General features: G+C 56.7%; 64 protein-coding genes, 1 tRNA gene and 2 pseudogenes (2 of these 67 only partly in view). 46 read left to right on the plus strand and 21 right to left on the minus strand.

The genetic code is table 11. The features are described from left to right. A protein-coding gene (locus tag KGB18_RS03185; protein WP_223569366.1) for a hypothetical protein crosses the window boundary here: on the plus strand, positions 1-762 show its 3' portion. 444 nt of this gene lie to the left of the window's left edge; the window shows 762 of its 1206 coding nt (coding positions 445-1206); its start codon lies beyond the left edge, outside the window; the stop codon is at positions 760-762. 2 nt (positions 763-764) lie between these two features. Further along, positions 765-2504, plus strand: coding sequence for an ATP-binding protein (locus KGB18_RS03190; protein ID WP_223569367.1), 1740 nt, complete (start codon positions 765-767; stop codon positions 2502-2504). 57 nt (positions 2505-2561) lie between these two features. Here KGB18_RS03190 and KGB18_RS03195 read toward each other — a convergent pair whose 3' ends face one another. Then, on the minus strand, positions 2562-3581 hold the full coding sequence (locus tag KGB18_RS03195; RefSeq protein ID WP_223569368.1) for a phage portal protein: 1020 nt from the start codon (positions 3579-3581) through the stop codon (positions 2562-2564). Further along, positions 3578-5338, minus strand: coding sequence for a terminase ATPase subunit family protein (locus KGB18_RS03200; protein WP_223569437.1), 1761 nt, complete (start codon positions 5336-5338; stop codon positions 3578-3580). Before KGB18_RS03200 ends, KGB18_RS03195 begins: the two co-directional genes overlap by 4 nt. Before the next feature lie 155 nt (positions 5339-5493). On the opposite strand from KGB18_RS03200, the gene KGB18_RS03205 reads away from it, so the two are divergent. The 12 genes and pseudogenes from KGB18_RS03205 to KGB18_RS03260 all read left to right on the plus strand — a co-directional run bounded on the left by KGB18_RS03205 (position 5494) and on the right by KGB18_RS03260 (position 11751). Next, positions 5494-6324, plus strand: coding sequence for a GPO family capsid scaffolding protein (locus KGB18_RS03205; RefSeq protein ID WP_223569369.1), 831 nt, complete (start codon positions 5494-5496; stop codon positions 6322-6324). A 44-nt stretch (positions 6325-6368) separates the two neighbouring features. Continuing rightward, entirely contained in the window at positions 6369-7376 is a 1008-nt protein-coding gene (locus tag KGB18_RS03210; protein WP_223569370.1) for a phage major capsid protein, P2 family, read from the plus strand. Positions 7377-7387: 11 nt separating this feature from the next. Then, the gene (locus KGB18_RS03215) at positions 7388-8086 is read left to right on the plus strand and encodes a terminase endonuclease subunit (RefSeq protein WP_223569371.1); all 699 of its coding nucleotides are present in this window, start codon (positions 7388-7390) and stop codon (positions 8084-8086) included. A 104-nt stretch (positions 8087-8190) separates the two neighbouring features. Then, complete coding sequence (locus tag KGB18_RS03220) at positions 8191-8652, plus strand: head completion/stabilization protein (RefSeq protein WP_223569372.1); 462 nt, start codon at positions 8191-8193, stop codon at positions 8650-8652. After that, positions 8652-8864, plus strand: coding sequence for a tail protein X (locus KGB18_RS03225; protein ID WP_223569373.1), 213 nt, complete (start codon positions 8652-8654; stop codon positions 8862-8864). The genes KGB18_RS03220 and KGB18_RS03225 overlap by 1 nt, the downstream gene beginning before the upstream one ends. 45 nt (positions 8865-8909) lie before the next feature. Continuing rightward, complete coding sequence (locus KGB18_RS03230; protein ID WP_223569374.1) at positions 8910-9233, plus strand: phage holin, lambda family; 324 nt, start codon at positions 8910-8912, stop codon at positions 9231-9233. Further along, entirely contained in the window at positions 9230-10072 is an 843-nt protein-coding gene (locus tag KGB18_RS03235) for an N-acetylmuramidase domain-containing protein (RefSeq protein WP_223569375.1), read from the plus strand. Before KGB18_RS03230 ends, KGB18_RS03235 begins: the two co-directional genes overlap by 4 nt. After that, positions 10069-10275, plus strand: a complete 207-nt coding sequence (locus tag KGB18_RS03240) for a hypothetical protein (RefSeq protein ID WP_223569376.1) — start codon at positions 10069-10071, stop codon at positions 10273-10275. The genes KGB18_RS03235 and KGB18_RS03240 overlap by 4 nt, the downstream gene beginning before the upstream one ends. Further along, positions 10272-10715 carry an Rz-like lysis system protein LysB gene (gene lysB / locus KGB18_RS03245; protein WP_223569377.1) on the plus strand — a complete coding sequence of 148 codons (444 nt, stop codon included), beginning with the start codon at positions 10272-10274 and terminating at the stop codon, positions 10713-10715. Before KGB18_RS03240 ends, lysB begins: the two co-directional genes overlap by 4 nt. After that, positions 10630-10815: pseudogene (lysC, locus tag KGB18_RS03250) on the plus strand (Rz1-like lysis system protein LysC); the annotation flags it as partial. The gene lysB and the pseudogene lysC, both read left to right, overlap by 86 nt. Continuing rightward, on the plus strand, positions 10812-11291 hold the full coding sequence (locus KGB18_RS03255; protein ID WP_223569378.1) for a phage tail protein: 480 nt from the start codon (positions 10812-10814) through the stop codon (positions 11289-11291). The pseudogene lysC and the gene KGB18_RS03255, both read left to right, overlap by 4 nt. After that, a complete protein-coding gene (locus tag KGB18_RS03260; RefSeq protein WP_223569379.1) occupies positions 11284-11751 on the plus strand; it encodes a phage virion morphogenesis protein in 468 nt (155 codons plus the stop codon). The genes KGB18_RS03255 and KGB18_RS03260 overlap by 8 nt, the downstream gene beginning before the upstream one ends. Positions 11752-11759: 8 nt before the next feature. On the opposite strand, the gene KGB18_RS03265 is transcribed toward KGB18_RS03260, so the two are convergent. After that, positions 11760-12869, minus strand: coding sequence for a hypothetical protein (locus KGB18_RS03265; RefSeq protein WP_223569380.1), 1110 nt, complete (start codon positions 12867-12869; stop codon positions 11760-11762). A gap of 116 nt (positions 12870-12985) precedes the next feature. Between KGB18_RS03265 and KGB18_RS03270 the strand changes: the two genes are divergently transcribed. The 16 genes and pseudogenes from KGB18_RS03270 (at position 12986) to KGB18_RS03345 (ending at position 27996) form a co-directional block, all read left to right on the plus strand. Further along, positions 12986-13576 carry a phage baseplate assembly protein V gene (locus KGB18_RS03270; RefSeq protein ID WP_223569381.1) on the plus strand — a complete coding sequence of 197 codons (591 nt, stop codon included), beginning with the start codon at positions 12986-12988 and terminating at the stop codon, positions 13574-13576. Continuing rightward, positions 13573-13917, plus strand: coding sequence for a GPW/gp25 family protein (locus KGB18_RS03275; protein ID WP_223569382.1), 345 nt, complete (start codon positions 13573-13575; stop codon positions 13915-13917). The genes KGB18_RS03270 and KGB18_RS03275 overlap by 4 nt, the downstream gene beginning before the upstream one ends. After that, positions 13914-14825, plus strand: a complete 912-nt coding sequence (locus KGB18_RS03280; RefSeq protein ID WP_223569383.1) for a baseplate assembly protein — start codon at positions 13914-13916, stop codon at positions 14823-14825. Before KGB18_RS03275 ends, KGB18_RS03280 begins: the two co-directional genes overlap by 4 nt. Further along, positions 14825-15355 (plus strand): annotated as a pseudogene (locus KGB18_RS03285) (phage tail protein I); the annotation flags it as partial. The gene KGB18_RS03280 and the pseudogene KGB18_RS03285, both read left to right, overlap by 1 nt. A gap of 272 nt (positions 15356-15627) precedes the next feature. Further along, positions 15628-17841, plus strand: a complete 2214-nt coding sequence (locus KGB18_RS03290) for a phage tail protein (protein ID WP_223569384.1) — start codon at positions 15628-15630, stop codon at positions 17839-17841. A 21-nt stretch (positions 17842-17862) separates the two neighbouring features. Beyond that, complete coding sequence (locus KGB18_RS03295) at positions 17863-18684, plus strand: hypothetical protein (protein WP_223569385.1); 822 nt, start codon at positions 17863-17865, stop codon at positions 18682-18684. A gap of 14 nt (positions 18685-18698) precedes the next feature. Further along, complete coding sequence (locus KGB18_RS03300; protein WP_223569386.1) at positions 18699-19166, plus strand: hypothetical protein; 468 nt, start codon at positions 18699-18701, stop codon at positions 19164-19166. Positions 19167-19324: 158 nt separating this feature from the next. Next, positions 19325-20494, plus strand: a complete 1170-nt coding sequence (locus KGB18_RS03305; RefSeq protein WP_223569387.1) for a phage tail sheath protein — start codon at positions 19325-19327, stop codon at positions 20492-20494. 57 nt (positions 20495-20551) lie between these two features. After that, positions 20552-21067, plus strand: a complete 516-nt coding sequence (locus tag KGB18_RS03310; protein ID WP_223569388.1) for a phage major tail tube protein — start codon at positions 20552-20554, stop codon at positions 21065-21067. 50 nt (positions 21068-21117) lie between these two features. Beyond that, entirely contained in the window at positions 21118-21447 is a 330-nt protein-coding gene (locus KGB18_RS03315) for a phage tail assembly protein (RefSeq protein ID WP_223569389.1), read from the plus strand. A gap of 8 nt (positions 21448-21455) precedes the next feature. Further along, positions 21456-21575: a GpE family phage tail protein gene (locus KGB18_RS03320; protein WP_003183333.1), complete on the plus strand. Its 120-nt coding sequence runs from the start codon at positions 21456-21458 to the stop codon at positions 21573-21575. Continuing rightward, entirely contained in the window at positions 21565-24288 is a 2724-nt protein-coding gene (locus KGB18_RS03325; protein ID WP_223569390.1) for a phage tail tape measure protein, read from the plus strand. The genes KGB18_RS03320 and KGB18_RS03325 overlap by 11 nt, the downstream gene beginning before the upstream one ends. Before the next feature lie 6 nt (positions 24289-24294). Then, a complete protein-coding gene (locus tag KGB18_RS03330) occupies positions 24295-24735 on the plus strand; it encodes a phage tail protein (RefSeq protein WP_223569391.1) in 441 nt (146 codons plus the stop codon). Beyond that, complete coding sequence (locus KGB18_RS03335) at positions 24732-25988, plus strand: phage late control D family protein (RefSeq protein WP_223569392.1); 1257 nt, start codon at positions 24732-24734, stop codon at positions 25986-25988. Before KGB18_RS03330 ends, KGB18_RS03335 begins: the two co-directional genes overlap by 4 nt. A gap of 191 nt (positions 25989-26179) precedes the next feature. Further along, positions 26180-27154 carry a hypothetical protein gene (locus KGB18_RS03340; protein ID WP_223569393.1) on the plus strand — a complete coding sequence of 325 codons (975 nt, stop codon included), beginning with the start codon at positions 26180-26182 and terminating at the stop codon, positions 27152-27154. Further along, positions 27151-27996 (plus strand): hypothetical protein, encoded by an 846-nt coding sequence (locus KGB18_RS03345; RefSeq protein WP_223569394.1) that lies wholly within the window; start codon positions 27151-27153, stop codon positions 27994-27996. The genes KGB18_RS03340 and KGB18_RS03345 overlap by 4 nt, the downstream gene beginning before the upstream one ends. A gap of 481 nt (positions 27997-28477) precedes the next feature. Here the strand turns inward: KGB18_RS03345 and KGB18_RS03350 are convergent, their stop codons facing one another. Next, positions 28478-28825, minus strand: a complete 348-nt coding sequence (locus tag KGB18_RS03350) for a helix-turn-helix domain-containing protein (protein WP_223569395.1) — start codon at positions 28823-28825, stop codon at positions 28478-28480. Between the two features lie 84 nt (positions 28826-28909). Between KGB18_RS03350 and KGB18_RS03355 the strand changes: the two genes are divergently transcribed. From KGB18_RS03355 to KGB18_RS03410, 12 genes are all read left to right on the plus strand, one after another. After that, positions 28910-29122, plus strand: coding sequence for a DNA-binding protein (locus KGB18_RS03355; RefSeq protein ID WP_223569396.1), 213 nt, complete (start codon positions 28910-28912; stop codon positions 29120-29122). A 29-nt stretch (positions 29123-29151) separates the two neighbouring features. Then, positions 29152-29625: a YmfL family putative regulatory protein gene (locus KGB18_RS03360; protein ID WP_223569397.1), complete on the plus strand. Its 474-nt coding sequence runs from the start codon at positions 29152-29154 to the stop codon at positions 29623-29625. Beyond that, positions 29622-29912 (plus strand): ogr/Delta-like zinc finger family protein, encoded by a 291-nt coding sequence (locus tag KGB18_RS03365; RefSeq protein ID WP_223569398.1) that lies wholly within the window; start codon positions 29622-29624, stop codon positions 29910-29912. Before KGB18_RS03360 ends, KGB18_RS03365 begins: the two co-directional genes overlap by 4 nt. Further along, the gene (locus KGB18_RS03370; protein ID WP_223569399.1) at positions 29909-30280 is read left to right on the plus strand and encodes a hypothetical protein; all 372 of its coding nucleotides are present in this window, start codon (positions 29909-29911) and stop codon (positions 30278-30280) included. Before KGB18_RS03365 ends, KGB18_RS03370 begins: the two co-directional genes overlap by 4 nt. A 75-nt stretch (positions 30281-30355) precedes the next feature. After that, positions 30356-30589 carry a hypothetical protein gene (locus KGB18_RS03375; RefSeq protein ID WP_223569400.1) on the plus strand — a complete coding sequence of 78 codons (234 nt, stop codon included), beginning with the start codon at positions 30356-30358 and terminating at the stop codon, positions 30587-30589. Positions 30590-30595: 6 nt separating this feature from the next. Then, the gene (locus KGB18_RS03380) at positions 30596-33313 is read left to right on the plus strand and encodes a toprim domain-containing protein (protein ID WP_223569401.1); all 2718 of its coding nucleotides are present in this window, start codon (positions 30596-30598) and stop codon (positions 33311-33313) included. 26 nt (positions 33314-33339) lie between these two features. Beyond that, complete coding sequence (locus tag KGB18_RS03385) at positions 33340-33636, plus strand: hypothetical protein (RefSeq protein WP_223569402.1); 297 nt, start codon at positions 33340-33342, stop codon at positions 33634-33636. A 77-nt stretch (positions 33637-33713) separates the two neighbouring features. After that, positions 33714-33977, plus strand: coding sequence for a hypothetical protein (locus tag KGB18_RS03390; RefSeq protein ID WP_223569403.1), 264 nt, complete (start codon positions 33714-33716; stop codon positions 33975-33977). A 2-nt stretch (positions 33978-33979) separates the two neighbouring features. Next, positions 33980-34231, plus strand: coding sequence for a hypothetical protein (locus tag KGB18_RS03395; protein ID WP_223569404.1), 252 nt, complete (start codon positions 33980-33982; stop codon positions 34229-34231). Between the two features lie 14 nt (positions 34232-34245). Further along, positions 34246-34458 carry a hypothetical protein gene (locus tag KGB18_RS03400; RefSeq protein ID WP_223569405.1) on the plus strand — a complete coding sequence of 71 codons (213 nt, stop codon included), beginning with the start codon at positions 34246-34248 and terminating at the stop codon, positions 34456-34458. Positions 34459-34565: 107 nt separating this feature from the next. After that, complete coding sequence (locus tag KGB18_RS03405; RefSeq protein ID WP_223569406.1) at positions 34566-35732, plus strand: Arm DNA-binding domain-containing protein; 1167 nt, start codon at positions 34566-34568, stop codon at positions 35730-35732. A 158-nt stretch (positions 35733-35890) separates the two neighbouring features. After that, positions 35891-36448 carry a helix-turn-helix transcriptional regulator gene (locus KGB18_RS03410; protein ID WP_223569407.1) on the plus strand — a complete coding sequence of 186 codons (558 nt, stop codon included), beginning with the start codon at positions 35891-35893 and terminating at the stop codon, positions 36446-36448. Positions 36449-36762: 314 nt separating this feature from the next. Here the strand turns inward: KGB18_RS03410 and KGB18_RS03415 are convergent, their stop codons facing one another. The 4 genes from KGB18_RS03415 to KGB18_RS03430 form a co-directional block, all read right to left on the minus strand. Further along, positions 36763-36987 carry a hypothetical protein gene (locus KGB18_RS03415; protein ID WP_223569408.1) on the minus strand — a complete coding sequence of 75 codons (225 nt, stop codon included), beginning with the start codon at positions 36985-36987 and terminating at the stop codon, positions 36763-36765. An 80-nt stretch (positions 36988-37067) separates the two neighbouring features. After that, positions 37068-37304, minus strand: a complete 237-nt coding sequence (locus KGB18_RS03420; RefSeq protein ID WP_223569409.1) for a hypothetical protein — start codon at positions 37302-37304, stop codon at positions 37068-37070. Between the two features lie 29 nt (positions 37305-37333). After that, positions 37334-37960 carry a hypothetical protein gene (locus KGB18_RS03425; RefSeq protein ID WP_223569410.1) on the minus strand — a complete coding sequence of 209 codons (627 nt, stop codon included), beginning with the start codon at positions 37958-37960 and terminating at the stop codon, positions 37334-37336. A 195-nt stretch (positions 37961-38155) separates the two neighbouring features. Next, positions 38156-38245: transfer RNA gene (locus tag KGB18_RS03430), tRNA-Ser, on the minus strand. Between the two features lie 308 nt (positions 38246-38553). On the opposite strand from KGB18_RS03430, the gene KGB18_RS03435 reads away from it, so the two are divergent. The 3 genes from KGB18_RS03435 (at position 38554) to KGB18_RS03445 (ending at position 41298) form a co-directional block, all read left to right on the plus strand. Next, on the plus strand, positions 38554-39243 hold the full coding sequence (locus KGB18_RS03435) for a crotonase/enoyl-CoA hydratase family protein (protein WP_123720814.1): 690 nt from the start codon (positions 38554-38556) through the stop codon (positions 39241-39243). 214 nt (positions 39244-39457) lie between these two features. Beyond that, positions 39458-40180, plus strand: coding sequence for a lysophospholipid acyltransferase family protein (locus KGB18_RS03440; RefSeq protein WP_038979796.1), 723 nt, complete (start codon positions 39458-39460; stop codon positions 40178-40180). Between the two features lie 146 nt (positions 40181-40326). After that, entirely contained in the window at positions 40327-41298 is a 972-nt protein-coding gene (locus tag KGB18_RS03445; protein WP_123720813.1) for a magnesium and cobalt transport protein CorA, read from the plus strand. Between the two features lie 109 nt (positions 41299-41407). Here the strand turns inward: KGB18_RS03445 and KGB18_RS03450 are convergent, their stop codons facing one another. The 3 genes from KGB18_RS03450 to KGB18_RS03460 all read right to left on the minus strand — a co-directional run bounded on the left by KGB18_RS03450 (position 41408) and on the right by KGB18_RS03460 (position 45638). Beyond that, positions 41408-42142, minus strand: a complete 735-nt coding sequence (locus KGB18_RS03450; RefSeq protein ID WP_123720812.1) for an amidotransferase — start codon at positions 42140-42142, stop codon at positions 41408-41410. A gap of 107 nt (positions 42143-42249) precedes the next feature. Beyond that, entirely contained in the window at positions 42250-44394 is a 2145-nt protein-coding gene (locus KGB18_RS03455; protein WP_223569411.1) for a 3-hydroxyacyl-CoA dehydrogenase NAD-binding domain-containing protein, read from the minus strand. A 38-nt stretch (positions 44395-44432) separates the two neighbouring features. Then, the gene (locus tag KGB18_RS03460) at positions 44433-45638 is read right to left on the minus strand and encodes an acetyl-CoA C-acetyltransferase (protein ID WP_123720810.1); all 1206 of its coding nucleotides are present in this window, start codon (positions 45636-45638) and stop codon (positions 44433-44435) included. A gap of 637 nt (positions 45639-46275) precedes the next feature. On the opposite strand from KGB18_RS03460, the gene KGB18_RS03465 reads away from it, so the two are divergent. Then, a complete protein-coding gene (locus KGB18_RS03465; protein ID WP_123720809.1) occupies positions 46276-47103 on the plus strand; it encodes a c-type cytochrome in 828 nt (275 codons plus the stop codon). Between the two features lie 168 nt (positions 47104-47271). On the opposite strand, the gene KGB18_RS03470 is transcribed toward KGB18_RS03465, so the two are convergent. From KGB18_RS03470 to KGB18_RS03515, 10 genes are all read right to left on the minus strand, one after another. Next, positions 47272-48081, minus strand: coding sequence for a transglutaminase domain-containing protein (locus tag KGB18_RS03470; protein WP_074874856.1), 810 nt, complete (start codon positions 48079-48081; stop codon positions 47272-47274). Beyond that, a complete protein-coding gene (locus KGB18_RS03475; RefSeq protein ID WP_030131627.1) occupies positions 48078-49028 on the minus strand; it encodes an alpha-E domain-containing protein in 951 nt (316 codons plus the stop codon). Before KGB18_RS03475 ends, KGB18_RS03470 begins: the two co-directional genes overlap by 4 nt. Before the next feature lie 12 nt (positions 49029-49040). Further along, a complete protein-coding gene (locus KGB18_RS03480) occupies positions 49041-50450 on the minus strand; it encodes a circularly permuted type 2 ATP-grasp protein (protein ID WP_007902187.1) in 1410 nt (469 codons plus the stop codon). 504 nt (positions 50451-50954) lie between these two features. Then, positions 50955-51296 (minus strand): ribonuclease E inhibitor RraB, encoded by a 342-nt coding sequence (locus tag KGB18_RS03485; RefSeq protein ID WP_008005633.1) that lies wholly within the window; start codon positions 51294-51296, stop codon positions 50955-50957. A 215-nt stretch (positions 51297-51511) separates the two neighbouring features. Then, positions 51512-51745 carry a hypothetical protein gene (locus tag KGB18_RS03490; protein WP_030131629.1) on the minus strand — a complete coding sequence of 78 codons (234 nt, stop codon included), beginning with the start codon at positions 51743-51745 and terminating at the stop codon, positions 51512-51514. Positions 51746-51905: 160 nt separating this feature from the next. Next, the gene (gene speE / locus KGB18_RS03495) at positions 51906-52781 is read right to left on the minus strand and encodes a polyamine aminopropyltransferase (RefSeq protein ID WP_123720808.1); all 876 of its coding nucleotides are present in this window, start codon (positions 52779-52781) and stop codon (positions 51906-51908) included. Between the two features lie 261 nt (positions 52782-53042). Continuing rightward, entirely contained in the window at positions 53043-53234 is a 192-nt protein-coding gene (locus KGB18_RS03500) for a PLDc N-terminal domain-containing protein (RefSeq protein ID WP_007902193.1), read from the minus strand. An 83-nt stretch (positions 53235-53317) separates the two neighbouring features. Beyond that, positions 53318-53848 (minus strand): hypothetical protein, encoded by a 531-nt coding sequence (locus KGB18_RS03505; protein ID WP_201059327.1) that lies wholly within the window; start codon positions 53846-53848, stop codon positions 53318-53320. A gap of 120 nt (positions 53849-53968) precedes the next feature. Next, positions 53969-54487 (minus strand): ankyrin repeat domain-containing protein, encoded by a 519-nt coding sequence (locus KGB18_RS03510; RefSeq protein WP_007898805.1) that lies wholly within the window; start codon positions 54485-54487, stop codon positions 53969-53971. A 98-nt stretch (positions 54488-54585) separates the two neighbouring features. Then, on the minus strand, positions 54586-54792 hold the end of the coding sequence (locus KGB18_RS03515) for a long-chain-acyl-CoA synthetase (protein WP_223569412.1). The gene runs 1632 nt beyond the window's last position; only the last 207 of its 1839 coding nucleotides appear in the window; its start codon lies off the right edge, out of view; its stop codon occupies positions 54586-54588.

Raw genomic sequence — 54792 nt, forward strand, 5'->3', positions numbered from 1 at the left:
AACCACAGCATCCAATTTGAACGAGCACTCAATATAATTGCAGCTCAAAACTTCTGCACTTCTGCCTCTGAAGCATCCTTCTACTACTGCTATTTAGCGGATCACTTACGCCGACTTGTAATTTCAAATTCAGATATCGAATTAAGAGTTTGTACGAGAAGAGAAATAATCTCCGCTCTCACAGATCGCAAGCATCAATTCTTCTACTCTACGCTGGCTTACATTAGCGGCCGAGAGTCGCTTCTAAAAACACTAAAAAAGAAATTCCCAAAACCACTACCACAGCAAAACATCGTATTTTTTATAGGTACCAAACTAGCCAAACAAACACCACAGCTAACCGACTTAATTACATTTACAATCGAACAGCAATTTAACAAACCAACGTACGACGTCCACCCAATCACCTTCGCCATCGACCACCCGGACATTACCGACTTAAAAAAATGCATACTACTTAAAAACATTACATTTAATGATGGCTATGAATCAATCCAATTCAATAGCCAACAATTTAATAGGCGACATTTAGCCTTAAGGAAAACAACCGCTACAGGTAGACCCCTTGAGACATTAGGTCAAATATCTTACCAAGCACGCATCGTTACACTCGCCAACTTCATAAACTCCCATACAGGTTACGAGCGCCCAGACAGGATTTACTATTTCGACATCGATACATTTAGCGATTACACCGACATTCCTTCGTTCCAAATTAACGATCTCAACTGCGATGAAATTTGGCAATTACTCAAGAGGTGAATATGAACTCGGAAAATTTCAAAATTGTAAGCGTCTCTTCTGATGCATTGATTATCGAAATAGTTGACCCTTCAAAATTTTCTGGACAATTCAGTATAGGAAGCTATGTCGGGGTGCCGTGCAGAGATCACGCAGGACAGCATGTTGTTGGCGTTATAGATAACTACAAAGTTAAAGACAACTATATAAACGATGCAAACTCTCCGGCAAGATCGCCTTCTTTTCTATTGGATGTAAAGCTCGTAGGCATTCTTCACGAGACGGACGAAGGCATGATATTCAAAAGAGGTGGCCATGGAATTCCGCTACCACCTAATAACAGCATACGCATATTAGAAGCAAAAGAGCTTGATGATATTTACTCCACAGACCTAACAGCAAAAGACAAATTAATCTTTTCATCACTTGTAAATAGCCACAGCACTCGAGTCCCTATAAACGGCAATAAATTCTTTAACAAACATTTTGCGATAGTAGGTTCTACAGGCTCGGGAAAATCCCACACAGTCGCGAAACTCCTACAATCAGCAGCAGATTCAAAACATGGGACCTTCGAGGGACTAAACAATTCTCACATTGTCATATTTGATATACACGGCGAATATAAAAGCGCATTCCCTGGCTGCAATTATTTGAACTCGGAAAAATTAAAAATCCCATACTGGTTATTTGATGGAGATGAGTTAAGCGAACTATTCATTGAAAGTTCCGAGAACAACTCCTACAACCAAGTGTCGCAATTTAGACATGCCGTCATTGAAAATAAAAAATTACACAATAAGGGTAAAAAGGTTTTTTTTGATTCGCCACTTCAATTTGATATACATGAGGTCATCCGTTACGTTAAAAACATGAACGCTGAACTGGTCAACAAGAAGAAGGCTCGCAAGCCAGAAGACAAAGACAATAAAGTATTTGAATCGCGCATTCCCGAATACTTTGAAGCGGAATACGAATTTGACAAGCTTAACGCCGATTTTGTAAACGGACCATACACCGGTGAATTTGAAAGATTCCTAATGCGATTGGATAACACCATCAGCAACTCTAGATTAGACTTCTTATTTAAAGATGTTGACGAACTTACTATCGAGGGTGTGCTACAGCAATTTTTAGGCTATCAAAAAAACAGTGAAGCCAACGTCACTGTCATAGATCTTAGCGGTATACCTTTTGAAGTACTCAGCATTACTGTCTCTCTGATATCCCGAATTCTGTTTGAGTTCGGATACTATTACAAAAGACTTTTATCGGAACAATCAGACTGTGAAACACCAATACTCCTAGTTTATGAAGAGGCGCACAAGTATGTTCCTCGGAGCGACTTAACACGCTATCGCGCCTCCAAAAATGCGATAGAGAGGATTGCTAAAGAAGGTCGAAAATATGGTGTTACACTTGCTATCATTAGTCAGCGCCCATCTGAAGTCTCCGAAACGATATTTTCTCAATGTAGTAATTTCGTCGCGATGCGCCTGACAAATCCAGATGACCAGAGCTATGTACGAAAACTACTTCCAGATACTTCTGGCGATCTAATCTCGAATCTTCCTACATTACAATCTGGTGAGGCACTTATAATTGGCGATGCCATAATAATTCCCTCCATGGTAAAAATCGACAAATGCATAACAAAACCAAACTCCGTCGATATTGCATTCTTTAGCAAATGGTCAGAGAACTGGAAGGATGTAGAATTCGAAAGCATTACAGGACTTTGGAAGCCATCAGACACTTTGTAATTAAACATTCTAAAAGATGCATCGAACCGGTGTTGAAGCACCGGTTCGTGGCCTGGCTTACTCGCTGCCGGCAATATCATAAGGTTTGAACTTCACAACATCCTCTCCCAGCCAGTCATTCAGCTGCATCATGCGCGTTTGAATCGGTTCCAATTCGTTCGCCATATAGATCTGTGCCGCTTCCCTTATCGATCCGAACCCGCCCGCGTTTTGCGGAACAATTCCCATCAACTGCGGCGGTATCCGCAGGCTAGCTAACACGTCATCCCGCGTCTGATTCTTGATCGAGTTAAATTCGTCCTTTGCGGCGACCTCGCTGACGGGAATAAGCTGTATGCCGTCCTTCTTTCCCGTTGGCGAGTACACAAATAGATTGCGAAAATTCCCGGGGCCTTTTGACTCTTTGAGCGCCTTGCGCAACGCATCAATATCGGCTTCGGTCTGCGCCGCATCGGTCATGTACAAAATGAAGCCGGCATGGCTTCCGTTCTCGTAGTACTTGCGTCGAAACAAGGTGGCTGACTCATTGAGCAACGCCGACTGCAAGGCACTGATCCATTCCGGCAACCCATAAATCTCCTGGTGCAGATCCGCCTCGCGCAAATGGAAAATAGAGCCTGGTTCGAAGGCATGCTCATTTTTCCAGCCTTGTACCTGATAAAACCGGTTATCTGGCCCAGACCGCATGTACTTCGCCAGTGGCGGCACCAGTTGCCGAGTCCCACCCAGCACCGAGCGTCGGCGTTCCAGATAAGCATTGCCCAAGCACAGTGAATCCAACGCGAACTGCTCAAACGCGGCACGGGAAAACATCGGATGCGGTATGAAGGTTTTACTCAATAAATTGCGCTTAAACATCAATCCCGAGTGCAAATGCACGCTCGCCCCCACCGACCGGGCCAGGCCGTCGAGGGAAAGCGGTGGCTCGTACCAGCGTCCGTTGAACCAGCATTCCAGGTAGTCGAATACCTCCCTGCCACCCAACACCGGCGTCGGCTCGCCAAAGCTGAAGACCTGAGTCCCGGCAGCGGGTTTGATCGCGGGCAGCAGTGCTTGGCTGGCGAGTTGTTCGGTCATGTAAAAATCTCCATCCGCCCAGTATTGGCAGCCGTCTGCCCCTCAAGCGGTTCGTTGTGCAGTGCGTGAAAGAGCGCCCAGGCCAGGTCGGCGTGGCCGGTGTTGTCATTGCGGCCGGCGGTGTAGGTGAACTGGCGGCCACCGGCGGTAATGGTTTTGCGGATGGCCATCAGCGACTGGGCCATATCGGTCCAGCCGGCGTCGAACTCCAGCCGTCCCTTGTGGATAACGTCATATGCTTTGAGCACCAGGCGCGTTTTGACTTCAGGCGAATAGCTGAAGGTGGTGACCGCTGGGAAGAACTGGCGGACCAGCTGGGCCACGCCACTACCCAGACCGGTGACATCGATTCCGATGTAAGTCACCCAGTAGCGGTCGCAAACACCTTTGATCGAGGCGGCTTGGGCAGCGAAGTCCATGCCGCGGAATTGGTGGCGCTCAAGCACACGGAACTTGCCGCCTGGTACCAATGGCGGCGCGCACACCACCAAGCCGGAACAGTCCCCTGTTTCTGCCGGGTCATAGCCGACCCACACCTGACGATCACCGAACGGGCGCATGGCGAACGGCTTGTAGTCCTCAGCCCATTCGACCCAGCTGTCCACCATGCACGGCTGCAATACGGTCAGCGGGAAGATGCTTGCACCGTCGTCCACGAATTCGCACATCAGCAAGTTGGCGAACGCCTCGGGGCTGTACTCGCGGCGTAGCTCTTCGATGTCGAACAGATCACAACCGCCCTGCTCCGCGTCGAGGATTGTGACGATCTGCCGCCACAACCGGTCCTCGCAGAACCGCCCTTGCTGGAGTGCGCCGTGGGACACGTCGACCTTCGTGTGCTGCGCGGCGGGCTTGCCCTTGTTGAAGCGCTCGCCCGTCCAGAAGGTGTAGGCCTCGTGTGCCATGCTCGATGGTGTCGAGAAGTAGGTTTTGCGCCACTTCTTGTGCATCGCCATGCCCGAGGCGACCTTGTTCAGCTCTTCAAACTTGAACGTCCAGAAGAATTCGTCGAAGTAGAAATTGCCGTGGTAGCCCTGAGCGGTACGGGCATTGGTGCCGAGGAAAAATAGCTCGGCGCCGTTCGGCAACACTATGGGATCGCCGGTCAGCTCAACGCCGATCACCTCGCGGGCAAAGGCTTGGATGTAGCCGCGAAACAAGTAAGCCTGGTTCTTCGAGGCTGACAGAAAGATCTGATTGCGCCCGGTATCCAGGGCATCGATAAACGCCTCTCGGGCGAAGTAGTAAGTCGCACCGATTTGCCGACTCTTCAGAATGACGCGGGTGCGTTGATTGCCGGCCCGGTACCAGTCTTTCTGGTAGTCGAAGCAGCCATCGATAAACGCCTCGCGCAGCAGCTCGATCTGGTCTTCGCTGATATCGTTTTTCGGGCTTTTCTTCTTCGGGCCTTCGTTGCGCTTGGCCAGGTTCGGATTGAGTTCGGTTTCGGTACCGCCGCCCTGGAAGCGCTGAATGCGCGCCTGCCGTTCCAGCTGGCGGTGCAGCAGGTCAATCTCCTTGAAGTCGCCGCCGCTCTTATTTTCCTTGAGAATCAGCTGCACCAAGCGCGCTTCCAGCGCCCCGCCGATGCGCTCGACGTTGTCCGCCCGATCCCACTCGTCGCGGGCCTTCCAGCTGTGTAGCGTTTTTTCCTTTTCGCCCGTAGCCTCGGCAATCTCGCAGATGCGCCAACCCATCCAGTAGAGAAACTTGGATTGGCGGCGGGGATCGATGGGCAGCAGTTCGGTCGTAGTCATGGCCGCGATGCTGCCGCCCATGCCTGCGGCTCAATAGCACCGCCCCTTGTACCCTCCACCTCTACAGTCCCGCCTCGTTGCCGCAACTCGCGCGCGTCACGACCATGCCCCTCATTGCAACGCACTTGGCGCCCAACGCATTGAGGATTCCCGGCATGAAGAAATTCCGCAGTAACTGGTTCCGCGTCGCCGTCGAGGGCGCTACCTCGGATAAGCGAACCATCAAACGTGCCTGGCTGGAACAGGCTGCCAAAAACTTCAATCCGTCCACCTACGGCGCCCGAATCTGGCTGGAGCACTTCCGCAGTCTGCTGCCGGACAGTCCATTCAAGGCCTATGGCGATGTGCTGGCGGTGAAGACCGAAGAGATCGACATCAACGGTCAGAAGAAGCTCGCGTTGTTCGCCCAGGTCGAGCCCACCGCTGAACTGATCGCCATGAACAAGGCGAAACAGAAGATCTACACCTCGATCGAAATCGACGACAGTTTCGCGGATACCGGAGAGGCCTACATCGTCGGCCTGGCCGTGACCGACTCGCCGGCCAGCCTGGGCACCGACGTACTGGCGTTCTCGGCGCAGAAGCCGGACGTCAGCCCGTTCAAGGATCGCCACTACTCCGCAACCTCGATGTTCACCGAGGCAGTCGAGACCGAACTGAAGTTCGAAGAGTTCGAGGAGAAGCCTGGCATCGGCGCCCAATTGCTCAGCACCGTGAAAAGCCTGCTGACCGGCAAGCAGACCAAGGATGACGCCGAGTTCTACCAGATCGGCGAAGCGGTCCAGACCATTGCCGAACACGTCAAAGACCTGCCCGACCAGCTGGCCGCCGAGAAGCAATTTTCAGCGGGACTGAAGACTCAGCTCGACCAGGTCAGCACTGAACTGAAAGAGCTGAAGACCAACCTCTCGAACACCCAGGACCATAGCCAGAAGACGCGCCCTCCGGTATCCGGCGGCGATAACCAGGTCGTGACCGACTGCTGACAGTCAGCCCCACCACAGCCCCCGAATAACGAAGGACAATCACCATGCGTAACGATACCCGTAGCCTGTTCAACGCTTACCTGGGCCAGTTGGCCAAGCTGCACGGCGTGCCTGACGTCACGACCAAATTCGCCACTGCCCCGAGCGTCACTCAGACACTCGAAACCCGCATGCAGGAGTCCAGTCAGTTCCTCAGCTCGATCAACATCTACGGCGTCACCGAACAGATGGGCGAAAAGATCGGCATGGGCATCGGCGGACCAAACGCCGGGACCACCGACACCACCCAGAAGGATCGCGAAACGACTGACATCACCACTCTGGATGATCGCGGCTACTTCTGCTCGCAGACCAACTTTGATACCCACCTGCGCTACAGCAAGCTGGATGCCTGGGCCAAGTTCCCCGACTTCCAGGCACGTATTCGTGACGCGATCCTGAAACGCCAGGCGCTGGACCGCATCCTGATCGGCTGGAACGGTACCAGCCGCGCTGCCACCTCAAACCCGGCAACCAATCCACTGCGCCAGGACGTCAACGTCGGCTGGCTGCAAAAGATGCGTACCGAAAACGCCGCACGGGTCATGGATGAAGTGATCGAAGGTTCCGGCAAGATCACCATTGGCGCCGGCAAGAACTTCGCCAACCTCGACGCCCTGGTCTTCAGCATGGTCGAGGAATTTATCGCGCCGTGGTACCAGGAAGACCCGGATCTGGTGGTGATCTGCGGTCGTCAGCTGCTGGCCGACAAGTATTTTCCGATCATCAACAAGGAAAACGCGCCGACTGAAATGCTGGCCGCCGATATCGTCACCAGCCAGAAGCGCCTGGGCAACCTGCCAGCGGTGCGTGTGCCGTACTTCCCGGCCCGCGGTTTGCTGGTAACCAAGCTCGAAAACCTATCGATTTACTGGCAGGAAGGCAGCCGTCGCCGCACCGTCCTCGACAACGCCAAACGCGACCGCGTCGAGAACTACGAATCGGTCAACGACGCTTACGTCATCGAGGACCTGGAATGTGCGTCCCTCGCTGAAAACATCGAAATCGCGTAAGGCAGACGACCATGACTAACCCCTGCCGTCGTCACTTCCAGCGCGTCACTGCCGCCATTGAGGCGGCAGCGACCGAGCCGACCCAAACCATGGCCGGTGCTACCGCATACGAGCATCAGCTGAACCAGTTGCTGCAAGATCGCCTGCGCCTGAAACAGGTCCAGTCGAACCAGGGTAAGGCCGAACTCAAACGTCAGTTGCTGCCCGACTACGTGCCCTATGTGCAGGGCGTGCTTGAAGCCGGCCAAGGTGCGCAGGATGAAGTGCTAACCACCGTGATGGTGTGGCGCATCGATGCCGGCGACTTCACCGGTGGCCTGAACATCGCTGAGTACGTGCTGAAACACAAAATGGTCATGCCCGACCGTTTCGCCCGCACTTTGGGTTGCCTGGTCGCGGAAGAAGTAGCGACGGCAGCGTTCAAGGCCCAAAAGATCAACGAGCCGTTCGACCTGGCCATCCTGCACCGCACCGCAGAACTTACCGAAGCTGAAGACATGCCCGATCAGGCCCGCGCCAAGCTGTTCCTCGCCACTGGCCGCGCCACCCTGGAAGGCATTACCGAAGAGCTGCCAGGGCAACCCGGACAGGTACAGGCTGGCATCGATTTGCTAAAGAAAGCCATCGATCTGCACGACGCCTGCGGTGGCAAAAAGGATCTGGAGCGCGCCGAGCGCCTCCTCAACAAACTCGCTGCCCCCGGCAGCTAACTGAGCGTCCCCACGCACCCCGCCGGCTCGGCGCGGATCGGCCAGGCCGCTCCTCCTGAACGTGAAGCCCCGACCACCGGCGACCTATTGCAGAGCGCAGTTCCATGAGCGGATTCGTAGCGGGCGGCACTGCGCCGACCGAACACATCAACACCGATCCATTCTGGCCATCAATCGACCTGGACAGTGTGCGCGGCACCCTGCGTCTCGATGCCAGCGTCACCCCGATCAGACTGGAAACCGCGACCATCGCCGCCGCCATCAGCATCAACCGGGAGCTCACCAACTGGCGCCTGGCCAAGCAGGCCGACGGATACACCACCCTCACCGATGTCCCGGCCGACAAAGTCAAAGACGTGTCGCAATACATTCACCTGTACCAGCGAGCCATTTACGCCGCGACCGGCGCAGAAATCTGCGAGCGCTACCGCTCCTACGACAGTACCAACAGTGGCAACCAGAACGCCGATGAACTCACACCGAGCATCGACGAGTTGCGCCGAGACCAGCGCTGGGCGGTGCGTGACTTCCTCGGCCTCGGTCGCACTACCGTGGAGTTGATCTGATGGCCGTCATTGTCCGCGCCCATCAAAACGACACCGTCGATGCGCTGTGCTGGCGTCACTACGGTCGCACGGCGGGGGTGACCGAGGCGGTGTTTGAGGCCAACCCTGGTCTGGCCGATCACGGCCCGATATTGCCCCAAGGCCTGGCCGTGCAAATGCCCGAAGCCCAAACGGCCGCCCCTCAACGGCAAATGGTGAACCTATGGGACTGACCCACCAACCCCGCGCCCTTGAAACCACTCACTCTGGACCATGGAATGAAACGCATGCCTGACCGTCCCGATACCTGGGCCTGGCTCGCCGCCTGGCTCGAACAGAACTGGCCAACGCTGTATGCCGGCATCTTGGCCTTGATCATTGCCGCCCTTCGAATCATGTACGGCGGTGGCACGTTGCGGCGTATGGCGATCGAGGCGCCGCTTTGCGGCGCTTTGGCACTCGCCGCCAGCCACGGCTTGTCGTTGCTGGGTATTCCGGCATCCACCGCGCCTTTCTTTGGCGGAGTCATCGGCTTGCTCGGTGTCGAAGGTACCCGCGCCGCAGCAAGGAAGTTTTTCACCCGCAAGGTAGAGCAACTATGACCACACTTCGCCACGGCGACCGTTCGCAAGCGGTGCGCGTCCTGCAAAAGAATCTGAACAATCACGGCGCCAAGTTGATCATCGATGGTGATTACGGTGACGTCACCGAGGCCGCCGTACGCGCTTATCAGTTGAAAGTCGGCCTAGTCGCCGATGGCATCGCCGGCAGCAAGACCCAGACAATGCTCGCCGGCTATGATTGCCAGCAGTTGCTGAAGAATGTCGACCTGGTCAACGCCGCTCAACGTCTCGATGTGCCGCTGGCCAGCGTCTATGCGGTCAACGAGGTTGAATCGAAGGGCAAAGGCTTTCTCGACAATGGCAAGCCGGTGATTCTCTTCGAGCGGCACATCATGTACCACCAGCTGTCGAAGGTTCGACAGGAGGGTGATGACCCCGCCGAGCTCAAGCATCACGCTGATCAACTCGCCGCAACCAACCCGGCCATCGTCAACTCGAAAGCCGGTGGTTATGCCGGCGGTACCGCCGAACATCAACGCCTGGCTACTGCTCGCCTGATCGATGACACCGCCGCACTGGAGTCCGCTTCCTGGGGCGCATTTCAGATCATGGGCTTCCACTGGAAGCGCCTCGGCTATGCCAGCGTGCAGGACTTTGTCACGTCCATGAGCGCGAGCGAATCACAACAGTTCGATGCCTTCGTGCGCTTCATCGAAACCGACCCAGTTCTGTACAAGGCTCTGAAGGCTCGCAAATGGGCTGAGTTCGCCAAGCTCTACAACGGCCCCGACTACCAGCGGAATTTGTATGACATCAAACTTCAGCGCGCTTTTGAACGGCACGCCGGCTGCGACTGTGGCCAGGCGGTGGCGGCATGATCGATCTCGACGCAGTACAACGGTTGAAGGTGCAGGACGGCGAACTGCTGGTGGTGCCGGAGAACACCGAACAGGAGGGTATGGAGCAACTGGCCGAGGCTCTTCACTTTCTGACGCCAGGGTGCAAAGTCATCATCATTCGCGGCCCACTGGAAAAGATGGACGTCGGTGCCATGAACCAGCTGGGCTGGTACCGCGCATGAGCACCCTGCGCCAAGTCCTGTACGGCACCGCCCTGCTCGGTGCCCTGGCGTTGCTGATCTGGAGCCAGGAACAGCGCATCACCGTTGCCGACAAGAACACAGAGTTGGCAACCAAGGATGCGGACGCCGCCCATGAAGAATCCGGCCGCAACCTGTCCACCGCCAATACCCTCCGAATCACCCTGCAACAGGAGCGCGAAGCCCAGACCACCCTGCGCAGCCAGCAGGATCAATTGCGCCAAGGCCTGGCAAAACGCGAACTCACCATTGAGGCTCTGAAACGTGAAAATGCCGAATTACGCGATTGGGCTGATCAGCCTTTGCCTGATGCTGCTCGCCGGTTGCGCGAGCGCCCCACCCTCACCGGCGCCGACGCTTATCGTCAGTGGTTGTCCGGCCGTGGTGCCCTGCACTCTGCCGGCGACCAGTCCACACCGTAACGGCGATCAACTCAGCGACCAGGACCACGTCGAATCCGCCTGGGCGGAATGCGCGGGTCAGGTCGACATGGTTTACCAACATCAACAGGCCAATCCATGAACAAACCCGAAAGCCTGCGCGCTCATCTGTTGGCCACCGTTGCTGAACTCAAACACAACCCCGAGCGACTGCTGATCTTTATCGATAATGGCAAAGTTCGTTGTACTGCTGTGGCCAGCCTCTCATTCGAATACAGCTTCGACCTGCAAGTCATCCTCACCGACTTCGCCGGCCACCCCGACAATGTCATGTTGCCCCTGCTCGGCTGGCTGAGCGTCCATCAATCCGAGCTGCTGGAGAACCTGAACAAGTCCGCCGCCGGCATCCAATTCGAAGCCGACATTCTCGACAACAGTAAAGTCGACCTCAGCCTGACCTTACCGCTGACCGAACGTGTGGTTGTAGGCAAGGACTCCGAAGGCAACACCACCATCAGACATCCTGGTGAACCTCAGCGAGTCGCGGCGTTTCTAGACCCCGCATGGATTCCAGGTGCCCAGGGCACAGGTAGTGAATGGGTAGTCCCGCATGACTAACAGACTGGAAGCGTTGGAAGATTGGGCGGCCGGTCTGCTCGGGCAGTTGGAACCCGCATCACGCAAGAGGCTGGCTAGAAGCCTCGGTCAGGCCTTGCGCCGCAGCCAGCAGCAACGAGTTATCATCCAGCGCAACCCAGACGGTAGCAAGTATGCCCCTCGCAAGCAGCGCAACTTGCGCGGCAAACACGGGCGGGTGAAGCGGAAGGTTCAGATGTTCCAAAAGCTGCGCACCGCTAGCTTTCTCAAGGTTCAGGGTGACGGCAACTCAATCAGCGTTGGTTTCACAGGGCGCATTGCCCGTATTGCGCGGGTGCACCAATACGGGCTGAAGGATCGCGCAGACCGGGGTGCACCAGACGTAAAGTATGATCAACGTGAAGTATTGGGTTTTACCCAGACGGATCTCGAATTGCTCCGCGACGAGCTACTCAAACACATCGTTGGTAGAACCATATAACCCAGAACTTAATGGGGCTTAGACTTCTTCAAAAGACTTCTTACGACCATCTTATTCAACTTGATCATTATTTTTTGTCGTTCATTCCAATCAGCTCTAACTTTTATACTTTGCGCCAAAGGGAGATAAAGACTTTGCAAATAATTCTGCAACTCATACACTTGTGAAACCAAAACTCCCGCAGTCGTGCATTCACTCCCAGTTATTGAGTCAAATTCAATCAACTCATTTTCATCGTCAATCCTGATCACCCGGCCATTCGTCTGCCGGTAAAGTTTCCCTACTCCTGGATATTCCTCCCCCATAGTGTTGTCGACTAAAAACTCATCCTCTTTAGGATCACCACCTAAAAACATCCGCTCTGTCTCTAACGGTGAACTCATCGGCTCCTGCATTATCGGTTGAAAAATATAAACAGAAGGTTTATGCAACGAAAAACGGAGCAACGGATACTTGATTTTTTTTGTAGCGGAAAAGTCACCCAATTGCATATGACCAGCATTTTCTCCGTCAAGCACTAATTCCATTTTAGATGGAAATGGAAAACCACACCGTGCAGAGAATAGAAAATCACTAGAGCAGTTCACAATAAAGATATTGTTAATTCGTAAACCAAAAGCTGAAGGCGCCCCATGAAAAGCTAGTGTCTCGACTCCTCTTGCATTAAGCCCTTGCTCATCTTGAGCCATTGGATATACAGCCAAGAACCTATCTTTTTTACGCAGCCGAGACTTTATGTAAAAAGAAGGATCAATTCCAGTTGGATTGCCTTGCAGCATATGATAATTCAACCACAATCCCACACGAACTTTATCCAGCCAATCGAGCAGAACAAAATAATCTTTAGAACATAGCGCCTTTTTTTCTAATAATGCTTCTATGACAGGTCGCACCTGCCCTTCCAACACTGAAAACTCAGTATTACAAGCCTCGCAAGCCGGAGTTACCAAGGAAGTCCAATCAAAAGAAATCTCTTTTTGTTTTTTATAATTAAAACCTATTGTGACTACCCTACGAGGATCCCCAGTCATTTTTAGTAACCACTGCGGCAACACGTGTTCTTTATTTTTTGACTCTGGTGGATTACCGCAAAAAACACAAAATTTTACATCGGTCATTTCGTCGCCTGCTTTTATTCACGCATATAAGATTATCTAACATGTGATCCTGTAGACCAGTATTCTACAAGGCGCGGTAGATGTAGTCGCCTGCGCGCGGCGTCACCATCGGCGCCATGAATGATCTAGCCACCCTCGCCCGCCTGATTGAAAATCTCATCCGCTTCGGCACCATCGCCGAAGTCCAGATGAAGCCCCCGCGTGTGCGCGTCAATACTGGAACGCTGACCACTGCCTGGCTGCCGTGGATCGCCTTGCGCGCCGGTGCCGATAAAGAATGGGACCCGCCAACAGTCGACGAGCAAGTCATTCTGTTCAGCCCATCCGGTCAGCTGGGCAACGGCATTGCCCTGACCGGCATCTTCAGTGACCTCAATCCGGCCAATGGCGATCGCCCTGGTCTACATCGCCGCACCTATCACGACGGCACCGTCATCGAGTACGACAGCGTTGCTCACCACCTCAGCGCCGTGCTGGTGGAAGGCGGTACCACGGACTTGATCAGCAGCGGCGGTATTCACATCGTTGGGCCGATCACCCACGAAGGTGACTACACGCAGACCGGCAATTACACCCAGGAAGGCAATCAAGCCATCACTGGAAAAGTCATCGTGACGGATGACGTTGTGGCAGCCGACATCAGCCTGGTCAACCACCCGCACGGCGACGTGATGCCAGGCAGCGGAAAAACGGGGAGACCGGAATGAACCGAGAAACCGGCGCCGCGATCGACACCGTCGAACATATCGTCCAGTCGACCACCGACATCCTGACCACTCGCCTCGGCACCCGCGTGATGCGCCGGGAGTACGGCAGCTTGCTGCCGGAGCTGGTCGACCATCCGTTCAATGACGTCACTCGCCTGCGCGTCTATGCCGCCACCGTCATGGCCCTGATGCGCTGGGAACCCCGAATTACCCTCAGCCGCGTGCAGTTCCAGGGTGCCACGTTGCAAGGCCAGACGGTGATGGACATCGAATGCAGCCGTGTGGACACCAACGAGCCGTTGAGTCTTAGCGTCCCGCTGCAGCTGGGGGCCAGCGTATGAGTACCTTTGTCGCCATCGACCTGGCTCAGCTGCCGGCACCGCAGATCGTCGAACAGATCGATTTCGAGCAGATCCTTGCCGAGCGCAAGGCCTACGCGATCAGCCTCTGGCCAGTCGAAGAACAGGCCGAAATCGCTGCACGCCTTGCGCTGGAGTCGGAGCCGCTGACCAAGCTGCTCCAGGAGAACGCCTACCGCGAGACGGTCTGGCGTCAGCGTGTCAATGAGGCGTCCGTTGCCAACATGCTGGCCCTGGCCAAAGGCACCGATCTCGAAAACATCGCGGCGAATTACAACGTCGCACGCCTGGTCGTTCAGGAAGCCAAGCCATCCGCGATACCGCCAATCCCCCGGGTGATGGAGAGTGACGACAGCCTGCGCGAGCGTGCGCAAATGGCCTGGGAAGGTCTGAGCACCGCAGGCTCCCGCAACAGCTACATCTTTCATGCTCGCTCGGCAGATGGCCAAGTGGCTGACGCAACCGCTGAAAGCCCTGCACCTGCCGCAGTGGTGGTGATCGTGCAATCGCTGCTCGGCGACGGTACTGCCTCGTCTGCGCTGCTGGCCAGGGTCAAAACGCACCTGAGTGACGAGGATCGCCGCCCGTTAGCCGATCGGCTGACCGTTCGGGGCGCCGACATCATTAACTACCAGGTGAAAGCCAAGCTCTACATGCTGAGCAATGGACCCGAGGGCGAGCTCGCTCTTGCAGCGGCGAAGACACGCCTGTTGAAGTTCGTGAACCAGCGCCGTCGCCTTGGGCTTGAAGTGTCCGAATCCATCGTGCACGCCTCGCTGCACGTTGAAGGCGTGCGCAAGGTCGTGCTGCAAAACTGGCAAGACATTGTTGCCACCCCCTACCAGGCCCCGTTTTGCACGGACATCGATTTATCCCTGGGGGGTGAGTGATGACCGCCCAAACCCTGCTCCCGCGCAATGTCACCCCACTTGAACGCCAGGCCGCCCAAGCCTTGGCAGACATCCAGCGTGTGCCGATTCCTTTGCGCCAGCTGTACAACCCGGACCTGTGTCCGCAGCACCTGCTGCCCTACCTGGCATGGGCTTTCTCGGTCGATCGCTGGGACCCTCGATGGTCCGAGGCAGCCAAGCGCACGGCCATCCGCGCGTCGTTCTACATCCATGCGCGCAAAGGCACTCTGGGCGCGCTGCGCCGTGTGGTCGAGCCGCTGGGCTACCTGATCGAGGTGGAGGAATGGTGGCAGACCGTACCGGAGCGTGAACCCGGCACCTTTGCGCTGAAGGTCGAGGTTCTGGATACCGGCATCACCGAAGAAATGTACCAGGAGCTGACCCGGCTCATTGATGACGCCAAGCCGGTTAGTCGGCACATGACTCGCCTCGCCTTTGGTTTGGAAACCACAGCCGCTCTCTGGTTCGGTGCCTGCGCTGTCGAGGGCGAAGTCACTACGATTTACCCGCTGCACGTCACGTTATTGGAACTCACCTGCACGGCTCGGGACGCGACGAGTGTCGCGGTCACCACCGAAATGACCACGCTTTATCCGCTTCAACCCACGTTGCTGGAACAGCATGCCTATCCCGCCCGGGAGGCGGTCGGCGGTGACTCTGGCGAACAAACGACTATCCACCCCCTGCACGTCACCGCGCTGGAACAACAGGCCGAACCGGCCTATCAGTCCATCGCCGTGGACGCGGGTGAATTGACCACTATCTACCCGTTGGAGGCGTGATGGCAGCGCAAGAGTTCTATACGATTTTGACCAAGGCCGGCATTCAATATGAAGCCGAGTGCAAGGCCACTGGGAAGCCGATCAAGCTGGTGAAGATGAGCGTCGGTGACGGGAATGGCGCCTCCTACAACCCCGTCGATACGCAAGTCGCCTTGAAACGTAAAGTCTGGGAAGGCAGCTTCAGCAACCTGTATCAAGACAAAACAAACACGGCATGGCTGGTGGTCGAAGCGATCATCCCTCAGAACGTCGGTGGCTTCTGGATTCGTGAAGTTGCCGTCTGGACGGACACCGGTGTTCTGTACGCTATCGGCAAATACCCTGAGTCGTTCAAGCCGCTCATTGCCACCGGTGCCGGTCGCGAAATCAACATTCGCACCATCTTCACCACCAGCAATGCCGACAACGTGACGTTGATGCTCGACGGCTCTGTCATTCAGGCGACTCGCGCTTGGGTGAAAGAGTTTGTCGAAGTCGAATTGGCCAGCATTAAAAAGGACCTATCGGCCGAACATGCGGAAGGCAAAACTCATAACTACCCGCTGACCAATTTCATCGAAACAGACTGGGTCGCCGAGTCGAGCCAGTCGGAATACCTGGCTGAAATTTTCCGGACCTTTGGCCAGTCCGGTGTTTTGGGCAGTCGCCAGTACGGTTCTGCCGGTACCGAGTCATTCAACCGAACGTTCGACGGCGCCTATTCGGCCATCAACCTACACAACCATCCCAACCTACTGGCTACTCCAGGACTGGGTGAAATCGCGGCCATGATCAACGGCCATATGGTCAGGACGCGGCATAACGACTACCGCCTGCGCAGCGCTGCGCCGGGTAACTACCTGGCAATGGTGGACATTGCTCCACCAGCAGCACCCGCGTCGGTGAATGCGGCGGTTGGCATTCCCGCGAAGGTCGCAGAAATGCGCGAATACTTTCGGGCCTTTGCTACGCGTGATACGGAGATTCGTGACTACCGGCCACATTTTCGCTGGAACCTGTCGGTGCTAGAAATCTGGCCGGAGCTGTTGACAGATGAGGTGAACGACACGTTTGAAAGCTTCCGCCATCTGGAGGAAATCAACGGTTATCGCGATCTGTTGACGCGGACCTTTTTGATGGGCGCCACCGGCTACAGCGGCCGAAATGAAAACGGATCATTTATCCCCGGCTCGGTACGGCAAGTTTCCAAGACTGGGCGGCCGCAGTACGTGGCCTGGCGCTACCGTATATCGGTCGCGGACGTGGGCAGTGTGGGGGATTACCCCGTGGAAAAACTCCTCACCCCGCTCGATCTGCCGTTGCAGCGTTGGCACGCAAACCTTACGGGGCCGCAGGTGGCGACAAGCCGCCGTCAGCGGTGGCGTATCAACCGTGAGCTATCGGCCGATCCTACCTGGGGCGCGTACAACGAATCCCCAACAATCGACCTACTCGATGAACTGATGGCCAAGGTTCCGGGGCTGAACGGCGCCGGGGCGAACCTAGTCGAGCAGTACACGGACAGCGGCGTGGTGACCAAGCTGACCAAGTGGGACAGCGCCGAGCTGTTGAACGCGGCTTACTACAACCGCCGGTATGGGCACGAGCGTAACGCCAGCGGCCGCACCAAGGGCCTGCGTAGTTACAACGATCCAACGTTGTTCGTTGCGTCCAACACCCGCCCCGAGGTGGCATCGTTTGCGGCGGATGGCCAAACCTATCGCAACAGCTATGCGATTCCGTTGGAGCTGATTTTGCGTACCCCGCTGGAGGGCTGGAACCCTTACGGCATCGCCACGGTAAATGCCGCGGTCGGCGATGGTGCAACTGCGCAAACCGCCTGGACTGGACGCAGCGATAACTCTCGGCACTACCTCACGCCGGCCGAGATGTTCTCTGACACGGTGTTAGATCCCGATCCGGCAGATACAGGGGCGAGCCCGCGCTGGGTATTGGATAGCGCCGGAACGCCTCGGCTTGTACGCGCCTCGGGCATCTACGCGGTGCTGCCGAAAATCGAGGGCGCCGGCGGGTTGTACCTGCGCTACCCGGTTTATCCGATGTACCACGAAGGGGGCTGGGCAGCAGCAGCGGTCGATGCCCTGGCGGGCGACTGCACCACCAGCTTGGTGAATTTGATGCGCGGCTACATGACGCAAAAAGAATCGATCGCGGAAATGGGTGAGTCGATCCAGGTGCTTAAAAACGAAGTTTCGCAACTTAAACAGAAATAAAGCAGGGGAATCATTATGGGCATGTCGGCACTGCTGGCTGAGGCTACTCGCCTTGTTGCAATGTTTCAGGACAAAGAGAAGAGCATTAAAGACGCCGTGGCCGCTGCGATAAGTGCGGTCCCGGCGATGAACAAGACTTACTACGTGAACGCTATTACTGGCGATGATGCCGCCGGCACGGGCGACAAACTCAAACCGTTTAAAACGGTTGCGAAGGCCGTGAACACCATTCCTTACGGCGGTGGTGGTTACGTCCGGTTGTCTGGTCATGAACATGTGATCGAGAGTTTGATTTTCGTCGCATCCAAGAACCTGACAATTACTGTCACCGAGGGTGAGACGGTGATGCCCACCCTGCGCAACATTTGCGTGCAGGCAAACGGGGCTGACGGCGCGGGGAATCAGGACAACTCGACCACCGGTTTTATGCTGGACAGTTCCACCGTTGTTTTGGGGAGCATCCGCATTCGCACGGCCAACTATTCGAAGCCCGAGTCAACGACAAACAACGTCTACACGGGTTTCTTCCGTCGCTATGACCGTCCGATGGGCATGGTTCATGTGACAGGGTGTGAGATCGAGCTGGGCGATACCGCGCTGACTCGTCACACGATCAACGGGCAAACCGGCATTGTCTCGCTGTACTTGAACAAGATCAGCCGCGTGGGTCCGGTGGTTAAAAACACGCCATTAATCGAAACGGCCGGTAGTCCGATTATTTTTGCGGCGCAATCCAATACCTTGCCGGCTGGCGCGAAATGGTCGGGTGACTATTTGACTGGCGTTGTTTTTGACTCCAATGGCGCGACCAGAAGTGTCGTTACTAACGTAAACCTTGTTTAAATCGGTGACTAAATATGCGGCTTAATTTCACATATGAAGGGCAGTTTTATTCGGCGTTTACCGTCGAGGATGCGTTGACGGTAGGAGTCCCGGTGTTGGTGCTGGCGGGGGCTGCGGCTGAGCAGGTTCAGAAAGGGATTGATGCGGCTGTGGCGCAGGCGCGTGCACGCAATGCAACGCGGATCGATGGCCAGGATGCAATGTATTTGCTCAAGGCGAATGAAGCCGAGCGCTATATTGCGGCCGGCTCGCCAGCGGATGCCAGCGACTACGTGTTGCTCAAGGCAGAAGCAGAGGCTTTGCAGATCACCCCGCAAGCGCAGGCAAACAGAGTGATTGAAGCCCGTGATTCCTGGCTGGCGGTGGCGGCTCGCATCGAGGCAGCCCGCATCGGCGGCAAGGCGTCTTTGGCGGCGCTGACAACGGTCGAAGCGGTGGTCGCCGCTGGCGAATTGGTGATCGCTGAGCTGGACGCGATTTAACTTTTCCTTGCTCCAACCCTGGGCCGTCAAAGCGGTCCAGGAGAAAAGATCAACACTTCTCCCTGTAATCCCCGCTCTCACAATCTCCAGTGCTCGCCGATCAGGCGCGCACGCGGCAGCCTGCGCACTGTCATCCCATTCACTGCGCAGGCAAACCCATGGCCGATTATCTCCACGGCGTGCGGGTCATCGAACTCAACGACGGCACCCGCCCCATCCGCACCATCCCCACCGCTGTTATCGGCATGGTTTGCACGGCCGAAGACGCTGATGCCAATGCTTTCCCACTGGACACACCGGTTTTGCTGACCAACGTGCAATCCGCTATTGCCAAGGCCGGTACCAAGGGCACGCTGGCAGCCTCTCTCCAAGCCATTGCCGACCAGACCAAGCCCTACGTGATTGTGGTGCGCGTCAAGGAAGGGGCAACCGAAGCAGCAACCACCAGCGCGTTAATCGGCACCACCACCGCAGATGGCAAGTACACCGGCATGAAAGCCCTGCTCGCCGCTAAGGCCAAGGTCGGTATGGTGCCTCGCATCCTCGGCGTGCCAGGCCTCGACAGCCAACCGGTGGCCACCGCCCTGGTCAGCATTGGCCAGCAGTTGCGCGCCTTCAACTATGTCAGCGCCTGGAACTGCAAAACCAAGGAAGAGGCCGTCGCCTACCGCGAAAACTTCGGCGCCCGGGAAGTGATGGTGATCTGGCCGGACTTCCAGAACTGGAACACCGTGACCAGCGCGACTGTGAAGGCATCGGCCATTGCCCGCGCGCTTGGTCTGCGGGCCAAGATCGACCAAGAGGTGGGCTGGCACAAAACCCTGTCCAACGTGGCCGTCAACGGCGTCACCGGGATCAGTGCCGACGTGTTCTGGGATCTGCAAAACCCCGCCACGGACGCCAACTACCTCAACAGCAACGAAGTCACCACCCTCATCAATGAGGGCGGTTTCCGCTACTGGGGCAGCCGGACGTGCAGCGACGATCCGTTGTTCGCCTTCGAGAACTACACACGCACCGCGCAGATCCTCGCCGACACGATGGCCGAGGCGCAAATGTGGGCCATCGACAAGCCGATGAATCCGTCCCTGGTGCGCGACATGATCGAGAGCATCAATGCCAAATTCCGCGAACTGATCGCCTCAGGCTATCTGATCGGCGGCAGTTGCTGGTACCCGGAAGACATCAACGACAAGGACACCCTTAAGGCCGGCAAGCTGTTCCTCGACTACGACTACACACCCGTGCCACCGCTGGAAGACCTCACTCTGCGGCAGCGCATCACTGACCGTTACCTGATCAACTTCGCCAACAAGATCAACAGCTGAACCGGACCTCCCCTGAGGGGGAATTGACCCCGCGCCTGCGTACCGGAGAACACCGCCATGGCCATGCCTCGCAAACTGAAAAACCTGAACCTCTTCAACGACGCCAACAGCTACGTCGGCGTGGTGAAGACGGTCACCCTGCCCCCGCTCGGCCGCAAGATGGAAGCCTATCGCGGCGGCGGTATGAACGGCCCCGTCAAGGCTGACCTCGGCTTCTCCGACGACGGCATCCAGTTCGAATGGAAGACCGGTGGGCTAGATCTGATTTCCCTGCGCCAGTTCGGCGCCGTCAACGCCGCCGGCATTGGCCTGCGCTTCGCCGGCTCGTTCCAGCAGGACGACACCGGCGAAGTCAGCGCGGTGGAGGTCGTATTGCGCGGCCGTCACGAAACCATCGAGATGGGCGACGCCCAGCCCGGTGAAGACACCGAACACAGCATCACCACCACCTGCACCTACTACAAGCTGATCGTTGATAACGAAGAAATCATCGAGATCGACTTGCTCAACTTCATCGAGAAGGTCAACGGCGTGGACATGTTGGAAAAACAGCGCACCGCCATAGGCCTTTGACCCTACACCGCCCCGCCCGGGGCGGATAACCCTGCACCCTGGAGCCTCCCATGAAATCCGAAGAAACCCTCGAAACCTTGCCAGCAGCCGACGACAACACCGTCACCCTCGACACGCCGATCATCCGTGGCAAAACCAGCATCGACACCCTCACCCTGCGCAAACCGCAGTCTGGCGAGCTGCGTGGCGTTCACCTGGTAGACCTGTTGAACCTGGACGTCGCCTCCCTGCTCAAGGTGCTGCCACGCATCACATCCCCAGGCATTACCGCGCCGGAAGCCGCAGGTATGGATCCTGCCGACCTGCTCGCCTGTGGCAACAAGGTCGCTCATTTTTTGTTGCAGAGATCGGTGAAGACGGACGCATCCCTCGTTGCGTAGAGGACGCTATGGCCGACCTGGCCGTGGTCTTTCACTGGGCGCCGGCTGATATGGATCAGTTGGGCTTGCAAGAACTGATGGAGTGGCGCGAGCGCGCCAGGGTGCGGAGTTCCACCGATGGCGAATGACTTAAAACTTCAGGTATTGCTCAACGCCATCGACCGTGCGAGCGGACCTCTGAAGGCCATCGACAAGGGCAGCATCGGCGCCGCTCGCGCACTCAAGGAGGCGCGTGACCGCCTCAAGGAACTCAACGCCCAGCAAAAGGACGTAAGCGCCTGGCGCACCCAGCGCGCTGCCGCCGAGCAGACAGAACAAGCCCTCACCGCTGCTCGCGACAAGGTTCGGGTACTCAGTAAACAGTTCGCCGCCACCGGTGTTCCGACCAAGGGCATGGCCAAGGATTTCCGCTCCGCCGTTCGCGAAGCGCAGAAACTCAAGGAACAGCACCAACAGCAGAGCGAACAACTTCAGACACTGCGCACGAAACTGTACAGCGCTGGTATCAGCACCAAGGACCTCGGCGCTCACGAACGTCAGCTGCGTGAGCAGATTGGTGCCACCAACACCAGCATCAGCGAACAGGGCAAGCGATTGGTCGCGCTGAACGCACAGCAAAAACGCCTGGCAATCGAACGCAGCAAGATGGAAAAGACCCAGAGCTTGGCCGGCAACATGGCTGTGAACGGTGCCGGTGGACTGGGTGCGGGCTATGCGGCGAGCCGTCCGATTGCCAAGGCGATTGGAGCGTTTTCGCCGAACGAAGACTCGGCTACGCAGTTGAAGGTTTCGATGATGGACGGCACCGGCAAGGTCGCCGAGGACTTCAAAAAGATCACCGACCTTGCCACCAAACTGGGCGACCGTCTGCCCGGTACCACGGCTGACTTTCAGGAAATGATGACGATGCTCCGGCGCCAGGGCTTGAGCGCGCAGAGCATTCTTGGCGGTACCGGTGAGGCGGCGGCGTACCTAGGCATTCAACTGAAAATGCCGGTGGCCGAAGCGGCCGAATTCGCGGCCAAGATGCAGGATGCCACCCGTACCACCGAGAAGGACATGATGGCGCTGATGGATACCATCCAGCGCGGTTTCTATTCGGGCGTTGACCCGACCAACATGCTCCAGGGCTTCAGCAAAATCGCGCCGGTGATGGACACCATCAAAAAGTCGGGCATCGACGCAGCCAACGAACTGGCGCCGCTCCTGGTCATGATGGACCAGGCCGGCATGGAAGGCGGCGCCGCCGGTAACGCCTACCGGAAGATTTTTCAGGCGGGCTTGGACAGGGACAAGGTCGACGACGTCAACAAGATCCGCCAGTTGAAGGGCCAAAAGATCCAGTTCAGTTTCACCAACAAAGACGGCAACTTCGCCGGTCTGGAGAACCTCTTCGCCCAGGTCGAAAAGCTCAAGGCGCTCAACGACGAAGACCGCACGGAAACCATCAAGGATCTGTTCGGTGACGACTCCGAAACCATGACCACCCTGAACACCATGATGAACAAGGGGCTGGCGGGTTACAAAGAGGTCCAACAGAAGCTTCAGAACCAGGCCGACCTGCGCACGCGTGTCAACGAACAGCTCAGCACCCTGACCAACGTCATGGAAGCCGCCGAGGGCAGCTTCACCAATGCCATGGCTGAGTTTGGTGCCGCCGTTGCACCCGAACTGAAAGAGCTGATCAGCACGTTGGGCGAGATGGCCAATAAGGTGGGTGCCTGGGCCAGGGAGAATCCGAAACTCGCCGGTGGCTTGGTCAAGGTCGTGGCGCTCGTGGCCGGTCTATCGTTTGTGTTTGGTGGCTTGGCACTGACTCTGGCGAGTCTGCTCGGCCCATTTGCCGTGGTTCGCTACGGCATGGCCATGTTCGGTATGCAGGGTGGTGGCACGCTGCGGGTGATGCAGAAGCTCGCCCCCACGCTGACCGGTCTGGCACGCAGCGCCTTCCCAATGCTCGCGCAAGGGGTTCGGCTGTTGGCCAGCACCATAGGCGGTGCCCTGCTGACCGCATTGCGCACCGTGAGCATTGCGCTCTGGGGCCTGGCGGCTAACCCCGTAGTGCTCGCCATCGCGGCCGTAGTCGCGGTACTCGCTGGCGCGGCCTACCTAATTTATAAAAATTGGGATGCGGTGAAACTCTACTTCGCCAACGCCTGGACCGAAATCAAAGCCGGCTTCAGCGGCGGCATTGGCGGGATCCTCAACACCCTCGCCAACTTCAGCCCCATCGGCCTGATCTACCAGGCTTTCGCCGGCGTGCTGAGTTACCTGGGCATGGACTTGCCGAGCCGCTTCACCGAGTTCGGCAACATGATCGTCAACGGCCTGGTCAACGGCTTGCTGGCCGGGCTGGGGCAAATAAAAAGCGCCGTCAGCTCAGTTGCCGACTCGGCCATCAGCATGTTCAAGGAAAAACTCGGTATCCACAGCCCGTCCCGCGTGTTCACCGCGCTGGGCGGATTCACCATGGCCGGTCTGACTCAAGGTCTGGAAGGTGGTCAGGGCGGCCCGCTGGGCGCCATCACCGACATGGGCAAGCAAGTCGTGTCAGCTGGCAAGCAGGCACTCGGCGCCATGGCCGGGCCGCTGGGTGCCATCGGGTTGCCGCAACTGCCTACTGGGGCCGCTGCATCGTCTTCAGTGTCGGTCGATGATCGGTCGCCGATCAGTCCGGCGCCCGCCGCCGCTTATGACAGCCACGACAACTACGAAATCAACATTCACACCACTCCGGGCATGGACGCACAGATGATCAGCCGCGCCGTTCGTGCGGAGCTGGCCCGCATCGCCAGCGAAAAAAGCGCCCGCCAGCGCAGCAAACTGTCCGACCTGGAGTAACCACCCATGATGCTTGCCTTGGGCATGTTCGTCTTCAGCCTGTCCACCGCCGCCTACCAGGAGCTGCAACGCCAAACCGAATGGCGCCACGCCAGCAGCAACCGCGTCGGCGCCGCACCGGCCCGGCAATTTGTCGGGCGCGGTGACGATTCGATCACCCTGCCCGGCATCATCCTCCCGGAGCTGGCCGGTAGTGCCCTCAGCCTCGACGCCCTGCGCCTGATGGCTAACACGGGCAAGGCTTGGCCCATGGTCGAGGGCAGCGGCCGGATCTACGGCCTGTGGATCATCGAGAGCCTGAGCGAAACAAAGACCCTCTTTTTCCGAGATGGCACGCCACGACGTATCGAATTCACCATCAGCCTCAAGCGCATCGATGATGACCGCATAGACCTTATCGGCGCCGGTACCAGCGCAGGGGTTGGCATCATGAGGTCGTTGCTGTGATCGATGCAGCCCTTTCCCGCGTCACCGGTTTCCTGAATGACACGGCCGAACGCTACCGTCGCGAGGCCGCCTACCCAGTGCCGGCGTTTCGCATCACCGTTGACGGTAACGACATCGCCAAACTGATCAGCCCGCGGCTGATGAGCCTGGACCTGACCGATAACCGTGGCATCGAGGCCGATCAACTAAGCATCACCCTCAGCGACCACGACGGCCTGCTGGCCATTCCGCCCAAGGGCGCCGTGATTCGGCTCTGGCTCGGATGGAGCGATACCGGCCTGGTCGACAAAGGCACCTACACCGTCGACGAAACCGAACACAGCGGCGCTCCGGACGTGCTGAGTATTCGTGCCCGTTCGGCGGATCTGCGCAAAGGTCTGAAGACCAAACGCGAACGTAGCTGGAGCAACACCACACTCGGCGACGTCCTGGGCGACATCGCCTTGGGCAACGGCCTGACCGCGACCATCGCCGGCGCTCTCGACGGATTACCCATCCTGCAGCTCGATCAGGCCAACGAGTCCGACGCCAACCTAATCAGTCGCGTGGGGGAAGAATTCGATGCAGTGGTCAGCGTCAAGGCCGGCTGCCTGCTATGCCTGCCGGCCGGCGGCGGCAAGACCGCCAGCGGCGCCGAACTGCCCCACATTACCCTCACCCGCGCCGACGGCGACCAACACCGCTACCTGCAAGCCGACCGCGACAGTTACGACGGTGTGCGCGCGTACTTCTACGACGTGAACAGCGCCAAGAAACAGGAAGCCATCGCCGGCGGTGGGGAAAACCTCAAGGATCTGCGCCACACCTACAGTGATCGCCAGTCTGCCCTGCGCGCAGCCCGGGCCGAGTTCAACCGGCTACAACGCGGCAGCGCGACCCTCAGCTACACCTTGGCCATGGGCCGGCCGGATTTGATACCTGAGCTGACTTACACACTCGAAGGCGTAAAGCCTGAGATTAACGAAATCATCTGGTACGGCGGCAACGTGCAGCACACCCTCAGTGCGGACAACGGTTACACGGTCAGCCTGGAGCTGGAGAGCAAGTTGCCGGAGGACACAGTCGAAGATCTGGCCGAGGAGAACAAGCGGGATTTCACAGGGATCATCGCGTATTACCGAGACAAGAAGACTGGGAAGGAGAAGAGGGTGACCGCGGGGGATCAGAGCAAGCCGCGTCGATTACGTTGGTTGTACGCGAGTGAAAGAAGCGCGAAGCGCGCTGTGCAGCGGGAATGGGCAAAAAGCGAGTAAATATCCTCTACATTTTGCGTCTGAAAGCCTCAATGTTTTTTTCATCTACGCTTTCGTCTGACTAGCTGGTAGACATGACACCATTTTGATAAAGTCGCCGCGGCGAATTGGCCATTTATCATGGATGATTTTGCAAAGCGGTTATAAAACTCAATCATCAATATTTTAGTTAAATAGGGTGCAACAACAAAATGATCAGTGATAAGCGTAGGAAGGCATTTCACTATAGGCATGCTGCTTTTCACCCTAACCCGCTGTCCAGGCCAAATAATCTTCAAGAAATCCTGGAAAGAAGCAAAAGACATTCATTAAAAACTGCTGACCTCAGATGCTTTTACCCAGAAGGTGGCCATTTTGGCGACGCTTCGAAATTGACAGAACCACATATTTTTATTTCTCGCTACGACGATCTTTTCTCCATGCTATTTATGGAAATCATGTATGTCGAGCCTGGAAACAGCATCCCAATTTTCGCTACCGACTATAAAAAAGAAACGATAGAGTGCGAATCATTACCCTCAGTATCTATGTCCACAGACGGATCCAAAGAATATCTTGAAAGCTTAGCCTTTGTAGCAGTTTTCCAAAATCATGTCTTAATAATGCAAAGCAAGGCAATCGGCATAAAAGACATCGAAGAGTATTTCGATGCGCTCCTTAGGCACGTTCACGAAATCCAAGACAATGAGCTGTTCACCCTTCAAGCACACTCACTAACTTCCAACAATATCAGCCTAACAGATAAAAAGGTAAAGAATGTTAGTTTACTCTTACCTTTGGCGAACGACCCGTATTCCTTTGATAGCGATGATGGAATAAAAGTATTAAGCACACTTATTGGCGAGCATAGAGTTGCTGAACTACGCCATGTAATGGGCGCAGATATTTCAGAGCTACAATTAGAGATTGCTGTAGGTTACAAATACAACACATCTCCTGAAAACCAGAAGGTCTTATCCAATATTGCGCAAGGCTTAGTAGACGCAAGAGAGGAAGGCCTCACGATTGACCTTAAAGGATCAGGGAGAATTGTAGGCGATCAACTACAAATAAAAACCAATGAGTACGTACCTTACGAAAATGCGCTGCCAGTTCGCCAACACGTGTATGAAATAATGGCGACATGGCTTGTAGACCTTATTGAAAAAGGTTTGATTGAGCCATGAATCTTAAAAGAGCAATAGCACTTAAACAAGGAAAGCGAACCAATACAGAATTATTTATCTACACTGCCGCAGCTTCATTAGTCGCAGGTATTTTCTTACACTTCCTAACCCCATACATTTCATTTGATTACGGAATAGCTCTAAGATACATCATCAGCATCATTGTTGCCGTAGTGATTGGCTGGCTATTTAAAGACTACGTGCAATCGTATGAAAAGATCTCACGCTACGACTTAATTGCATTTAGCAAGCGCAAACAAGACTACTATCAATTCAGAACCGAAGAAACGCGAAAAAAAACCTTCGATAAATTCCAGATATCCTTAAACCTAGCGTCTCTGATATTTTTCCTGCTCATTCCTCAGGCGCAGCTAAGCATACAGACTCCAATCATACAAAGCATAATTCAACTCACATTTAACTCCACCCCCATATTTGCCGCACTATTATATGGCTACGAGTTTTACTCAAAGAAAGAAATACTCGAAGATCTACATCAAGAATTAAGAAAAGAAACCGCAGTAGAAGAGAAAAGATTGGAAACAGTCAAGAGCTTGAGAGAAGCCATTGAGAAGGACAAGTTAAAGGATGCTACAAACTATAAAACAACGGATATGGCGGTAATTGAGGCAATCCTTAGAAAGCATTCTTCAACCGCCGCTGTGGCGACTGAAGAACCTAATGATTCTGCACGTAAAGTTGTACTTGCGATTGGGGCACCTGAAGCCTCCCCTTCAGTGCCTGCCAACGCGACTCCGACGGACAGCGCAATAAAAGCTGAAACAATGGTGCCTATCACTGCTCCGACTGGACCTAATCCGCCATCATCGAACGATCGGTAACAACAATGAATAATAAAAAACCCCAGCCATAGCTGGGGTTTTTATTACCTTACTTCGATGACTGCACGAGCGCCTCCATGATCCTCAGCACATCCTGGCGTTGCTGATCATCCAGCTTAGCCAGTAAGTGCAGAAAGAGGTGCTCCAAAGGGGTAAGGCTTTCCATCATGCGTACTCCATTTCCTTGTGAAGGGCGCCGGCGCTATTCGCAGCACCTGAACCGCCCGGGAGTCCCCCATTCTCAGCACGTTTTTCTGTGCCACCAGCCCCACCAAATCACTTGGGTCTAGATTGAATGGGAGTCGCCACCCCAGATGGTTACTCCCGTAGCTATGCACCACGTTGGAAATGTAAGTAGCCGTTACGCTAGGCTTTACAGCGCCGGCGAACTCGGTGGCAGGGTCATGTAAACACCGTTCTCACCCCACCCTTGCAATGGCCGGCGTACCACATCCACTCATCTGTGCATTCGCTAACCAGGTCAATCGTTGTCCTTTTTTTCATCGATGCTCGCGACCTTCGCAAAGGCAGCAGCCATACGGAGCAACACATCGCGATCTAGCTCGCTGACGCTCCGATAAAAAAGCAGAAAACTTGCCGCATCAGAACTGACCCAGTCGGCGCTCACAGGTTTATGTTCACCGGTCACCACGTACAAAATATCGACGCCGTTCTCAGCTATCGCCGCGAGATAGTTCGCATCAGGGCTTCGCTCGCCTTTTTCATAGTTGTACTGACTGTTCTTCGAGGCACCGGCTTTCGCCGCAAACTCGGTCTGATTAAACCCCAAGCGCTCGCGTTCTTCTTTTAGGCGTTCACCAATTCCCACAAACGTCTCCATGGCGAGTTGACATTCCCACAATCATGGGAAATACTTCGCCTGTCATCACACGAAATCACACGAAACGAGACTATGCCGAACGCATACCCCACCGAGCAAGCATGCCAAGAGGCTCGAGAGCGCCTCGCGCATCGAGGCTTGTCAGCGAAAGACTGGGCCGATCAGCATCACCTCAATCCGTCGACGGTGTACGCAGTGTTGAACGGACAAAAGAAATGTCTGCGGGGCGAAGCCCATCGCGCTGCCGTGTTGCTCGGCATTAAACACGGCGTCGTCACAAACTAGGCCTGTTGGCTCATGGAGGAAACCAGAAGATGAAACGTCCAGTTCTAGCCAACAGGAAAGACGTCGTTAGCGCAGTCATCTGCGCCTATCCAGGCGGGCGTCTATATGCCGCTGCCGAACTCGGCATGACCATTAAGAAGTTCGATAACCAAGCCTACGAGAATGCCGGTAGCCGCCCCCTGAGCGATGACCACATTCACCGGCTTGAACAAATTGCAGGTACTGCCTTCCTACCGGACTACATCGCTGCCAAATATGGCGGCATGTTTGTCCCTTTGACAGCGTCGGCAGACCTGGACAACGTCGAGTTGTACAGCCGGTCAGTCAAAGCCGCAGCCAAGCGCGGCATGGTTGATCAAATCATAGCCAAAGCATTGGACGACGGAGTCATTGAGTCCAGCGAGGCAGAAGCGATTATCACGGCCTTGATGCACTACATGTCCGCCCGCTACGCCGAGGTGCTGGCGACCATCCAACTGCACGGCCGGGGGTTCGCTGGGTGAGTACTTACAAACTTGTTTGCCCCCACTGCCAAAGCCGCATGCGTATTCGCACCAGCGAAGGCACGCATATTTTCCTGCGTGTCGCCTACCTGCAATGCACCAACGAAGCTTGCGGCTGGTCGGTACGTGCCCAGTTCGAAATGACTCACGAAATGAGCCCGAGCGGCATGGCCAACCCTTCCGTGCGTCTTCCTGTCGCTGACATAGCGCTACGCCGCGCCGCGATGAAATCCGCCAACGATCAACCCGACCTGCTCGACCAAATGGAAATGGAGTGTGTGCAATGAACCACGAACAGTTGACCCACGACTACCGCAGCAGCATGCAACGAGTGGCGTTCGCCTACCTGCAACGGCACGAAGCGCAATACCTGGTGGATTCCGATCTGCTCTACGACAACTGCGTACGACACATGACCACCTCAATGGAAGTGCCGGTGTTCATGGCCCAGCAACTCGTGCACAACGCTTGGACCGGATTGCAGGTCGCCAACCAGCGTAAGTGGATCGGCGTGGACTGGGGTACCAGCCCAAGCTGCACCGTTGTCCATCTGATCGACATCCGGGCTGACCTGCGTTACCCGGTCCCGGCGAGGTTGCTACCGCAGACCCTACTCGCCCAACGCGACTCCGCGCATAAGCCCCCCCCTCAGTAACCCCTTTTAAACAACCCGCCCTGCCCCCGCTTCCCGTGGGTTTGGGTGAGCTTTGCCCGAAATCCGAGGTGGATCATGGAAATCGACATCGCCATCACCGCAAAACTGCCCCGCGAACAGGCAGAAGCCTTGCTCCAGGCACTGCGTACCCAGTACTCGATGCAATTTAACGAGTACTGGTATGACGATCGATTTCGACTGATCCCTGAGGGTTTACGGCACGGTTCGTTGCTCGCGGCCTTTCCAGTGATGGCTGCGCAAAAACGCCTGATTGGCGCCCTTAAACACAGTCTCGGCGAAGTGAAGTAAGCCCCGATGAACATGAAACACGACCTACGCGCCGACATCCTGCAACGCCTTCAGGCCGACTACGGCCTCAAGCACAAGGCTGGCAAGTACATGCGCGAAGGGGTTTGCCCGTCGTGCAAGAAGAAAGAGCTGTACGCCTTCCATGATGATCCGTGGATGATCCGTTGCGGTCGGGGCAAATGCGGCCATACCTGGCATGTGAAGGAAATCTACGAAGACCTGTTCGACGACTGGAGCAAGCGCGCTCCAGCGACCGAGCAACATCCCAACGCGACGGCGCGTGCCTACCTAGAGTTTGCTCGCGGCTTTCGCTTCGACCTGATTCAAGGCTGGTTCACCCAGGAGACGTATTTCTCCGGCGAGTTGAATGCCGGCAGCGCGACCGTGCGCTTTGCCCTGGACAAGGGCGGCTACTGGGAACGGCTGATCGACCGGCCGCACCGTTTCGGCAAGATGAAAGCCCGATTCAAACCCGGTGACAGCCCCCGCGGCATTTGGTGGTGCCCGCCCTGCGTCGAACTGCTGGACGTTAAAGAACTGTGGATCGTCGAAGGCATCTTCGACGCCATCGCCCTAGTGCATAACGGCATCGCAGCGGTATCGGCGATGTCGTCCGGCGCCTATCCCGAAGAGTCGCTGAAAGAGCTGTCACGCTTGCGTGGCGGCAAGTTGCCCAAATTGGTTTGGGCACTGGATAACGAGCCCGGTGCGCACAAGTACACCAAGCGCTGGGTGCGTCAGGCCCGCGCCCTCGGCTACGAATGCGAAGCGGCGCAGATCCCTCAACCCGACAGCCGCAAGGTTGACTGGAATGATCTGCACCAGCGCTGGGTATTCATCGATGACGAAACCCAACGCGTCGAGCAGATAGAAAAAGACCTGGTCACCGCTCGCTACCACGGCTCCCTTTTGATCGCTGAAAGCGCGTCAGAGAAAGGTGTGCTGATGTACGACTGGCGAGAGCGCCATGAATTTCACTTCGGTTTCGACAGCCGTTTGTACTGGTTCAAGATGGACCTAGAGAAGTTCAACAAGGCCATGCAGGCGCTGGAATCCTCCGAACGCCACGAAGACCAGTTGCTCAATGACAAGCAGCGCCGCGACAAAGCACTTCGTCAATGCGGTGGTGTGGTGGAAATCGCCAACTGCTACCCGCAGGCGCTGTATTTCCAGCGCAACGAAGTCACCGATGAATCCTGGTATTACTTCCGTGTCGATTTCCCCCACGACAGCGGCAGCGTCAAAAACACCTTCACCGGTGGCCAGGTCGCCGCCGCCAGCGAATTCAAGAAACGCCTGCTCAGCATGGCGGCCGGCGCGGTGTTCACCGGCAGCGGCCAGCAGCTCGACAAAATCATGAAAGACCAGCTCTTCGGCCTTAAAACCGTGGAGACCATCGACTTCATCGGCTACAGCAAGCAACACGGCTGTTACGTGTTCGGCGACATCGCGGTGCGCAACGGCATCATCAGCTCGGTGAACAAGGAAGACTTTTTCGAGTTCGGCAAGTTGCGACTCAAGACGCTGCAAAAGTCGATCGCCATGCACATTCAACGTGACAGCAAGGTCTACCGCACCGACTGGCTGCCGATGCTCTGGCTGTGCTTTGGCGCCAAGGGCATTGTCGCTCTGGCGTTCTGGTTTGGAGCGCTGTTCGCCGAGCAGATCCGTGCGCAGTACAAGTCCTTCCCGTTCCTTGAGGTCACTGGTGAAGCCGGCGCCGGCAAGACCACCCTGCTGACCTTTCTGTGGAAACTGCTGGGCCGGGAACACGAAGGGTTTGACCCGTCGAAATCAACCCGCGCCGGCCGCCAGCGAGCCATGGGCCAGGTGTCCAACATGCCAGTGGTACTGATCGAAGGCGACCGCAACGAACCGGACAAGGCGCACGCCAAGGGTTTCGACTGGGATGAACTGAAGGACTTCTTCGGCGGCGGAACGCTCGGCACCAAGGGTATGAAAACCAGCGGCAACGAAACCTATGAACCTCCGTTTCGTGGCGCCATTGCGATCAGCCAGAACGCCGATGTCAGCGCCTCCGAGGCGATCCTGACCCGGATTATCAAATCCCACTTCACACGCCCTGAAGTCACCACTGAGAGCCGTGCAGCCGCTGACAACCTGAACCTGATACCGGTTGAACAGTTAAGCCACTTTCTGCTGCTGGCTGTCCGTGCAGAACCGCAAGTCATGGCGAAGTTCGCCGAGCGTGTGCTTGTCCACGAACAGCGCCTGCGTAAGATCAAAGAAATCCGCGTTGAGCGGATCATCAAAAACCACAGCCAGTTGATGGCCCTGGTGGATTGCCTGTGCCTGGTCTGCCCACTGGATGAGAACCAAGTGGTTACGACGCACCAGCAGCTCACAGAGATGGCCCTTGAGCGGCAATCCGCGATCAGCGCAGATCACCCGTTGGTGGCTGAGTTCTGGGAAGTCTTCGAATACCTCGAAAGCCTGGGCGAAGGCCCTCAGGTCAACCACAGCACCGACCCGAAACTTATCGCCATCAACCTCAACGACTTTGCCGAAAAGGCCAGCGAGCATCGGCAGAACCTCGCCGACCTCAAGACGTTGCGCGGTCTGCTGATCAACAGCCGCAGCCGCAAGTTGGTGGAGGTCAACAAGCCGACGTACAGCGCGGTTCGCGCTGCACAAGCAGCCGCCGGCAACTCGATGTTCAACAAACCCACCACCGTGCGCTGCTGGGTGTTCCAGGGCGCATAAACCGCAGTAACCAAAGGAGCGGCACCATGCAGATCCAAGTCATCACCGGCGAAATGGCCACCGGTAAAACCACCAAATTGAGAACTATTGAGGCAACGCTTTTAGGAGAAGGAAAGGACGCCAGCATCATCCACGCGGAATCTTATGCGGCATCCGGACTGCTTCGAATTATGGAAGTGCGGGTTCACAAAGGGCAGCGAACACTGCTGATCGATGACTGCACTCGCCAACAGATTGATGCAGTTCTGGAATGGCAATCAACCGTCGAGGAGGACGATCTATACAACGACTTGATTGTTCATCTGGTACGGAAAGCCAGCTGAACCAGCTCGCCATGAATTGAAAGTGGTGTCGAGGAGTTGCAGCTCCCCGACACCGACCACACAAAAGGAGAAGCACCATGCAAGTGAATCAACCTAAAGGCGGTACCGAAGAGGCTACCACGAACCCGCTCGCTATCGGTGATCGGGTCAGCTATGTCCAAATCACAGCAGTTGGTCGTGACTACCGCTTCAGCGCTCGTGAAGGCGTGATCACCGAGATAGATGGGCAGGTCGCAACGGTGCGTGCTGGCAATGGTCGACACATCACCCAACCGGTAGACAAGCTGACACCCGAAGGCAAACCAAACGCGCTGACACGCATACTGACTGGAGGGCAATGATCATGACCGCCCTCCTCCTGATGTACCTATGCGTCGACGCTTCCCACACCGACTGTCAGGTGATCCCAGTTCAACGCTGGATCAAACCTGATGCATATGAACAGTGCATTGCAACCGTCCCGCAGTTGACGGCCGCATTGACCGCCAAAAACCGGAAGCTTCATTACTTCATTTGCGAAGTCCAGGGCCAACATGAACAGGGGGCGGCGCAACTGGCGGCACCGAGGTTTTCCAATCAGTCGTTGCGCATGTGACTAGGAGCGAAATCATGGCCGAGAATGGCAAATCCTTCCCCTGGAATCTGGACCTCACAGGCATCTGCGACCAATGCGGCAAATCCCGCGCCCATGGCAATCACCAGAAGTGCAGCAAAGCGCGCCAGGCGCTCAACGCAAAACGTCGGGCCGAGGAAGCCCGGTCAGGCGTCGCCCTTCGACCTAGAAAAAGCGCCAGCTTGTTCTGGTTACTTCGTCAGGACTGATCAGCAACACTCAAATCCAAGGCAACGCGACACAGAAAGGCCCGACAACGGGCCTTTCTGCTCTCAGCCTACTGATCAGTTGCTCAGTTCATCGTGTAGGGGCGTATATGGCACATGGCGTAGAAGCCCGTGGCAATTCGGTACGGGTCTATTTTCGTTTCAATGGCAAGCGGTACCGAGAGCTCATCCCCGGCGGCAACACCGCGGCCAACCGGGAGCAAGCACAGCGCCTGGTAAACATCATCGAATACGAGATACAGGCAGGCACCTTCAACTACAGCCGGCATTTTCCTGACTCAGCCAATCTGGTCGAGAACACCTTCGGTCATTACCTTGATCTGTGGCTGAAGATTAAAAGCAACAGCGTCGCCGCAACCTCCTATCGGGGTTATGCCAACAAGGCCGAGGTACATGTCAGACCGCGTTGGGGCAAGGTTCAGATCGACCAGATCGATCACCTGGACTTGCAGGAATGGGTGCAGGACACGCTGTCGAAGCGGCTGAAGAACAAGACCATCCGGGACATCATCAGCAACGTGCGACAGGTCTTCCGGCTTTACCGCACGCGCAAGAAAGTGGCTCATGATCCTACCGAAGGATTATTTGTTCGCTTGCCCGACCCTGAAGCACCGGACCCGTTCACCAGGGCGGAAATCAAGCAGATCCTCGAAACACCGACCCATCGCACGCAAGAGCTGTTGATGATTCAGTTCATGATTTGGGCGGGGCCACGAGTATCAGAAACCATCGCCCTGGCTTGGGAGGATGTCGATCTGCAACAAGGAACGGTAACTTTCCGCCGATCCAAGGTGCGAGGGGCCTACCGCGTGACGAAAACCCGGCGCTCTACTCGGAAGGTTCGGCTGCTGGAGCCTGCGTGGGATGCGTTGCGGAAAATTGATGCGATGAATTCGGTCAAGAAGGCGCAGACGGTCGATATCGTTGAGCGGGATAACAAGACGGTGCGGCAGCACAAACTGCACTTTGTGTTCTTGAACACCAAAAGCGGTCTGCCTCATGTGAGCGACTTTGTCGTGCGGGATCGGTTTTTCAAAGCTCATTTGAGTGCGGCCGGGGTTCGTTATCGCGGGCCTGGCCAGTGTCGGCATACCTATGCAAGTCAATTGCTGACTACTGGTGTTGCCTCGATTGACTGGATCGCCGAGCAGATGGGGCATACCAACGGGAATATGATTCGGCAGCACTATGGGACGTGGATTAACGAGGATGGGCCGGATGTCGTTGGTATTTTGCAGATGGCGCTGAAGTTGTAGAAGAGAAAAGGCCCCGCACTTAGGAAAGGTACGGGGCCTTTTACGAGCCAACCAAAATCCCATCAGGACTTGATGCGTCCTGGTAGGATAATGCATAATCCACTCAGGACATGATATGTCCCATCAGAACATCATCCCCTCGCTCAGGAAACGACATTATGCAACCCACGCACCCCATCCAACGCACCTCTTGCTTCTCAACAATACTCGTCCTCATCCTCAAGGACATTCGACTCGATCGTAATATTCATCAGGCACACATTGCTCAGACGATAGGAAAGACGCCCAGCGCGTGGGCCAAGATCGAGTCCGGCCAGTCTCCTTTACAGATGGACACCTTTTTCGGCGCATGTTTCGCCTTGGCTATGCACCCCTCACAGATAATGCAGGTGGCCGAGCGCCTGGTCCCAATCTTCAACCGGTACAACTGGTACTTTCAGTCTGCTCATCTAGGTGAAGAAGATGAGCTCCTTCCGTTGATCCAGGAGTACTACGCTAGCCCAGGCTACGAATCCTTGAAAAACCGTCCGCTGGAGCGCATCAATCTGCTGGCTTTCAGCAGCTATTTCAGCTCTGCGGAGCCAACGGTGGTCCACTACTGCTGCATTAAAGAGGCGAAGGAGTGGATTGATAGCGGGGCACCTTCTGCTAACCGTAGTCAACAGAAATCGTCTCTGAGTTCGGCGACAACGGCATTTGCCGGAAAACACAGCTAAGTGGCCTTGGGTTAGCGCCCGCTGGCAAAGCGAGGATTATTCTCCTGGCAAAAGGTAAAACTCCCGGTTCCAACACCGGAAAAGACGGCGGTATTTTTCAGGAGCAAGGCCCACGTGCGGGAAGGTGTCTAACCACACGACTGCTCCTGATAAACTCGCCTCCAGCCCACAAGCCGTTCAGGTTCAACGTGGGTTCCGACTCACAGAATCCCGGACAGCTCGCGTTAACGGTAATGAAGAAGCCCACCGATTGGCGGGCTTTTTTGTGTAGGGCATTTAACGATAACACCGTTATGCGTAACGCGGCGGGCACTCTACTCTTTCATTGCCACTTTACTCACCAAACTGCCTAAAGGCGCCGACACACTTTCCTTTTCCGGAGCCCGCTCGGACTTGCCCAGCACATAGGCCACATCCGCCAGACCGGATTTATTGGTACTGGGCACCATGGCCAGCAGCGTCCAGCCCTCGGCCAGTTTCTGGTTGGCACTGGTCGCGCCGGTCACCTGCACCACTTCTGCCGCTTCACTCATTTGCATCGGGGTCGCTCCTTTGATGGGTTGCCCCGGGTAGTGTAGTCGGCCGCCGAGGGTTCCTTTCACGATAACGCCGTTAACGCTCAGTCCTTCCCGGCCGCCTTCAATTCGGCCTTGCGCTGGTCGCGCTGCTGGTCGACCGCATCGTTCAGGAGACAGTACTTGGCCCAGTCGATCAGCCCTTCAGCGTACAACGCTTCCACATACCCTCGCGCCCAGAGATTAAGCAGATCAACAGCGGCATACGACTCAGCGCCGACGATCTTGGCAATCTGCTCCCGGGCACGGCCCACGGTGGCAGGATTGTTCGGCCCACTCATGGTTAGGGTTCCTTTGTGTTCCTTGAAGGTTATTTGACTCCAACCAGAGAAGGGTCCCGAAAGTGAATTTTTCTTTGCTCATCTAAATGGGCTATCACTTCACTCATGCTCTTATCCCGATCCCATTCACCCGGTAAAGGTTCGTCGGCGGGTAGCCCTGCATGCGAACGCAGTTTTTTCGCTACGTCAGATGCTTGCAGCCCTAATACGGCGTACCCCCTCCTCCTTGTCCAGAAATATTCAGGATGATCCGGTGGATCGTAACTGAAGTCCTGAATTCCTCGAAGCTTTCCATGAAGCTTGTCCTGCTGATCGGGAATCCGAAGAATCGAATACATCAAATCTTTAGGTAACTGCCGCCAATCAACGTCAAGCTCCAGCGGACGAAATACAGGGGGCGGGGTAGTGGTTTGATAATGACCATCTTGGCCCGCCGGTTGACCGTACAGCGTGCCCTCGTCCACACAAACGTCGAAGCATTCAGTCGCAAATCGATCCAAATGGGAAGCCACGATGATCCCTAAATACGCCATGTCCTGATTGATCTTGTTTCGTTTGACCCACCACTCTTTAACAAGGACGAAGGTGTTACCGAACAAAACGCCGCTAATACCTGCAACAGCCGAGATGATTGCTGAAACATTCCCTGGATCCATGATCGCCTCTGCGCGAATTGAGCGTATTCAACGCTGATTGTAGGTGCAGATATCAACGAGGTGCAGGCTTGCGTCTCTAAACCAGAAAAAGACGCTCCGGTCCCAGATTGGTCCCATATAGCTTTTTTCCAGACGCCAAAAACCACAAACCCCCGACTTTCTCTAGGAAAATCAGGGGTTTGTGTTCTCAAAATGTGGCGGTGAAGGAGAGATTCGAACTCTCGATACAATTTCTTGTATACACACTTTCCAGGCGTGCTCCTTAAGCCACTCGGACACTTCACCGTATCTCTTCAAACATGTTCTGTCTGTCGAGGCGCGCTAATGTAGTCGAAAGCTTTTCTTATGGCAAACATTTTTTTCAGAATTTTCATGCGGTTAACGCCGTTATCCGTTTCGTGCCGTTCAAGGGCATGGCAAACCTGCCAATCTCCGGCTTCGCCTTTCCTTCTATATAGAAGCCAATGCGCGGCGGACGTGGCTGACTACGGCTGGCGGGCGGCGAAAGGGTGACTGGCGAGTCAGTCACGGCGCTTTACCTGGCCTACGGCGGTGGGTAACGTCTGCCCTACTTTATTAGAAGGATTGGCGTCATGAGTGAGTTGATTTCTTACCATCTCGAAGACGGTATCGCGACCCTGACCTTGAGTAATGGCAAGGTCAATGCCATCTCGCCGGATGTGATTGTTGCGTTTAACGCTGCGCTGGATCGAGCGGTGGCGGATCGGGCGGTGGTGATCATTACCAGTCAGCCAGGTATTTTTTCGGGTGGCTATGACTTGAAGGTGATGACGGCCGGCCCTAAAGAGGCTGTGGCACTGGTGGCTGCCGGTTCGACCCTGGCTCGTCGTCTGCTGTCACACCCGTTCCCGGTGGTTGTGGCCTGCCCTGGGCATGCGGTGGCCAAGGGTGCGTTTATTCTGTTGTCGGCTGACTATCGCATTGGTGTCGATGGCCCGTTCAGCATTGGTCTGAACGAAGTGCAGATCGGTATGACCATGCACCACGCCGGTATCGAGCTGGCGCGTGATCGTCTGCGCAAGTCGGCGTTTCATCGTGCGGTGATCAATGCCGAGATGTTCAATCCGCAGAGTGCTGTGGATGCCGGTTTCCTTGATGTGGTGGTGTCGGCCGAAGAGCTGCAAGGCGCGGCGCTGGCAGCGGCTCGTCAGTTGAAGAAGCTCAACATGATCGCCCACAAGAACACCAAGCTGAAAGTGCGCAAGGCGCTGCTGGAGACACTGGACAACGCGATCATCCTGGATCAGGAGCATATGGGTTAAGCCCTAACGCGTTGCACCGAAAAGCCCGACCGTCGTGTCGGGCTTTTTCTTGCGTGTTTGGTTTAAAACCTTACAACCGCTCTAGACCGCATCTGACCCATAAGTCGGAAACATGCGCTCAAACATCGGCTATCTCCCACTTCTATAGCGGCAATTGCCGAAAACAGTGCACATCCGTACACTGCGCCACCTTTTGTCCCGGTGGGCCCTTTAAATGCTGTTTGTGTTTCGTATGTTATTGATGGGCTTGCACTTTATTCTGGCCGGCGTGCTTGGAGTGATCCTCGGTCTATGCCGGCCGTTTAATCCGGACAACAGCCGTTTATGCGCACGTCTGTACGCGTGGCCGGCGATGTGCATTTTGCGTTTGCGGGTGAAGGCCGACGTCGGGCCGTTGATGGCTAAGCCTGACAGCTGCGTGATCATTGCCAATCACCAGTCCAACTACGATCTGTTTGTGTTCGGCAACGTGGTGCCCCGCCGCACCGTGTGCATTGGCAAGAAGAGCCTGAAGTGGGTGCCGCTGTTCGGGCAGTTGTTCTGGCTGGCCGGCAATGTGTTGATTGACCGCGGCAATGCGCACAAGGCACGCCAGTCGATGCTGACCACTACTCGCACCTTGCAGCATGAAGACACCTCGATCTGGGTCTTCCCGGAAGGCACGCGCAACCTCGGTGAAGAGCTGCTGCCATTCAAGAAAGGCGCGTTCCAGATGGCGATTGCCGCGGGCGTGCCCATCGTACCGGTGTGTGTCAGCAGTTACGTTAAGCACATGCGATTGAACCGCTGGCGCAGTGGGAAAATTCTGATCCGTTCGCTGCCGGCGATTCCTACGGCTGGATTGAGTCTGGATGACATGCCCATGCTAATCGCCCAGTGCCGCGAGCAGATGCGCGAGTGTATCGACTCGATGGATCGGCAACTGCAAGCCGCCTGAAAGAAACCCGCCCTGTGCGGGTTTTCTTTTGCCTGCGAACTCTGCAGATTTTGCTGACTCTCAAGCAGCAGACAAGGTTAAGCTGAATCCTGCCTGGCACCGCCAGTCTTTACAGAAAAACGGCTAATAAGAAGTGAATCACCATCATGGGTAGAGTCGTTGCTGCTGCGGTTTACAGCGCCGGTAAGAAAGTCACCAATATCACCCTCGACGAAGGCGCTGCCTGGGCTGCCAAGCCTGGCCACTTTGTGTGGATTGGCCTCGAAGAGCCGAACGCCCAGGAGCTGTTCAACCTGCAACGCCAGTTCAACCTGCACGAACTGGCCATCGAAGACGCCCTGGAAAAACACAGCCGACCGAAGCTGGAAACATTCGGCGACGCACTGTTTATCGTCACTTACTCGCCGATCCGCAATGAAGGCAAACTGGAGTTCATCGAGACTCATATCTTCGCCGGCAAGGGTTACATCATTACCGCTCGTAATGGTCACTCGGCGTCCTACGCCTATGTCCGACAGCGTTGTGAGGCGCGGCCGCTGTTGTTGGAGCATGGGGAAGATTTCGTACTTTATGCCATCCTCGACTTCGTGATTGAAAACTACCAGCCGATGGGCGAAGCGATCCATGCCGAGATCGATGAGCTGGAACAAAACGTTATGTGCGGCTCCCTGAACGAGCGCGACATCCAGAAACTCCACAGCCTGCGCCGCGATGTATTGCGCTTGCGCCGGTATGCGGCGCCGATGGTGGAGATCGGTGAAGAGTTGCAGAAACTGAGCTTTCCATTCATAGACAAGAACATGCGCCCGTATTTTCGCGATGTGCAGATACATGTCACGCGGCAGATGGAAGACCTGACGACTCTGGCGGACATTGCCAGCCAGACCATCGAGGTCGGGGTGTTGCTGGAGGCGTCACGGCAGAGCGTGGTGCAGCGCAAGTTTGCGGCATGGGCGGCGATTCTGGCGTTCCCGACGGCGGTGGCCGGGATCTACGGGATGAACTTCCAGAACATGCCGGAGTTGAGTTGGCATTACGGGTATTTCGGGGTATTGGGGTTTATTACCGTTGGATGCGTCGGTTTGTGGGCGAGCTTCAAGCGGTCGGGGTGGTTGTAGTCAGTACCGAGTCGTCTGCGAAAATCGCGAGCCGGCTCGCTCCCACAGGGTTTCGGCGTACCTGTACAAGGAGCGAGCGGTGCGGCGATCCGACTTGCCCGCGAAGCTTTTAAGGCTTAACCGACTCACCCTCAGGCTTGTGCGCCACAAACCGCATCATCCACTCTGCGACGGTAGTGCCGTGATGCTCGTGCTCAAGACTCGCCATACCTTTCGAATAAATCTGCTCGCCCAGCGCTTCCTGACGAATATCCAACAATGCCCGTGAGTAATCGTGAATGAACTCCGGATGCCCCTGGAAGCACAGCACTTGATCGTTGATGTGGTACGCGGCGAACGGGCAGAAATCGCTCGAGGCGATGACCGTAGCGTTTTCCGGTAGCGCGGTGACCTGATCCTGGTGGCTGATCAGCAGCGTCAGCTCTTCCCTCAGCGGGCTCATCCATGGCGCCTTGGCCGCGAGTTTGTAGTTGTGGGTGCCGACGCCCCAACCCTGGGTCGCCCGCTCGCTCTTACCACCCAACAACAGCGCCAGCAATTGATGGCCGAAGCACACGCCCAACAGTTTGTCGCCGCGTTCGTACCGGTTCAGCAGGTACGTCTTGAGGGTTTGAATCCACGGGTCGGTGCCGAAGGAATCGGCCTTGCTGCCGGTGACCAGATACGCATCGAAGGTCAGGTCATCGCTGGGATAATCGCCCTGCATCACGTTGTACACGGTGAACTCGGCAGCGATGGGCTGCTGCGAAAACAGACGCTGGAACATCTGCCCGTAACCCTGATATTGATCGACCAGTTCCGGACGCAGGATGTCGGTTTCCAGAATGCAGATGCGTAACGACATAAAAAATACCTGACACATGAAGGGAATAATGCACACCCCAGAGCCTGCCTTGAAACACAGTGGCAAGGCAAGCCCCGGAGCGCGTCATCGGTCCCTTAGAACGCCCCTTAGAACAGCGCGTTTTTGGCGGCTTTCTTCAGCAGCAGCGCAGGCGGTGTGAAGCGCTCGCCGTACTGCTCAGCCAGGTACTGGGCGCGAGCGACGAAGTCTTTCACGCCGTACTGGTTGATGAATTGCAGCGCACCGCCGGTCCAGGCCGCGAAGCCGATGCCGAAGATCGAGCCAACGTTGGCATCCGCCGTCGAGGTCAGCACGCCCTCCTCCATACAGCGCACGGTTTCGATGGCTTGTACGAACAGCAGTCGATCGCGTATGTCCTTCGGCGAAATCTGCCCATCGGCTTTCTCGAAACGGCTTTTCAGCTCAGGCCACAAATGCTTCTGCCCTGTGGCCGGGTAATCGTAGAAACCACCTCCAGCGGCCTTGCCCGGACGCTTGTATTCCTTGAGCAACAAGTCAATCACGGCGAACGCCGGGTGCTCAATCAGGTTTTTCCCTTCTGCTCGCAGGTCTTTGGCGGTTTGCTCGCGGATATGGCTCATGAGGCTGAGGGAAACTTCGTCGGAGATCGCCAGAGGCCCGACGGGCATGCCGGCCTTGCGCGCTTCGGTCTCGATCATCGGCGCGCTCACACCTTCGCCAAGCATGGCGATGCCTTCGTTGGTGAAGGTGCCGAACACCCGCGAGGTAAAGAAGCCGCGGCTGTCGTTGACCACGATCGGGGTTTTCTTGATTTGCAGGACGAAATCGAATCCGCGAGCCAGGGTTTCGTCGCTGGTATGGACGCCCTTGATGATTTCCACCAGCGGCATTTTCTCCACGGGACTGAAGAAATGCAGGCCGATGAATTTCGTCTGGTCCGGCACGGCGGTGGCCAGGCCACTGATCGGCAAGGTCGAGGTGTTGGAGGCGATGACCGCGTCCGGGCTGACGACTGTTTGCGCAGCCGATGAGACCCGCGCTTTAAGCTCGCGATCTTCAAACACCGCTTCAATAATCAGATCGCAACCCGCCAGGTCCGCATCGTTTTCGGTGGCATGGATTCGCGCCAAAATCTCTTGGCGCTGCTCCCGGGTTAACTGACCACGCGCCACTTTCTTGTCCAGCAACGCCGCCGAGTGGGCCTTACCCTTCTCTGCCGAGGCGAGGTTGATGTCTTTGAGCACCACATCGATGCTGGCTGATGCGCTGACAAACGCGATACCTGCGCCCATCATCCCGGCGCCAAGCACGCCGACTTTCTTCGTCACATAAGGCGCTATGCCTTGGGGCCGCGAGCCGCCGGCATTGATCTCATTGAGCTGAAACCAGAACGTGCCAATGAGGTTTTTCGATACCTGGCCGGTGATCAGCTCGGTGAAGTAGCGGGTTTCGATCAGGTGCGCCGTGTCGAAATCCACTTGGGCGCCTTCCACCGCAGCACAGAGGATTTTCTCTGGCGCGGGCAGGCAGCCCTGGGTTTTGCTGCGCAGGATCGATGGCGTGATAGCAAGCATCGGCGCGAGCTTCGGATCCGACGGCGTGCCGCCAGGAATCTGATAACCCTTCACGTCCCAGCGCTGCACAGCGAACGGGTGAGCGACAATCCATGCCCGCGCCTTGGCCATCAGCTCATCGCGATCGGCTGCCAACTCGTCGATCAACCGCGCCTGTAACGCCTGTTGCGGCCGGATTTTCTTGCCTTCAAGCAGATACGGCAGGGCTTTTTCAATGCCCAGCATGCGGACCATGCGCACTACCCCGCCGCCGCCCGGCAACAGGCCGAGGGTGACTTCCGGCAGGCCCAACAGCACCGACGGATTGTCCAGCGCGACGCGGTGATGACAGGCCAGACAGATTTCCCAACCGCCACCGAGCGCCGCGCCGTTAATGGCGGCGACCACCGGTTTGCCAAGGGTTTCCAGGGTGCGCAGTTGGCCCTTGAGTGTCAGCACCATGTCGTAAAAGGCTTTGGCTTCGGGTTTGCCGACCTTGATCAGTTCATTGAGGTCGCCGCCGGCGAAGAAGGTCTTCTTGGCCGAGGTGATGATCACGCCGGCAATGGCGTCCTTGTCAGCGACCAGTCGGGCGACGCAGGTGGCCATGGCGTCGCGGTAGACCGCGTTCATGGTGTTGGCACTCTGGCCCGGCATGTCAATGGTCAGGACGACAATCTGGTCCTGACCCTTTTCGTAACGGATGGCTTGGGTCATGGCAATTTTCCTTGAGTCGGATTTTCTTAAAGTCAGGCTCAGAGGCGTTCGATGATGGTGGCAATGCCCATACCGCCGCCGACACACAATGTCGCCAGGCCATAGCGCAGGCGCCGGGTTTCCAGTTCATCGAGCAGCGTGCCGAGAATCGCGCAGCCGGTGGCGCCGAGCGGGTGGCCCATGGCGATGGAGCCACCGTTGACGTTGACCTTGTCGGGGTCGATGGCCATGTCCTTGATGAACTTGAGCACCACCGAAGCGAACGCTTCGTTGACTTCGAACAGGTCGATGTCTTCGACCCGCAGCCCGGCCTTGGCCAGCGCCTTGCGCGTGGCCGGCGCCGGGCCGGTGAGCATGATGGTCGGGTCGGTGCTGGTGACCGCCGTGGCGACGATTCGCGCCCGTGGCTGCAAGCCCAGCGCCCGGCCCTTGGCCTCGGAGCCGATCAGCATCAGCGCCGCGCCATCGACGATCCCGGAACTGTTGCCCGGCGTGTGAACGTGGTTGATCCGCTCGATCTGGCTGTAAACCCGCAATGCCGTGGCGTCGAAGCCCATTTGCCCGATCATTTCGAAACTTGGCTTGAGCTTGCCCAGGCCTTCCATCGTCGATTCGGCGCGAATGAACTCATCGTGATCCAGCAGGATGATGCCGTTCTGATCCTGCACCGGCACCAGCGACTTATTGAACGAACCGTCCGCCCGCGCCCGCGCCGCCTTCTGTTGGGAGTGCAACGCGAAGGTATCAACGTCCTGACGGCTGAAACCTTCAATCGTGGCGATCAGGTCCGCACCCACGCCCTGAGGCGTGAAGTGGTTGTGCAAATTGGTTTCCGGGTCCAGCGCCCAGGCCCCGCCGTCGCTGCCCATGGGCACGCGGGACATCGATTCGACGCCACCGACCACCACCAGGTCTTCGAAACCGGAACGCACTTTCATCGCACCGAGGTTCACCGCTTCCAGCCCCGACGCGCAGAAGCGATTGAGCTGCATCCCGGCCACGCTGACGTCCCAATCGGCCACCTGTGTGGCGGTCTTGGCGATGTCGGAGCCCTGATCGCCGATTGGCGTCACACAGCCGAGCACCACATCATCGACCTGACTGGTGTCCAGGGACGTGCGCTGCTGCAGCGCCGTCAGCAGCCCGGCCACCAGATTCACTGGCTTGACGCTGTGCAAGGCGCCATTGGCCTTGCCTTTGCCACGGGGGGTGCGTAACGCGTCGAATATCAAAGCTTGGGTCATGACGTCCTCGAAACCTGAGGGTGAATGAAGATCAAAAGATCGCAGCCTGCGGCAGCTCCTACGGGAGACCGTGTGACCTGATCTTTATGCCCTCACCTTATGCCGAGCAGCCGTGGATTCAATGACCACAGCGCTCATTGGCGTTGACGGTCACGCTCAGACGAACGGTAGTCTGCTATCGGATAAACCGATTCAAGTCACCAAGCTGTCTAGCAAACGGGCGCCCAAGAAGCTGGCCATAGGCCTCATGCCTTTTTAAAAGCGATGAGTGCTCAGCACATACGAAATGGATCTAAGCCAATCGTGACGCGGGCCCTAAGGTAAACCTGTACGAAGTTGTCGTCGGGTTTTGCCGAGGCACTCGTCATACAAGGAAGTGCAGCGCTCTGCCGTCATGGAGATAGGCAGGCAGGCATCAGGAAATAACAAAAAAGGCGGTCAAGCCATGTTCAAGCATTCGAAAGTTCGTCAAGCCGGGCTCATTCTATTTGCCACTACACTGTTGTTGATTTTGCCGAACCTGACCAAGGTGATTGGCTGATCGAACATCAGGGTTTTCATTTCGCCTGATAAAAATGTGATTGGCTCGCTACCCGGGTCAGCGTGGCTGTGCCAACCTTTGCGGCACTTCCACGACATGGACGGCGATCACTTGAAAGCGCTCACTCTATTTGGGGCCTTGCTGCTCAGCATGCCTCTGTCTGCCGCACAGCTGAATCTGGAGCTAGGCGCGAGTTCTCGCACCTGGCAGACCGAGCAATTGCTCAAGCATCCTCAGGTTCAGACCATCACGATCACCAACGACGTTTCCTACAAACGGGACATGAGCTATCGCGCCGTGCCGTTGGCGGCGTTGTTGACGGGCATCAAGCCTGACGATCATCTGCAAGCCGTTGCCCTGGACGGTTTTGCCGCCGAACTGGCTGCCGCGCCGTTGCTCAATACCCAGGGCGCGCGGGCCTGGCTGGCAATTGAAGACCCGGCCAAGCCATGGCCAGCATTGTCCGAGGGCAAGCACAGTGCCGGGCCGTTTTATCTGGTCTGGACCGATCCACAAGCGGGCAATATCAGCCCCGAGCAATGGCCGTTCGAAGTAGCGAGCATCAAGCGCATGGCCCCGGTGGCCGAGCGCTTCCCTGCCCTGCTGCCCGATCCTGCGCTGAAGGCGGACGATCCGGTGAACAAGGGCTTTGCGCTATTTCAGAAAAACTGCCTGGCCTGTCATCGATTGAATGGCGCGGGAGATGCGCAGTTCGGGCCGGACCTGAATATTCCGTTCAACCCGACCGAGTATTTCGGCGCGGATTTCCTCAAGCGCTACATTCGTGATCCGCAGAGCTTGCGCCAGTGGCCACAGGCGAAGATGCCGGCGTTCGCGACAACGGTGTTGCCGGAGGGGGATCTGGAGTTGTTGGTGGGGTATTTGAAGCATATGGCGGGGCGGAAGGTGTCTTCAGCCAAGTAAATAACCCCTGTGGCGAGGGGGCTTGCCCCCGTTCGGCTGCGCAGCAGACGCAAACCGCCTGACGCGATCTATCTGGCGGATCGAGGAGGCAGATTTCAGGGCCGCTTCGCGACCCAACGGGGGCAAGCCCCCTCGCCACAGATAAGCCCTAACCACAGTGAATCGCTGCTACTGCTGCTGGACGGAGATCACCGGCGCAGGCGTCGGAGAAACAAACACCTTCGCATGCATCTGCTCGCACCCACCACCACGGCGCATGCCGCGCACCGGGCAGGCGTCGAGGTAATCCAGACCCACGGCCAGTTTCAGGTGACGCTCCGGGCGGGCCAGTTCGTTGGTCACGTCGAAGCTGTACCAGGCGTCATCCAGCCAGGCTTCAGCCCAGGCGTGACTGGCCAGGTGTTCGCTGTTCTCGCTGTACAAATACCCCGATACATAACGCGAAGGAATGCCCAGGCTGCGGGCGCAGGCGAGGAACGCATGGGTGTGGTCCTGGCAGACCCCGGAACGCCCGGCGAAAGCCTGGGCGGCGCTGGTGTCCACTTCGGTGGAACCCGGCGTGTAGGTCATGTGCTGGTTCAGGCCATGCATCAAATCGATCAGCGCCGTACGATCCCGGCGTTGTTTACAGGCCTTCTCGGCAAATGCGCGCAGCGCTTCGTCGGCTTCGGTCAGGCGCGTGAAGCGCAGGAACGGCAGCGCCGACTGGCTTTCATGTTCGGCTTCGCGCAGTTCGTCGATGTCCACCTGCCCTCGGGCGCCGATGATGATTGCCTCGTGGGGCTCGTCCATGGTTAGCACGTGCAGGATGTTGCCGAACGGATCGAGTTGCGCGCGCACCGGGCGTGGCAGGTCGAGCTGCCAGCTGAGCACGTGTTGGCGCTCGCTGTCATGGGGGGTCAGTCGCAGGTACTGGATGCTCGCCCGCACCTGATCTTCGTAGTGATAGGTGGTCTCGTGGCTAATGGAAAGTCTCATGCAGCCTCCAGGTAGGAACTGTGTATGGCGTTGCCCAACTGGCGCACCAGCGGGATGAACTCGGTCAGCCAAGCGTGCAGGCCTTCGTCGAGAATTTCGTTGATACCGGTGTAGCGCAGGCGTGCGTCCATTTCCGCGGCCAGGCGTTGCGCGGGACGGCCATTGGCCCCCGGCAATTGGGCGAGGATCTGGTCGATTTCTTCGGTACAGGCGCGCAGGGATCGCGGCACGTCGGCGCGCAGCAGCAACAACTCGGCCACGTGCCGGGCGCCGGGGGCGTCGCGGTAAATCTCGGTGTAAGCCTCAAACGACGACAAGGCCCGCAGCAAGGCGCTCCACTGGTAATAGGCGTGAGCCGTGCCGTCGCTGACTGCTTCGGCCTGATCGCCGGCCATTTCGTAACGGGCGTCGAGCAGGCGCAAAGTGTTGTCAGCCCTTTCGATAAAGGTGCCCAGACGAATGAAGCGGAACGCGTCGTTACGCATGATGGTGCCGTAGGACGCGCCTCGAAACAGGTGGGAACGTTCCTTGATCCACTCACAGAAACGGCTCATGCCGTAGCGACTCAAGCCTTGCTCGGCGATCCCGCGAATCTCCAGCCAGGTAGAGTTGATGTTTTCCCACATGTCCGCGGTGATTCGCCCACGCACCGCATGGGCGCTGGCTCGCGCGGCACCGAGGCAGCTGTAGATGCTCGCCGGGTTGGCCGCATCCAAGGCGAAAAAATGCAGCAGCCGTTCGGCATGCAGATCGCCGTGACGCTCCAGGTAATCGTCCAGAGTACCGGTGATCAGCAACGGCATGGCGAGTTCGTGCAAGCCGTCGCCACGACCGTCCTGAGGCATCAGTGACAGCGAATAACTGATGTCGAGCATCCGTGCGAGGTTTTCGGCCCGCTCCAGGTAACGCGACATCCAATACAGATCCGAGGCAGTTCTACTTAACATGGCAGGCTTCCTTCAATCCTCGACCACCCAGGTGTCCTTGGTTCCGCCGCCCTGGGATGAGTTCACCACCAGGGAGCCTTCGCGCAAGGCGACACGGGTCAAACCGCCGGGCACTACCCGGGTTTCGCGGCCAGACAATACAAACGGACGCAGGTCGATATGGCGTGGAGCGATGCCGTTTTCGACAAAGGTCGGACAGGTCGATAAAGACAACGTCGGTTGGGCGATGTACGCGTGGGGCTTGGCTTTGATCCGCTCGCGGAAAGATTCGATTTCCGCTGCCGTCGCCGCCGGCCCCACCAGCATTCCGTAACCACCGGAGCCTTGGGTTTCCTTGACCACCAGTTCTGGAAGATTGGCCAGCACGTGGGACAGTTCAGAGGGATTACGACACTGCCATGTAGGCACGTTCTTCAGGATCGGCTCTTCATCCAGGTAGAAACGAATCATGTCCGTGACGAAGGGATATACCGATTTGTCGTCCGCGACCCCGGTGCCGATGGCATTCGCCAGCACCACGTTGCCGGAGCGGTAGGACGACAGCAGGCCTGGAACACCAAGCATCGAGTCCGGGTTGAACGCCAATGGATCAAGGAAGGCATCGTCGAGGCGTCGGTAGATCACGTCGACGGCTTTCGGCCCGTCCGTGGTGCGCATGAACACCTTGTCATCGCGCACGAACAGGTCCGCGCCTTCCACCAGTTCAACACCCATTTCCCGGGCCAGAAACGCATGCTCGAAAAACGCGCTGTTGAAGCGTCCTGGCGTTAGTACCACCACGCTCGGGTTGTCGATCGGGCTGGAGCTTTTCAGGGTGTCGAGCAACAGGTTCGGATAGTGGTCGATCGGTGCAATGCGCTGGGCCGCGAACAACTCGGGGAACAATCGCATCATCATCTTGCGGTCTTCGAGCATGTAGCTCACGCCGCTGGGTGTACGAAGATTGTCTTCGAGCACGTAGTACGTGCCGTCGCCATCGCGCACCAGGTCGACGCCGGAAATGTGCGAATAGATATCGCGGTGCAGGTCCAGCCCTTGCATCGCCAACTGGTATTGCTCGTTGGCCAGCACTTGCTCGGCCGGGATGATGCCGGCCTTGATGATGCGCTGCTCGTGATAGAGGTCGGCAAGGAACATGTTCAATGCCTTGACCCGCTGAATGCAGCCGCGCTCGACGACCCGCCATTCACTGGCGGGGATACTGCGGGGAATGGTGTCAAAGGGAATCAGGCGCTCTGTCCCCTGCTCATCACCATAGAGCGTGAATGTAATCCCGGCACGATGAAATAACAGATCGGCCTCGCGTCGCCGTTGTGCCAAAAGCTCGTCAGGCGTTTCGGCCAGCCAACGGGCGAACTCCCGATAATGCGGGCGGACCTGGCCGCCGGCATCGTACATCTCATCAAAATAGGTGCGGATCATGCCGTACTCCTTGTCACCCGGACATCCAAGCCTTCGCAAGGCCCGTGCCATCGGCATAAACGCTTTGATATCAATCAGTTGGATAATGGCGCTGCATGCACCGCACCAATCCTGTGCGGTAAATGCCCCAACCTGATCGCCCCCGCTTCATGGCGAAGCAATGCTGTCGCCTATCTGCAGCATAGTCAGAGTTGATTTCACTGCCCGGGGGGCGATGCGGATAATCGGCGCATTCGCTGGAAAGATGACCGAACACTTGCCGAAACTCCCTTTTAGCCGCCCGTTCAGGTGGCTTTTTTTTGCGTTTTTGAAACGTTATGAATCAAAAACACGATCAAGAGATCGCAGCCTCGTTTCACTCGACAGCTCCTACAGGAGAACGCATTCCAATGTAGGAGCTGTCGAGTGAAACGAGGCTGCGATCTTTGGCCTTTTCAAACCGCGAAAACGAAAACGGCCAACCCAAAGGTCAGCCGTTGCTGAGTGTTGTCACTGTTCATAAAGTTATGCGAGTAGCCCTCGTACCTCCTGCTTGACGCCCCATCCTTCGATGATACCGCCCAGAGGCTCGACCACCGCCTCAAAGTCCTGCTCAAAGTCGCCGATCCCGTCGTAGGTGGCGTACATCACTTTGCTCAGTTCCAGATGCCACGCGCCGTCGTCGCGCACGCTGATCTGGGCATTTAAGGATTCACCACTGAAATGACCTGCCGCCCTGCGTGCCCGCTCCTCGTCCGGAAAAATGGCGTAGAACTCGATGGGATGGAATCGTGAAAAGTCGAAACCGCCTTCTTTCATGCGGCGCAGCACGCTGCTGCTGATGTCTTCTTGATAGGCTGTGCTCATGAAACGTCCCCCTCAGACTGATGGATAGACTTTCCGTATTCCCTGCACTTTCAACCGATTGGTGAGAGCGATACGGCAACAGAGGTTGCCGACGGGAAACAAGCATGTAGCTGACAAGACCAGACCTTAGCGAGTCATTCGCTGATCTCGCTTGCAGAGTAGCCCCAAGATAGAGCTGCTGCCAAGGTCTGGTTGTGAATGTGACAAGAGGTGTATCAGATCGGGGTAATACTGATGATTTCAATGCTGTTCTGGGATTTCAGGCTTTTGACGGTCGGATCATCGGTACGACCCTCCAGATCATTGAGATCCAGTTCGGCAGCGACAGGCAGGCGCCGGGCGCGAATGAGTTTGGCGGCTTGCTCGCTGTTCGGGCATTCCTCGCACTCGAAGAGTTCGTCCACTGTTTCACCGTGATCATCCACGAAAGTGATTTTCCACTTTTGCATCGGTGCCTCCTCGATAAAACCCATGGATGGGCTTACTTCTATCTGGACTTTTGCCCGAAGTGATCGTTCAAACGGATTACCGCTTGCCGGCATGAAAAAAAACACAGAAAACCTGTGTAGGAGCGAAGCTTGCTCGCTCCTACACGGTTATATGTTCATTTTAGTCGTTGCTGGGTTTGTTCACCGCTTGCAGAACGTATTGCGGCAAGGCGAAGGCACCGATGTGGATTTCCGGGTTGTAGTAGCGGGTGATGATGCCGCTGCCGGCGAACCGCTGTTGCAGGGTTTCGCGGGACAATTTGCGATAGGCGGTATTGGCTGCGCCCCAAGCGAAGGTCATCGCGCCGCCGATGTAGGTCGGCACGGCCGCCTGATAGAAGTGCCAGTCCGGAAACAGACTGCGCAGACGGCCGGCGGTGGTTTTGACTTCTTCTATCTGCATGAACGGCGTGCCGTTCTGGGTCACCAGGATGCCGCCTTCGTTCAGGCAGCGACGGCAAGCCTGGTAGAAGTTCTCGGAGAACAGCACTTCGCCCGGGCCGATCGGGTCGGTGGAGTCGGAAATGATCACGTCGAACTTTTCAGTGGTGGTAGCGACGAAACGCATGCCGTCGTCGATCACCAGGTTCAGGCGTGGATCATCGAACGCACCTTTGGAGTGGTTCGGCAGGAATTCCTTGCACATGTCGACCACGGTGCCGTCGATCTCGACCATGGTGATGTGCTCGATGCTGCGGTGCTTGGCCACTTCACGCAGCATGCCGCCGTCGCCGCCGCCGATGATCAGTACGCGCTTGGCGGTGCCATGGGCGAGGATCGGCACGTGGGTGAGCATTTCGTGGTAAATGAATTCGTCGGCTTCGGTGGTCTGGATCACGCCGTCCAGCGCCATTACCCGGCCCATGCGCGGGTTCTCGAAGATCACCAGGTGCTGGTGTTCGGTGCGCACTTCGTGCAGCAGTTTTTCCATGCGAAAACGCTGGCCATAGCCTTCGTAGAGGGTTTCCAGGTACTCGCTGGTTGGAGTATTGCTCATGGGAAGTGCTCCGTGAATGCGGGTGGCAACGGACGGTTACCCGCCCATGACGGCCAATTGATCGCCTCGATCGACCGGGAAAGACGCGCATTCTATGTCGCGGAATATGACAGGTCGAACGTCACTGATGGTTCAACACAATCCTCTGTGGGAGCTGGCTTGCCTGCGATAGGAGCGCTGCAGTGAATCTGACTGACCGCAGCGCCTGCATCGCGGGCAAGCCACGCTCCCACAGGTTCCGTGTTGCTTGCACGAAACCGATCAGATCCGGACGTTGCCCCTTGGTCCGGCGATGGCCCAGATGATCAGGCCCAGGACCGGCAGCAGGAGGATCAATAGCACCCAGATGATTTTCATCCCGGTTTCGGCGCCACTTTTAAGCACGTTGATGATGGCCCAGATATCCAGGGCAAGAATAATCAGGCCAACCAGGCTGTTGAACGTGGAACCCATGGTGACGCTCCCGAAGAGTGGTATGCACTCTTAGGATAGACGGGCCTTGCGAGGGTTCCGTTTTATTACCGTCGTAGACGGTTTCAGACGTGGATCGCCACTTTCAGGGCTTCCAGAGAGGGCGCGGCGGCGATGCCGACTTCGGCGCACAATTCAAGAACCCGTGGCACGTCGTTACCGTAGACCAGCACCACTTGCAGTTCGTCATCGAGCAACTGGCTGAAGTTCATCAGCGTGTAACCGCCGTTTTCCTTGTTCATGCTGCTCATCTGCACCTGAATGCGATTGAGCGCCGTCAGGGCTTCGGTCTTGGCCAGTTGCTTGGGTTTGATGTTGAAATCGACACCAGGGCCGAACGAAGCGACGATCTGCGCAAACAGGTCCATGTAGGTGTCAGCCTGGAACAGCACGGTTTCCGGCAAGCTGCCGACGACCACCCACTCACCCAACGAGATCGGGAAGGTTTCGTCGTAGTTGATGTCCGGATTGGCCGCCAGAAAAGCCTCGGGATCGGCGTAGGCCTGAGCCGCTTCGTCAGCGACTTTCAGAATTTCGTCATCGCTCATGCACCCGGAGCTGATTTTGCTGATGAGTTCGACGAGTGCGGCTTTCATGAGGTGGATCCTGTAGCGAGGGGGATTTGAGGGCGCGAAGGATAGCGCATTAACGGATGAAATGCGGACCTGTGGCGAGGGGGCAGCCCCCTCGCCACAAAAGCCCCGCAGCCACAGAGATCAGGCCAGGAGTTTCTGCAATTGTGCGGTGGTATCCACCGCGCCCATGGTTTTGGCCGCGTCCAGCGCGGACACACCGTTGGCATCCTTGGCTTTCGGATCGGCGCCTTTGCTGATCAGGTAGTCGACGATTTCGACGCGGTTGAACATTGCCGCCATCATCAACGCAGTGCGACCGTCGAAGGACGAACCTTCCACTTGCGCGCCACCTTCCACCAACGCCTTGACCACCGCCAGATCACCCTTGAATGCTGCACCGGCAATCGGGCTTTGGCCGTTGTCGTTGCGGATTTCAGGATCGGCCTTGTGCTCAAGCAGGACTTTTACCGTCTCGACATGGCCGTGGTACGCCGCGAGCATCAGCAAGGTGTCGCCCTTGTGGTTGCGCAGGTTCGGCGGTAAGCCCTTGGTCAGCAGCGCAGCCATCATGGCCGCATCGCCCTCGCGCGCTTTGTTGAACACCTGTTCGGCAAATTCAGCAGCTTCTTCGGGCGTCATCTGGCGGCTTTTGTCTGACATTGGGGGACTCCACATTCGGTCAATCGGAAAAGCCGATAGTTTCCCGAGCGCTCCGGAACCTGTCACTTCTTTTTTCTCATGAGAGGCCATAGCCACATTCAATAGCGGTACTTACCGTCTTGAATATCCGCCAGTACCCGCTCGGTGACTTGCACGTAAGTCTGGGTACCCGGCAACCAGGCGTAGATCGGGTCATCGCCGGTTTTGTTCGGGTCGAAGGCTTCATCCTTGAGTCGGGTTTTCTGGTATTTGAAGGTCCCGGTGGTCTCCATTTTCACTTTCACCCGTAGGAAAAGTGGCACCGC

Origin of the sequence: Pseudomonas sp. BF-R-26 (assembly GCF_019947395.1) — a bacterium.
GTDB lineage: Bacteria > Pseudomonadota > Gammaproteobacteria > Pseudomonadales > Pseudomonadaceae > Aquipseudomonas > Aquipseudomonas farris.

Excerpts from the sequence above, each read along its gene's own strand:
- KGB18_RS03280 (WP_223569383.1), top strand. The coding sequence starts at position 13,914 with ATGAGTACCTTTGTCGCCATCGACCTGGCTCAGCTGCCGGCACCGCAG.
- speE (WP_123720808.1), bottom strand. The coding sequence starts at position 52,781 with ATGAGCAATACTCCAACCAGCGAGTACCTGGAAACCCTCTACGAAGGC.
- KGB18_RS03440 (WP_038979796.1), top strand. The coding sequence starts at position 39,458 with ATGCTGTTTGTGTTTCGTATGTTATTGATGGGCTTGCACTTTATTCTG.
- KGB18_RS03375 (WP_223569400.1), top strand. The coding sequence starts at position 30,356 with ATGGAAATCGACATCGCCATCACCGCAAAACTGCCCCGCGAACAGGCA.
- KGB18_RS03460 (WP_123720810.1), bottom strand. The coding sequence starts at position 45,638 with ATGACCCAAGCTTTGATATTCGACGCGTTACGCACCCCCCGTGGCAAA.
- KGB18_RS03190 (WP_223569367.1), top strand. The coding sequence starts at position 765 with ATGAACTCGGAAAATTTCAAAATTGTAAGCGTCTCTTCTGATGCATTG.
- KGB18_RS03300 (WP_223569386.1), top strand. The coding sequence starts at position 18,699 with ATGCGGCTTAATTTCACATATGAAGGGCAGTTTTATTCGGCGTTTACC.
- KGB18_RS03410 (WP_223569407.1), top strand. The coding sequence starts at position 35,891 with ATGCAACCCACGCACCCCATCCAACGCACCTCTTGCTTCTCAACAATA.
- KGB18_RS03380 (WP_223569401.1), top strand. The coding sequence starts at position 30,596 with ATGAACATGAAACACGACCTACGCGCCGACATCCTGCAACGCCTTCAG.
- KGB18_RS03465 (WP_123720809.1), top strand. The coding sequence starts at position 46,276 with ATGGACGGCGATCACTTGAAAGCGCTCACTCTATTTGGGGCCTTGCTG.
- KGB18_RS03445 (WP_123720813.1), top strand. The coding sequence starts at position 40,327 with ATGGGTAGAGTCGTTGCTGCTGCGGTTTACAGCGCCGGTAAGAAAGTC.
- KGB18_RS03230 (WP_223569374.1), top strand. The coding sequence starts at position 8,910 with ATGAAACGCATGCCTGACCGTCCCGATACCTGGGCCTGGCTCGCCGCC.
- KGB18_RS03485 (WP_008005633.1), bottom strand. The coding sequence starts at position 51,296 with ATGAGCACAGCCTATCAAGAAGACATCAGCAGCAGCGTGCTGCGCCGC.
- KGB18_RS03330 (WP_223569391.1), top strand. The coding sequence starts at position 24,295 with ATGATGCTTGCCTTGGGCATGTTCGTCTTCAGCCTGTCCACCGCCGCC.
- KGB18_RS03360 (WP_223569397.1), top strand. The coding sequence starts at position 29,152 with ATGAAACGTCCAGTTCTAGCCAACAGGAAAGACGTCGTTAGCGCAGTC.
- KGB18_RS03435 (WP_123720814.1), top strand. The coding sequence starts at position 38,554 with ATGAGTGAGTTGATTTCTTACCATCTCGAAGACGGTATCGCGACCCTG.
- KGB18_RS03490 (WP_030131629.1), bottom strand. The coding sequence starts at position 51,745 with ATGCAAAAGTGGAAAATCACTTTCGTGGATGATCACGGTGAAACAGTG.
- KGB18_RS03270 (WP_223569381.1), top strand. The coding sequence starts at position 12,986 with ATGAATGATCTAGCCACCCTCGCCCGCCTGATTGAAAATCTCATCCGC.
- KGB18_RS03255 (WP_223569378.1), top strand. The coding sequence starts at position 10,812 with ATGAACAAACCCGAAAGCCTGCGCGCTCATCTGTTGGCCACCGTTGCT.
- KGB18_RS03470 (WP_074874856.1), bottom strand. The coding sequence starts at position 48,081 with ATGAGACTTTCCATTAGCCACGAGACCACCTATCACTACGAAGATCAG.
- KGB18_RS03385 (WP_223569402.1), top strand. The coding sequence starts at position 33,340 with ATGCAGATCCAAGTCATCACCGGCGAAATGGCCACCGGTAAAACCACC.
- KGB18_RS03415 (WP_223569408.1), bottom strand. The coding sequence starts at position 36,987 with ATGCAAATGAGTGAAGCGGCAGAAGTGGTGCAGGTGACCGGCGCGACC.
- KGB18_RS03315 (WP_223569389.1), top strand. The coding sequence starts at position 21,118 with ATGAAATCCGAAGAAACCCTCGAAACCTTGCCAGCAGCCGACGACAAC.
- KGB18_RS03225 (WP_223569373.1), top strand. The coding sequence starts at position 8,652 with ATGGCCGTCATTGTCCGCGCCCATCAAAACGACACCGTCGATGCGCTG.
- KGB18_RS03455 (WP_223569411.1), bottom strand. The coding sequence starts at position 44,394 with ATGACCCAAGCCATCCGTTACGAAAAGGGTCAGGACCAGATTGTCGTC.
- KGB18_RS03205 (WP_223569369.1), top strand. The coding sequence starts at position 5,494 with ATGAAGAAATTCCGCAGTAACTGGTTCCGCGTCGCCGTCGAGGGCGCT.
- KGB18_RS03510 (WP_007898805.1), bottom strand. The coding sequence starts at position 54,487 with ATGTCAGACAAAAGCCGCCAGATGACGCCCGAAGAAGCTGCTGAATTT.
- KGB18_RS03480 (WP_007902187.1), bottom strand. The coding sequence starts at position 50,450 with ATGATCCGCACCTATTTTGATGAGATGTACGATGCCGGCGGCCAGGTC.
- KGB18_RS03275 (WP_223569382.1), top strand. The coding sequence starts at position 13,573 with ATGAACCGAGAAACCGGCGCCGCGATCGACACCGTCGAACATATCGTC.
- KGB18_RS03200 (WP_223569437.1), bottom strand. The coding sequence starts at position 5,338 with ATGACTACGACCGAACTGCTGCCCATCGATCCCCGCCGCCAATCCAAG.
- KGB18_RS03500 (WP_007902193.1), bottom strand. The coding sequence starts at position 53,234 with ATGGGTTCCACGTTCAACAGCCTGGTTGGCCTGATTATTCTTGCCCTG.
- KGB18_RS03450 (WP_123720812.1), bottom strand. The coding sequence starts at position 42,142 with ATGTCGTTACGCATCTGCATTCTGGAAACCGACATCCTGCGTCCGGAA.
- KGB18_RS03405 (WP_223569406.1), top strand. The coding sequence starts at position 34,566 with ATGGCACATGGCGTAGAAGCCCGTGGCAATTCGGTACGGGTCTATTTT.
- KGB18_RS03290 (WP_223569384.1), top strand. The coding sequence starts at position 15,628 with ATGGCAGCGCAAGAGTTCTATACGATTTTGACCAAGGCCGGCATTCAA.
- KGB18_RS03215 (WP_223569371.1), top strand. The coding sequence starts at position 7,388 with ATGACTAACCCCTGCCGTCGTCACTTCCAGCGCGTCACTGCCGCCATT.
- KGB18_RS03210 (WP_223569370.1), top strand. The coding sequence starts at position 6,369 with ATGCGTAACGATACCCGTAGCCTGTTCAACGCTTACCTGGGCCAGTTG.
- KGB18_RS03295 (WP_223569385.1), top strand. The coding sequence starts at position 17,863 with ATGTCGGCACTGCTGGCTGAGGCTACTCGCCTTGTTGCAATGTTTCAG.
- KGB18_RS03235 (WP_223569375.1), top strand. The coding sequence starts at position 9,230 with ATGACCACACTTCGCCACGGCGACCGTTCGCAAGCGGTGCGCGTCCTG.
- KGB18_RS03425 (WP_223569410.1), bottom strand. The coding sequence starts at position 37,960 with ATGGATCCAGGGAATGTTTCAGCAATCATCTCGGCTGTTGCAGGTATT.
- KGB18_RS03395 (WP_223569404.1), top strand. The coding sequence starts at position 33,980 with ATGACCGCCCTCCTCCTGATGTACCTATGCGTCGACGCTTCCCACACC.
- KGB18_RS03400 (WP_223569405.1), top strand. The coding sequence starts at position 34,246 with ATGGCCGAGAATGGCAAATCCTTCCCCTGGAATCTGGACCTCACAGGC.
- KGB18_RS03305 (WP_223569387.1), top strand. The coding sequence starts at position 19,325 with ATGGCCGATTATCTCCACGGCGTGCGGGTCATCGAACTCAACGACGGC.
- KGB18_RS03195 (WP_223569368.1), bottom strand. The coding sequence starts at position 3,581 with ATGACCGAACAACTCGCCAGCCAAGCACTGCTGCCCGCGATCAAACCC.
- KGB18_RS03260 (WP_223569379.1), top strand. The coding sequence starts at position 11,284 with ATGACTAACAGACTGGAAGCGTTGGAAGATTGGGCGGCCGGTCTGCTC.
- KGB18_RS03265 (WP_223569380.1), bottom strand. The coding sequence starts at position 12,869 with ATGACCGATGTAAAATTTTGTGTTTTTTGCGGTAATCCACCAGAGTCA.
- KGB18_RS03220 (WP_223569372.1), top strand. The coding sequence starts at position 8,191 with ATGAGCGGATTCGTAGCGGGCGGCACTGCGCCGACCGAACACATCAAC.
- KGB18_RS03355 (WP_223569396.1), top strand. The coding sequence starts at position 28,910 with ATGCCGAACGCATACCCCACCGAGCAAGCATGCCAAGAGGCTCGAGAG.
- KGB18_RS03320 (WP_003183333.1), top strand. The coding sequence starts at position 21,456 with ATGGCCGACCTGGCCGTGGTCTTTCACTGGGCGCCGGCTGATATGGAT.
- KGB18_RS03310 (WP_223569388.1), top strand. The coding sequence starts at position 20,552 with ATGGCCATGCCTCGCAAACTGAAAAACCTGAACCTCTTCAACGACGCC.
- KGB18_RS03240 (WP_223569376.1), top strand. The coding sequence starts at position 10,069 with ATGATCGATCTCGACGCAGTACAACGGTTGAAGGTGCAGGACGGCGAA.
- KGB18_RS03420 (WP_223569409.1), bottom strand. The coding sequence starts at position 37,304 with ATGAGTGGGCCGAACAATCCTGCCACCGTGGGCCGTGCCCGGGAGCAG.
- KGB18_RS03345 (WP_223569394.1), top strand. The coding sequence starts at position 27,151 with ATGAATCTTAAAAGAGCAATAGCACTTAAACAAGGAAAGCGAACCAAT.
- KGB18_RS03340 (WP_223569393.1), top strand. The coding sequence starts at position 26,180 with ATGATCAGTGATAAGCGTAGGAAGGCATTTCACTATAGGCATGCTGCT.
- KGB18_RS03390 (WP_223569403.1), top strand. The coding sequence starts at position 33,714 with ATGCAAGTGAATCAACCTAAAGGCGGTACCGAAGAGGCTACCACGAAC.
- lysB (WP_223569377.1), top strand. The coding sequence starts at position 10,272 with ATGAGCACCCTGCGCCAAGTCCTGTACGGCACCGCCCTGCTCGGTGCC.
- KGB18_RS03505 (WP_201059327.1), bottom strand. The coding sequence starts at position 53,848 with ATGAAAGCCGCACTCGTCGAACTCATCAGCAAAATCAGCTCCGGGTGC.
- KGB18_RS03370 (WP_223569399.1), top strand. The coding sequence starts at position 29,909 with ATGAACCACGAACAGTTGACCCACGACTACCGCAGCAGCATGCAACGA.
- KGB18_RS03325 (WP_223569390.1), top strand. The coding sequence starts at position 21,565 with ATGGCGAATGACTTAAAACTTCAGGTATTGCTCAACGCCATCGACCGT.
- KGB18_RS03475 (WP_030131627.1), bottom strand. The coding sequence starts at position 49,028 with ATGTTAAGTAGAACTGCCTCGGATCTGTATTGGATGTCGCGTTACCTG.